Genomic DNA, 57,671 nt, shown 5'->3' with positions numbered 1-57,671 from the left:
AAGTTGCACCAGATCATCGCCTTGCAGCGGGTATTCGGCGGCGCGCATAACGCCTTGGTCCATGTGCCGCAGCAGTTGTTCCCACAAATGCAGGTCGCTGATAGCTGGCGGTACGGCGACCAGTTTGCCGTCGGCGCGGCGGGCCACGGCTTTGCAATGCACATAACCGACATGACGCCCCAGCGCGCGGGCGGCGCTGGCGGCCGACTGGTCCTGCCAGTGCCAGTTGCCGATATCGAAAGTCATCTTGATCGGCAGGTTGTGCTGCTCGACGGCGGCGAAGAAACGCTGGAATGGCTCGATGCGCCCGCCGTGCAAGGTCTGGTCGTTCTCTACCAGCAGTTGCACCGGGCTTTGCTTGAGTCGCTCAGCCAGCGCCTGCAAATCAGAGTTGTCAGTGAAATAACCGAGCGAGACCTTCAGCCATTTCGAACCGAATGCCTGAGCCTGTTGCAGCGCGGTAATCAATTCGGGATTCGGCTGTGCTTGCCCGGCCAGCCACAGTTCGGTGGGCGAGGAATAGATACTCTGCAAGCCCTGCGCTTGGGTAGCCTGAGCCAGTTGCGAAGGGTCTTCGCGGGTCAGCAGTTCTTCGCGCCACTCGATGCGATTGGCGCCGGCTGCCGCGAGTACCTCGATAAAAGAATCCTGGCCTCGCTGGCGCACAAGCTCTGCACCGTAGCTGGACAGACTGATGGAAACGGCTGGTTTATTCATTGTTATTGACCTCTGAAACCGGTTTCATTTTTGTTCAAAAAAATATCAGTTGGTTCTGCGGTGTTCTTCTGGGCCCCTTCGCGAGCAGGCTCGCTCCCACAGGTGACCGCATTCCAACTGTGGGAGCGAGCCTGCTCGCGAAAGCGCCCGATCAGTCACTGCCAATCCCCAGGGTCGAACCCCGCTCAATCAGCACCGGCGCAAAATCCACCACCCGCGCCACCTCATCATCCCCGCGTAAGCGCTTGAGCAGACACTCAAATGCCCGCGCGCCTATCTCTTGCGTCGGCTGCGCCAACGCAGTAATCCCACTGCCCACCAACGGATACCAATCCAGATCATCCAGGGCAATCAACCCGACATCCTCGAACAAGCGCACACCGAGTGCGCGCAACGCATGAGTCGCCGCCAGCGCCGCCACGCCATTGGCGCAAAAAAGCGCTTTCGGGCCATCACCGGGTGTGTTTAAAAAGGTTTGAAGTTGCGCGTTCAGATCATCACCGGTTTCCAGCATCGCCCCAGTCAGGGTCGAGCGCTGAGCAATCTGCGCCTGAAAACTGCTGACCCGCTCGATCCGCGAGCTGGTTCCGTCATACGGTTCAGTGACCAGCAAAAGATCGCGATATCCGCGTTGCTCAAGGTGCGTAACCGCCATCTCTACCGCTTGCGAGTTGTTCAACCCGACCATATCGCTGTCGAGCCCGTCGACCTTTCGATCGACCAGCACTAGCGGCATCTCGCGGCGCAGTTCATGCAATTCGTCACGGTGATGGCCCAGGGTATTCACGATCAGCCCTTCGATGTTGTACGAGCGCAACAGCGCCAGATGCTGGCGCTCCTGCTCATCATCGCGGTCGGTGTTGCACACCACCAGGCTGTAGCCGTGCGCACGGCAAGCGGTTTCCACCCCGTGCATCACGGCAATCGAATAAGGGTTACGGATATCGGCGACCAGCATGCCGATCAGGCGAGTGCGCCCGCGTTTCAGACCGCGAGCCATCTGGTTGGGGCGGTAGCCGAGTTCGGCGATGGCTTGTTCGATGCGCAAGGCAATTGCTTCGGAGAGCAGGGGACGGTCATCGCCAATGAAGCGCGACACGCTTGCCTTGGACACGCCCGCCCGCTCGGCGACATCGAGCATGGTCACGCGGCTGCGCTGGGCGGCGGAAAAGTCGTTCACGGGCGTATAGACCTTATTTTTATATCGCGGGGACAGCTCTGAAACCGGTTTCAGTGTTCTCCGAAAAACGAAATATCGTCAAGTGCTCTGATATTCGCCTGCAGTGATCCATCCGATTAATCCGACAGACGGTCATTTGACCTGTCAGATATGACAGTAGGCAAAAGGGAGAATCCGGCGCCTAATCGGGCCAACACAGACTTGATTGTCGTGCACACAGCAGATTATCGCAGAGAGTAGATAACATGGAGCAGAGTAATCAGCTCACCGCGGAGCCTTTTACATTAGATGGCATTAGTTCATCAGACCCGGACGGCCACGTGCCGCCAGATATTTTGATTAACGGTACAAAAGGGAGAATACCGCGCTGGGCAAATTTTCCACAAAAACCGCTTCCAGGAGAAGATGAAGACTACACGGAGCTTTATGTTTGTTGGGAGCAAAGCTCGAAAACAACGGAAATTTTCAACGACAGATATACCTACATCAACGATAAGCCAGAGTTCGAATTCGATCTCACAGCAGAGCATATGATAGAAGACGGTGTTGCCGAAATTTATTATGTGCTTGTGGGAAGGAATGGTAACCCTGATGAATCGCCCACGCGTAAGCTGACAATCGTCCACGCTCTCACCCCCACGCTTCGGCCGCCAGCATTTCCGAATGCAGATCTTTATGGCTATATCAATTGCGACACTGATCCTTGGGTTGGCGAGAAAATACGAGTCCAGATAGTGCCTGAGGCTGCGAATATATTTCAGTACGAGGATGTATGTGTACTCATCTGGCAGGGGTTTGCGACATTGAATGGATCTCTCCCTGTACTCACTCCGCAACATACGTTCAGGGAAATAATTGATGGTGATAAACCTGTTAAAGGGTTTGTTATAGATATTCCGTTTGATCCTTTTATAAGGCCTATGTTTGACAAGCATTCTGCCATCGCCCGATACACGATCCTCCGTCGGGGGGTGCCGATTTATGCATCACATCCCGGTCTGGTGAAAATAGACCGCATTGAACCAGGCTGCCCAGTGCCCTGTGGCGGCGGTCCTTTGAAGTAAATGTTGTAACACAGTCGCAATCAAAGCGGTCTGGCCTCTACATCATGCATGTCGGCGGCAGGAAGTTGCTTGTGTGCGGCTTAGGTTTTTAATTAATACGAGGAAATGAACGTGAATACTTCAATCTTTAACGGTAAGCCGCAGTCTGCTGTTGCTCTTGGTAAAAGTAGTCGTCTTGCGCTGCGTACTTCCAACGTTAACGTAGGGGTACGCTTGGCTGATCCCGAATTTGTTGGCTTGCTACCCGGTAGGCTGTTGCCGAAAACCATCATTGATTCAGGTACAGCGCAGGTAAGATTCCTTACGTCAACAATCCTGACGCCCGAAGATAACGATTTATATGAGTTGTACCAGCGAAAAGGCCCTGGCGGGACTGAGACCATGATTGCGGATGACGATTTGGGGCTCGTCGCCGGCCGCCAGACGGAAGTGCTTATCAGCGTGCCGACCGCGGCGCTGCTGGATGATGATGTGAATAAATTTTCAACAAGATGGGAGTTTCAGTTAAGCGTACTTAACGGGAAGAACGGCAATCGGGATGACTCGAATTGGTTCACTGTAGAAATCGATAGAAATCCACCAGAAGTGGACAAGGGCTCGGGTACGAAATTTCAGCCGGAAAGAGCTGTTTACCTGAATTTGCCCAATAAAACTGTCGACGACGCATGGCTGGCAAATAATGAGTTTTTACAAATAAGCATCAATCGGAGCTACGAGTTTTATAATGCAAGCGACACGATTCATGTGTACTCGGGCCCTACATATGGAACTGGAAAGTTGCTCCATACTCAGCGATTAACAGCGGATACAGTTGAAGTGCCAAGTGCTGAATTGCCAAAAACAAATTCGCGGGAATATCTCTGGTACACATTGACGGACGCGACGGGCAACATCAGCGAACTAGCGGTTGCCAATGATTATCAAATTTCTCGAGAGCCACTTCCAATCTTTCACGATTGTGAGTTTCCGCAGGGTATCTCTCCGGATCCAATCGACCTCAACGATCTGCAGGGTACGGTGTATTTGAATGTCAAGCGCCCCGACAATGCGCAAGACACCGACCGCATCGCTGCAGCTGTCACCAATGGAACGCTTTCAGTTGGTTTGGGGATTCGCGTCTTGGGGGCCGCCACTGTGTTGCAGTTCCCTATCACAACCAGCAGATTACTGGCGCTTTGGGATAACGCGACCGCGGCAGTGACGATTAATGGATCTTATAAATTTTTTCGTGGAACTGATCCGGAAGTTGCTCCGCCAGGTACCGCCTCCGAAATCAATTTGCTTGCCCCCGGCCCAAGTAACCCAGGCTTTCCCGACATCAAAAACCCTAACATGGTTGAAGTTACAGTGGTGGGCGCGTCGGGAACCAAGAACCACATCACCGCTTCCGACCGTTTGGCGGATATCACATTCAGCACACCGATGATAAAAACCGGAGACACGTGGGTACCTGTAGCAGGTGACATTGCCAGGTTTTTGATAAACGGCGAAGAAATTGCTGACTTTGCGCTCACTGCGGGTGATACGGACCCATTGACCCATACGATGAAGCCAGATGAATTTGATGCAATAATTGGGGCGCCAGGTCAAAAACAGGCATGTTGGACGATCGAAAATAGCGCCACCAGTCCGGCCGTCACAGAGTCACTTAATACTGCAGTCCAAGTGGATCTCGCCAAGGTCGACTTAGTAGCGCCAACAGTCACGCTTTTCAATGGATACGTATCATGCGCATATCTTACCCGGCCTGATCGAGAGTTGCCGGTGACCGTGACAATAGATGCAGTGAATATGCCGAAAGACACCGTTGTTACAGTTTACTCCGAAGGCTATGAAGATCCGCTTGGGACCAAGAAAATCCTAGGTACAGAATTTAGTGACACTTACACCGTACTTGGAACCGAAAACCCGGCGGAGTTCGTTCTTAACGTCAAGCCGTATTTAACTAAACTTAAGCCCATTCAACCACCATTCAGTTCCGGATTGCCAAATGGCTATATCAAGGTTTGGTATTCGATACTTATCTCGGGTGCTCCGAATCCTTCTGAAGAGTTTTTTAATGAGGTGTCGCTACTAAATTCAAGCAACAATTATTGTGAAGGTACTCCGACAATTTAGGCTTGTCAGATTACTGCCGAGACAATCGTTGTCTCGGCGGTTGGCAACGATTGGAAAAACACAATTTAGCAATATCGGACATGTCCTACATACCAATGCGTAACGGATCGGTAGTTTGGCGCCGCCTTGGGTGAAGGATCCTACTCGATCTATCACCATCGTCGTATATTTGGAGAATTGGATTTGAGTACTTCATCTCGTTGGACAACCACATATTTTCGCACTCGTGCCAAGACCGTTATCTGGCGTGGAACGTCTTCATTCTGCTTCTCACTGCTGGCTTGCGAGTCTGCGTTCGCCGCCGGACTGGTGGGAACTGCTCACACCGTCGACAGAGGCGATAATGTGGAGTCCTGGCAGCTTTCACAGCGGGCGACATTGAATATCGATCAGGCTGAGACTCTGGGCATCGTCGCTCGGCAATCTCAAGTCAATGCGGTAGGCGCCACTACTCAGCGGATTTCTACCTCCGATGGATCAGTCGTAAACCTGGCAGGTACCACTGTGACAGGTGGCAATGCGCGTGCCGGGGTTGAATTAGCCAACAGTACCGTGAGGATTTCTGGCAACAGCACTATCTCCAGTGATCGCCTTGGGCTGCAAGCCGGGCGCAACATCAACGTCAATTCCGGCTCGAAGGTGACAGTCAGTGACAGCACGATCCGGGGAGTAACAGGCGGAGCTCGTGCAACGGCCTTCAGTACTCTGGAGTTCTCAGGTTCCACTATCGAAGGGACGGGGGCAGGCAGTTTTGGTATAACGTTGCTGAGCGGTTCCGCTTCCGCCACGGCAGGCAGCCAGATACTCGGTGGCCAGAATGGCGTACGGCTTGGACTGGAAGGTGCAGGGTTGCCTGGCAGCCATTTGCTGTTGCGAGGTTCGAGCGTTGAGGGCAAAAGCGGGTCGGCAATTGTCGTGGATTATGAGGGTACGAGCGCTGCCGCTTCCCGGATCGACGTCCTCGACGGCTCTAGGCTGACGGGTGGCACCGGGACCATTATTGAAGTCAAGGGGCTGGGCAATGCGGACGTCAATGTGGAGCGCAGTGACCTGAAGGGCAATGTGCAGATTGCGGATACCAGTACGGCAGCGCTTGGTTTCAAGCAGGCTTCGTTGACCGGAGATGTGACAGCCGATACTGGGGCAACTGCTGCTGTTGCGCTGCAGCAAAACTCGCAATTGACCGGTGTCATGACCAATGTCTACAGCGCCACTATCGATTCGACGTCACGCTGGAATATGACGGGCAATAGTCAGGTGGGCGATTTGGTGCTCGATGGTGGTACGGTAAGGATCGGTGCCGATACCGCTTTCAATCGACTGGCCGTGCACAACCTTTCTGGTAGTGGCCTGTTTGAAATGAATGTCAATTTCGCAACAAATCAATCCGACGTGCTGAATATCACAGGAACAGCGACTGGAGATCATCGTTTGTTGGTCGCCTCAACCGGGACAGAGCTGGCAAGCGGTCAACCCGTGGATCTTGTGCATGTCGCCGGCGGTGACGCCAAATTCTCATTGGCCAACGTCAATGGCGAGGTCGATTTAGGTGCGTTTTCCTATGGCTTGAAACAGAGCGAAAGCGGCAACGACTGGTTTCTCGATCCGACTGCTCGGACGGTCAGCCCATCTACTCGCGCTGTCACAGCGCTTTTCAATACTGCCATCACTGTGCTGGATGGAGAGGCCATGTCTTTGCGCAGCCGTATGGGTGAAGTGCGTTTCAATCACTCTAAATCCGGCCCGTGGGGCAGGGCGTATGGCAGTAAGTACAATGTTTCGGACGCGTTTAGTGATGGTTATCGGCAAGATCAGCAAGGTTTCACGCTTGGCGCAGATGCTCCGCTTCCTATAGGTGGTGGACAGTGGCTGTTGGGCGCCATGGCCGGGCAAAGTCATTCTGACTTGAATTTGCACCGCGGAACCAGCGGCACGATCAAAAGTTACTATGTGGGCTCCTATCTCACCTGGATCGACAATGCCAAAGGCTATTACCTTGATAACGTCGTCAAGTTCAATCATTTCCAGAATGAAGCTAAAGTCGGGTTGAGTGATGGCAATCGTACGAAGGGCGATTACGACAACACTGGTGTCAGCGGATCCATTGAGTTCGGACGCCATTTCGCATTCGATCAAGGCTATTTCATTGAACCGTATATCCAAGGCAGTGCTGCAATAATCCAGGGCAAGGATTATGAGTTGGCGAACGGCTTGATTGTGGAGGGTGATCGTACCCGTTCCATGCGTGCCGAGGGCGGTATGACGTTAGGTCGAAACTTGAAATTGCGCAACGGCGTTGTCTGGCAGCCTTATGCTCGTGTGGCTCTAGCTCACGAGTTCTCAAAGAACAACGAAGTACAGGTCAATAATAATGTATTCAATAACGACCTCTCCGGTTCGCGTGTAAAAGTTGGCGGCGGTGCTGCGCTTAACATGTCGGATCGATGGCAGGCGCATGCGGAACTGGAATATATGAGGGGCAACAATATCGAAATGCCGATCGGCGCTACGCTTGGTCTTCAATTCAAATGGTAAATAAATGAATTAACGAGTTATAAAAAAGCCCCTTCATTCATGATGGGGCTTTTGATGTTTTTAATGTTTGGTCAAGTCAATGAGGTGTCGAAATTCGCGATGCACGGAAAGGTTCCACTTGCGTCGGATTTAGCTATGTCCGCTGTGAAGGTGCCAGTGAAATGGTTGGTTTCCGTGTCCAGTTTATACTCTAGGGTGCCCGAAGTCGCTTTTTGTAAAGTAGGGAGCTCTTGGTTTTCGTAGCTGTTGTAAGTAACATTTGCACCGACATCAACGTCTGTAATAGCTGTTGACGCCTCAAGCTTGGATTTTTCAAAAACGATGGTGAAGGTCCGCACGAATGGCTTTTCACGGTCATAGGCAATGACGATGTAGACGTCACCCCTGCCGGGAGTCGTGCCAGATATTAATTCTGTATACAGAGCTCTGAATTTCGTCCCGTCTTCCAAGTCGGCGGTGAATTCGTCTATGAAATCGTTTTGGTTATAGCCAATTTTCAGTGCTGCGCTGCTCATGAGTTCAATCTCCATATTATCGAGTCGGGAAGATCCAAGCAGCATCGTAGGATAAGAGTGCGTGGATAACTCATATAAGACGACCTATGCTGACTTGTAAACTGTCAGATATTACAGCTATGCAAGAGGTTGTTTTTATGCTTGGGGTTGCCGTGCGATATTCAACCGAACAAGCCTGCCGCAATGTTAATCGAAAACCCCAAAATAGCCGTATTGAACACGAACCCAATCAATGATTGCGCCAGCACAATCTTTCGAATATCCCGCGTTGCAACCCCCACATCCGAAGTCTGCACAGCCACGCCGATGGTGAACGAGAAGTACAAAAAGTCCCAGTAATTGGGCGTGGTCAGTCCTTCAGCAAAACGCAGTGCCGGCTCCTTGCCGTTCCAGGTGTAAAACAACCTCGCGTAGTGCACGCAAAAGATCACCCCAATCAGCAGCCACGAACCGATTATCGTCAGCGCGGTAAAACCGTAATGCATGAGTTTGCGCGTGGTTTCCAGATCCTTGCTGCCGGCAAGTTCGAAGGTAATGGTCGCCAGACTGGCCAGTGCGGCGATGCACACCACGAACAGCACCAGCCCGGCGTTCTCATCTTCGACTTCGGCAATGCGTCGAACGTCCGGGGCCTTGGCGCGTATGGTCAGCCAGAACATCAGGATCAGGTAAGTCCACACGCCGGTGTTCCAGCCGATAAGAATCTTGCTCGTGATGGAGTCGGCGGGGACCAGCAGGCCGGTGGCTAGGCCGAGCACGGCGGCAGCCGAAAGGCGAGGGTGGGTGCGGGCGAGGAAGGGCATGAAAGCTCGGTGGGCTAGGGTGGTTTGAACACCTTAGCCCAGCGATGACAGATGTGGCCACTGTGCAGGATGTTTGTCAACTTTGTGGGAGCGAGCGTGCTCGCGAAGACTTCAGCAGATCCAACATTAGCGTTGGCAGACCGGACGTATTCGCGAGCAGGCTCGCTCCCACAGTTTGATCAGTGTCGTCTGGTGAATCGTTGTACGAGCTTCATGACCACGACGAAGAACACCGGCACGAAGATCACCGCAAGCGTGGCGGTGATCATCCCGCCGATCACGCCAGTGCCGATCGCTTGCTGACTCGCCGAGCTGGCACCCGTGGCGATGGCCAATGGCACCACGCCGAGAATGAACGCCAGCGAGGTCATCACGATCGGCCGCAAGCGCAAGCGAGCAGCCTGCAACGTTGCATCGATCAGGTCGTGACCTTCGTCATACAGGCTCTTGGCAAATTCGATAATGAGGATCGCGTTCTTCGCCGACAGGCCAATGATGGTAATCAGGCCAACCTTGAAGAACACGTCGTTAGGCATCCCGCGCATTGTCACCGCCAGCACCGCGCCGAGCACACCCAGCGGGACAACGAGCAGTACCGACGTCGGAATTGACCAGCTCTCGTACAGCGCCGCCAGACACAGGAACACCACCAGCAGCGACAAGCCGAGCAGAATCGGCGCCTGATTGCCGGACAAACGCTCCTGCAGCGACAGCCCGGTCCATTCCTGGCCCAGGCCTTTCGGCCCCAGCGCTACCAAACGCTCGATTTCCGCCATCGCTTCGCCGGTGCTGTGCCCGGCAGACGGTTCGCCGGAGATGGCAATCGCCGGATAGCCGTTGTACCTGGTCAACTGCGCCGGGCCTTGAATCCAGTTGGCCTGGACAAACGCCGACAGCGGCACCATGTTCCCGGCGTTGTTGCGCACATGCATTTTCAGCAAGTCGTCGACCTGACTGCGCTGATCGCCTTCGGCTTGCACAACCACGCGCTGCATGCGCCCCTGATTGGGGAAGTCATTGATGTAGCTCGAACCCACGGCAGTGGACAACACGTTGCCGATGTCGGCGAATGAAACACCCAAGGCGTTCGCCTGCTTGCGGTCAACGACCAATTGCACTTGCGGTGCCTCGGCCAGCGCACTTTCGCGCACGTTCATCAGTACCGGACTTTTTTCGGCGGCCGCGAGCAGTTCCGTACGCGCCTGCATCAAGGTCGCATGGCCCAGGCCACCGCGATCCTGCAAACGGAATTCGAAACCGCTTGAGGTGCCGAGACCATCTACTGGCGGCGGCAGCACCGAGAACGCCATGGCGTCCTTGATCTGGCTCAGCGCCGCGTTGGCGCGGTCAGCGATCGAGCTTGCGGCATCGTCGCTGCCACGTTCCGACCAATCCTTCAGCGTCGAAAACGCCAGCGCCGCGTTCTGGCCGCTACCGGAGAAGCTGAAACCCAGAATCACGACACTGTCACTGATCCCCGGCTCACCGGCGTTGTGCGCTTCGAGCTGTTCGGCTACTTGCACGGTGCGGTTCTTGGTCGCGCCCGGCGGCAGCTGGATATCGGTAATGGTGTAGCCCTGATCTTCTGTAGGCAGAAACGAAGAGGGCAGGCGCGCGAAACAGAACCCAAGTCCAATCAACAGGACGACGTAAATCATCAGGTAGCGACCAGTGCGCTTGAGCGCATAGCTGACCCAACCCTGATAGCGATCGGTCAGTTGTTCGAAACGACGATTGAACCAGCCAAAGAATCCGGACTTCTCGTGATGCTCACCTTTGGCGACAGGCTTGAGCAATGTTGCGCACAACGCCGGCGTCAACGTCAGGGCGAGAAACGCCGAGAACAGAATCGACGTCGCCATGGACAGCGAGAACTGTTGGTAGATCACGCCGACCGAGCCCTGCATGAACGCCATCGGAATAAACACCGCGACCAGCACCAGAGTGATGCCGATAATCGCGCCGGTAATCTGCGTCATTGCCTTGCGCGTGGCTTCCTTGGGCGACAGGCCCTCGGTGGCCATGATCCGTTCGACGTTCTCCACCACGACGATGGCGTCATCCACCAGAATGCCGATGGCCAGCACCATGCCGAACATGGTCAGCACGTTGATCGAGAAGCCCAGCGCCAGCATGGTCGCGAACGTGCCCATCAACGCCACCGGCACCACCAGTGTCGGGATCAGCGTATAGCGCACGTTCTGCAAGAACAGGAACATCACCGCAAACACCAGCAGCATCGCTTCGCCAAGGGTGTAGATCACTTTGGTGATCGAGACTTTGACGAAGGGCGAGGTGTCATACGGAATCTTGTACTCCACGCCCGCCGGGAAGTAGCGCGCCAGCTCGTCCATCTTCGCCCGCACCAGCGTTGCGGTGTTGAGTGCGTTGGCGCCGGGAGAGAGCTGCACGCCAACGGCAGTGGAGGGCTTGCCGTTGAGGCGTGTGCCGAACTGGTATTCCTGACTGCCGATCTCCACTCGCGCGACGTCACCGATGCGCACCGTGGAGCCATCGCGATTGGCCTTGAGCACGATGTCGGCGAATTCCTGCGGCGTCGACAACTGGCCCTTGACCAGAATCGTCGCAGTGATTTCCTGTGCGGAAGGCGACGGCAGATCACCGATGCTACCCGCTGAAACTTGGGCGTTCTGCGCAACGATAGCCTCGTTGACATCGGCTGGCGTCAGGTTGAAAGCGATGAGCTTCCGCGGGTCGATCCAGATGCGCATGGCCCGTTCGGCGCCGTACAACTGCGCCTTGCCGACACCGTCCAGACGCTTGATCTCGTTCATCACGTTGCGCGCCAGATAATCGCTGAGCGCCACGTCATCGAGCTTGCCGTCGCTGGAGGTCAAAGTGATGAGCAAGAGGAAACCGGAAGAGACTTTCTCCACCTGCAAACCCTGCTGGTTCACTGCTTGCGGCAGGCGCGACTCGACGACTTTCAGGCGATTTTGCACGTCGACCTGCGCCAGTTCCGGGTTGGTGCCCGGCTGGAACGTGGCCTTGATCGTCGCGCTGCCGAGGCTGCTTTGCGATTCGAAGTAGAGCAGGTGATCGGCGCCGTTGAGCTCTTCCTCGATCAGGCTGACCACGCTCTCATCGACGGTCTGCGCCGAGGCGCCTGGGTACACGGCATAGATTTCGATCTGCGGCGGTGCGACGTCCGGGTATTGCGCGACCGGCAACTGCGGAATGGCCAGCGCACCGGCCAACAGGATGAACAGGGCGACCACCCAGGCAAACACCGGGCGGTCGATAAAGAACTGCGGCATATAAGAGCGTCCTGCTTACTGACCAGTGGTCTGGGCAAGTGGAAGAGGGGTTTCGTCGACCTGTACTTTTTCCCCGGGACGGGCGTGTTGCAGGCCTTCGATGACAATGCGGTCGCCGGGCTTCAGGCCGCCGGTGACGATCCAGCGATTGTTCTGCACCGCACCCAGTTGCACCGGTTGCTGCGCCACGCGCATCTGCTCATCGACGGTCAGCACCTGGGCAATGCCAGCACTGTCACGCTGCACCGCGCGTTGCGGCACGGTAATGCCGTTCTGAATGGTTGCCTGTTCAAGGCGTACGCGGATGAAACTGCCCGGCAGCAGGTCGAGATCCGGATTGGGGAGTTCACTGCGCAGGATGATTTGGCCAGTGCCCGGATCAACGGTAATGTCGCTGAACAGCAGCTTGCCAGGCAATGGATACAGGCTGCCGTCATCCTGAATCAGTGTGGCCTTGACCTGGTCCTGACCGACTTCCTGTAACTGCCCGGAACGGAACGCCCGGCGCAGTTCATTGAGCTCGCGAGTCGACTGGGTGAGGTCGGCATGGATCGGGTTGAGCTGCTGAATCAGCGCCAGCGGCGTGGTTTCGTTCTGCCCCACCAGCGCACCTTCGGTGACCAGCGCGCGGCCGATGCGGCCGGAAATCGGCGCGGTCACGGTGGCATAACCGAGGTTCAGTTTCGCCCGTTCCAGCGCTGCCTTGCTGGCGGCGACATCAGCGGCGGTCTGCCGGGCAGCGGCGCGGGCGTTGTCATAGTCCTGACCACTGATGGCCTGGTCCTCGATCAACTGCGAATAGCGTTGTTCTTGCAGTTTCGCCTGAAAGGCGTTGGCCTCGGCTTTGCGCAGCGCGGCTTCGGCACTGTCCAGATCCGCCTTGAAAGGTGCCGGGTCGATGCGGAACAGCACATCGCCTTTTTTCACGTCGCTCCCTTCGCGATAGGTGCGCTGCAACACCACGCCCGCCACTCGCGCACGCACTTCGGCAATCCGTGGCGCGGCGATGCGGCCGCTCAGTTCGCTGCTGATCGACAGGGGCTCGGCTTTAATGGTCTCTACGCGCACGGTGGCCGGCGGCGTCTGCTCTTCGGCGTTCGAGGATGAATCACAAGCGCTCAGCGTCAGCGCCAATGCGATCAGGCCGAGCCCGGCCAGCAGTTTTCCAGACATGTACAACCCCCAATATTGAAGGCCGCATCCTACGGCCAGACGGGGAGGTTAGCGGTGAAGCTTTGTAGTTGCTGTGTGAAATTGTGTAAGGGTTTTGCTCGGTGGTGCGCGAGGGCGTATATCCTGCAGGCCTTGAAATTTATTGCGACAGTTCGATCGCTTTCGCGAGCAGGCGCGCTCCCACAGGAGATCGCATTTCAATGTGCGAGCGAATGAGCCCTGACTGTCGCCACAGCATTTTCTGGAACACCCCATGCCCAACATCCTCCTCGTCGAAGACGACACCGCCCTCGCCGAACTGATTTCCAGCTACCTGGAGCGCAACGGTTATTCCGTCAGCGTCATCGGCCGTGGCGACCATGTGCGCGAACGGGCGCGGATCAGTCCGCCGGATCTGGTGATCCTCGACCTCATGCTGCCGGGCCTCGACGGCTTGCAGGTGTGCCGCTTGCTGCGCGCCGATTCAGCGACACTGCCGATCCTCATGCTCACGGCCCGCGATGACAGCCATGATCAGGTGCTGGGCCTGGAAATGGGCGCTGACGATTACGTCACCAAACCCTGCGAGCCACGGGTGCTGCTGGCGCGGGTGCGTACCTTGTTGCGGCGCAGCAGCCTCGGCGAACCGTTGGCCGTCAATGACCGGATCGTCATGGGCAATCTGTGCATTGACCTCTCCGAACGCACCGTGACCTGGCGCGACCAAGCGGTCGAGCTGTCCAGCGGTGAATACAATCTGCTGGTGGTGCTGGCCCGGCACGCCGGCGAAGTGCTGAGTCGCGATCAGATTCTTCAGCGTCTGCGCGGGATTGAATTCAACGGCACCGATCGCTCGGTGGACGTGGCGATTTCCAAGCTGCGACGCAAGTTCGACGATCACGCCGGCGAGGCGCGCAAGATCAAGACTGTGTGGGGCAAGGGCTATCTGTTCAGCCGCTCCGAATGGGAATGCTGAGCTGATGTTTCGCATTCTGTTTCGCCTGTATCTGGTGACGATCGTCTCCTATAGCGCGGCGATCTATCTGGTGCCGGATCTGGTGGTCATGGCCTTCCGGGATCGCTTCGTCACCTACAACCTCGACTTTTCCCGAGGTCTGCAATCGCTGATCACCAAGCAGTTTCATGCTGCGCCGCAAGAGCAGTGGCCGGAGATTGCAGCGGCGATGGACAAGGAATTCCAGCCGCTGCACATCGTCCTGACGCCAATCGACGACCCGGTGTTCACGCCCATCGAGCAGGAACGTCTGCACCGTGGTGAAAACGTGGTGCGCATCGGCGACTGGGGCTGGCGAACATTGGCGGTAACTCCGCTGAATGCGGACATGGCCGTGCGCATGGTCGTGCCGCCCGATCCGGTCGACGTCGATCTGTTGTACTGGAGCATCAACGTGCTGATCGGCGCCATGTTGCTCGGCTGCCTGTTGCTTTGGCTGCGTCCGCACTGGCGCGATCTGGAGCGCCTGAAAGGGACCGCCGAACGCTTTGGCAAAGGACACTTGAGCGAGCGGACCAGAATAGCACCGAGTTCGAACATCGGCAGCCTCGCCAACGTGTTCGACACCATGGCTGGCGATATCGAAAACCTGCTCAATCAGCAGCGCGACTTGCTCAACGCTGTCTCGCATGAACTGCGTACGCCGCTGACACGTCTGGATTTCGGCCTGGCGCTTGCTTTGTCCGAAGACTTGCCTGCCGCCAGCCGCGAGCGTTTGCAGAGCCTGGTCGCACACATCCGTGAACTGGATGAACTGGTACTGGAATTACTCTCCTACAGCCGTTTGCAAAACCCGGCGCAATCGCCCGAGCGCATCGAGGTGTCGCTGGATGAGTTCATCGACAGCATTCTCGGCAGTGTCGATGAGGAACTAGAGTCGCCTGACATCGTGATTGACGTTCTGCTGCACGGTCAGCTCGAACGCTTTGCGCTGGACCCGCGCCTGACCGCCCGGGCCATCCAGAACCTGTTGCGCAATGCCATGCGCTATTGCGAAAAGCGCATTCAGATTGGCGTGCAGGTCATTGCCGGCGGTTGTGATATATGGGTTGACGACGATGGCATCGGCATTCCCGACGACGAGCGCGAGCGGATCTTTGAACCGTTCTATCGGCTCGACCGCAGCCGTGATCGCGCGACCGGCGGATTCGGCCTCGGTCTGGCGATCAGCCGCCGCGCACTGGAAGCGCAGGGCGGTACCTTGACGGTTGAAAGTTCGCCGCTGGGTGGCGCGCGATTCAGGCTGTGGTTGCCGGCCACGGCCTGAACCGTATGACGAATATCAGGGCTGCGTTGTGCCGCTGGTCTGCAACACGCATTGCTGTGTTTTACTGTCCCACACTTGGCCTTTCGGGCATTCGGGCTTTTTCACGGCGTCGCTTTCATCGACGGCGAAAACAGCAGGGCTGGCCAGGGCGGCGACCAGCAGCGGGACGGCGAACAGCACTTGGCGAATGTTCATGGTCAATCTCCACGTTCATCGGCTTGGAGCGGAAGTTGTTGTTCTCATTTGCAGTGACTGTTCAGTTCTCAGGAAGATTCAAAATTGTGAGGCTGGGCCGACGGCGCAGCGGCAGATTTGCGCCGTTCCTGAATTCCGCGAATCACCAGGTACAACAGCGGCCCCACTGAAACGAACACGGTGGTCAGCAGCAAATAAGGCACTACCGACCAGACGGAGCGTCCCCGAGACCGGGCGTCCTTGACCATCCAAACACCGGCCAGTGTCGCCAGCAGGTACAGATCGATGACTACCTGCGCGGTGTCTGGTCGTGACATGAGGCTGATGCCGAAGTCGATCAGTGACTGTTCAGCCTGGAGCATTACCGAAACTGTGTACCCACTGAACGCGAGCAAAGCGGTGAGAGGCAGGGCGATGGACATCATGCTTTCCTTCCTTGGTGTGATGAGCAGAATCGCCAGCCTACCGGCGCGAAGCACAATTGACCATTGACTTGTCATCCGCCGGCAGGCTAATTTCCAGCCCATGACTTTCACCGTATCGCGCCGCCAGCCAAGCATTATTACCGCCATTCCTCATTTGGCGGGCTAGCTTACGACTGCAGCACCCAACCCGCCCTAGAGGCGGGTTTTTACTTTCTGTCTCCGGGGTTCTGAAAAATGTCAGGAGACGACCATGCCGCACAGCCCCGACCAGCAAGCACTGCTTGAGCACTACGTGAAAAAGATTCTGGCCGCGCCGGTGTACGACATTGCGGTGCGTACGCCATTGCAGTTTGCGCCAGCGTTGTCTGAAACAATGGGCAACCGGATCTTGCTCAAGCGCGAAGATCTGCAACCGACGTTCTCTTTCAAGATCCGTGGTGCTTACAACAAACTCGTGCAACTGAGCGAAGAGCAGAGAGCGCGGGGAGTGATCACTGCATCGGCGGGTAATCACGCGCAGGGTGTAGCGCTGGCGGCACGGGAGTTGGGCATCTGCGCGACGATCGTCATGCCGTCTACCACCCCTGAGCTCAAAGTCCTCGGCGTGCGCAGTCGCGGTGCCGAAGCACTGCTGCATGGCGAGAGTTTCCCGTTTGCTCTGGCCCACGCGTTGCATTTGGCTGAACACACCGGATGCACGTTCGTTTCACCGTTCGATGATCCCGAAGTGATCGCCGGACAAGGCACCGTGGCGATGGAAATACTGCGCCAGCATCAAGGCGCGCTGGATGCGATCTTTATCCCGGTCGGCGGCGGAGGCTTGATCGCCGGTATCGCGGCCTACGTCAAATACCTGCGCCCGGAAGTGCGGATCATTGGCGTCGAATCCGAACATTCGGCCTGTCTGCAAGCCGCTTTGCGCGCGGACGAGCGGGTGGTTCTACCAAGCGTCGGTACCTTTGCCGATGGCGTAGCGGTGGCGCAGATCGGCGCGTATGGCTTTGAGGTTTGCCGTTTTTGTGTAGATGAGGTAATCACGGTCAGCAATGACGAGCTCTGCGCCGCGATCAAGAATATCTACGACGATACCCGTTCGATCACTGAACCTTCAGGTGCGCTGGCCGTGGCGGGGATCAAGCAGTACGTGGCGCGCAGCGGCGTTCGCGATCAGACATTCGTCGCCATCGACTCCGGGGCCAACATCAACTTCGACAGCCTGCGCCATGTCGCCGAGCGCGCCGCTGCTTGCGGCGTGCCGGCGTAACAAGCGCTCCGGTTATTCCTGCAGGGCGGTGCCGACTTTTTCCGACGCCGACCAGATGCGATAACGCACTTCGACGTCCGACGGCGCGTACACCACAACTGGCAACTTGCTGTTGTAGCGCAACATGAAGTCGTCACCGATGACGGGAACGAAAGCGCGCTTTTTCTGGCTGCCGGGCGGGCACGCCATCAGCGTGCTCATCGGGCCAATGACTTTTTCCAGACGATAGAACGGATAGCCCCAGCCTTGCAGATTTTTTTCATCGAGCACACCGCCCAGACGTTGACGGTTGCAATCCACTTCCAGAGTTTTGCCGGCGAGAATTTCAACCTGGAAATTCTCTTCCTGCTCTTGCTTGGGCAGATGGATGACTTGTCGGGTAAACCCGGCTTCGGCCTTGGGATACGGCGCGACGTCTTCGAGCTTGGCGGCGTGGGCGAGGGTGGAAAGGTTGGCGATCAACAGGCCGGTGATCGCGCAAACGCTTAAGGAATTCATGGAGGCCTCCGTGCGGGTTGAATTGCAATGGGAGACATTCTTGCCGTCATAGTCTTCGAAAGCAAATTTGCCCGGAGATTGCAGATTGCAGGGGACGGGTGGTCCATTCATGCAATTTGCAAATAGCAGGATACTGGCCACATTTCCAAGTGCTTGATTTTGAAGGGCGTAAAACGAACCGATCAAAGGCACGCTTTATGCGTTCTTCCGGTGAGGCGCACTGGATTTGGGCGCCTACACTCCAATGGGCATTTCGCAGTACCACCATTTGCCGCGCCAAGGAAACAGCGGGGGCACACCCGTGAAGGCGCAGCAAAGGGTCAGCGTGAATACTTGATTGGCAATCGCACAGAAAGGAGAGGGTTCGCCATGTTTTTATCTGCCTTGGAATTACGCAATATCATTGAAAGCAGCTTCTTGCCGAAACGCTGCCAGTGCACGCTGTCACCCGACTTGTCGATGTCCGTCAAAGTATTTGGCGACCATCGAACCGACCAAGCCGATCTCTACGTCAGTGGAATCGACGCCAGCCGCCTGAACAGCTGCCGTGAAATCAACAACCTGGTCGCAGGACTGCGATCCGATCTCGCGCAACAAACCAATACGCATCAAACCAGCGCTCGTTCTCGAGCGGTTTAACCCAGCGTTTCACCCAATTCGACCGTCACGCGCCGGGCCTGTACAAAACCAAGGCCCAGCGCGAACTCGACTAGCACCGCGAGCAAAATCCCGGGGCCGGCATGGCCATTGAGCCATTCTCCAAAACCCAACGCCGCCAAACCGAAACAGCCGACGATGAAACCATTGCTCAGTGCACTGCGTGCCGCTGACGGCGGAGCATTGCGCAGCAAATAAAACATCACCCCCAACGCCGCAAACAGCACCGCGCTGCGCCTTGCGACTACGCCAGTGCCTTCCGAATAGCCAATACTCCAGATCGCCAGCAACACCTCCGGAAAAAATCCCCAGACCAGCGCCAGCAAAAAACACAGGATTGAAGTGAAGCTCGACAACGTGCGGAACGACAACTGCATGGCCAATCCTTGCGGCAGTAGGGAAGGCCCCGAGCATAACCGTCGGAGCCACCCCACGCCTATGGCGAACCGGAAAATCAGAAGCGTCTGTCAGTTCTGCCGACTGCATGCGTCAGATAATTTCCTGTAACTGATTTGTGCGGGCTTGCCGGTGTTGTCGATGTATTTCATGTCGGCGGTGATGACTTTGCATTCCGAGGTCGGCGGCTCGGTTAGCGACAGCACCTTCGCCACGTGGAGTGGCATGCCGTATTGGTAGGGTGCTTGATTCGATGTGGCGGAGGTGTCGTTGGCTTGGGCCAATGCGGTGTATGAGCAGCAGGCGAGGGTGGCGGTGAGCAGGAAGGGACGGATGTTCATGAAGGGACTCCAGCGTAACGGATAGGCGCCCGGCACGAAGCCGAACGAGCCTGCCGCACTGGGCGTCAGCGGGGGAGAGCTGAGGGTGTGCGGTGATATGGAGTCTCTGACTGTGGCGTTAAGGCTGAGTTAACCGATTTGAACATGAGCTGAGTTATTTACGGTTGCTTTTCCCTTGTCTCGGGCATTTGTCGTTTGCAATATGAATCATTAGGGTACGGGCTTTGACGTGCTCGAAAAAAATTAATGATAAGGCTGTACTGCTAAATTTCAGTACCCTAACTTATCTGGAAAAAACGAGAGCGGTGGGTGAGTGGCCTTCCACGTTTTTGCGAGTTCTTTTGCTTTTTCTAATTGCTCTTTTGACAGCTTTTTTTCTACTTCCGGCAATACGTCGTTAACGTTGTTTATTACGTTTCCACCACCATCAAGCTCCAGTAGATTCGACAATAGTGCGTATGACTTTACCGGGTCTGATTCGAATCCGTATTTTGGTTCAGCTTCGCCAATATATGACGCGTAACCAAAAACTGCAGATGCATAGCCTGAGGCTGCAGCTTTTTCATTCCATTTTCTAAATGATGACAAATCGGCTTTTTCAATCCTGGTAGCGGCAAATCCCATCATGGCTGGTGGATAACCATTCTCTGCAGCGGCTTTCATCCATTTTTCGATTTCATCTGATCTGCTAGAGGGTAGTAGGAACATGCCTCCCCCCTCTTGATACTTGGTCGCTAAACGAAATTGCGCTAATGCAAAACCTTTTTCTGCGGACTTTTCAAGCCATTCATCGTTTCCTGTTATCTCCCATAGTAGGTACATCGACTCAGCGTCACCATGAGATGCCTGATCTGTAGCAAGGTTTTTGGCTTTGTTCATCCAATCTTTAAGCGATTGCTCAGAGGAAGAACAGTTGTTCATAGTTACGCACAAATCTTGATCCGCGCCGCCGAGCCGAATCATAGAGTAAATATTGCCTTTTTTTGCTGATTCCTCGTAAGCCTTTCGCGCTTCTTGAGTCATGTATCTGTTGTTTTTTCTTATAGATTCTCCCAAATAGTAAAGTGCTTCATCATCACCGCCTTCGGCTGCTATTTGTAATGTTTCAATTGCGGAGATGGCTTTGTGTTGATTGTATAGTTCAATGCCCTTGATTTTTGCCTGAGATTGTTCGTTCGTAAGCGCCAGTGACTGGGGCGACGCTAACGTTAATAAAATAAGCGTAGTGGTGATCACTTTTGGTAGTGTAAGTGCTAAGTTGTTTCTCGGTTGCAGTTGTTTAGCTGGTATATCGGTCTTTGTGAAACTTTTGAAAACGATACGGCAGAGCGCGGACGACAAGGCTGTCGATCGTTCTAATTGGGGAAGATTAGCCTCGTACCGGTTATTTCTTGCATTCTGCTTCATTACTAATTAAAAACCTAATTTCCTTGGAAAGAAAGAAAGGGGCGGGTGGGTGGCCTTCCACTCAATTGCATATTTTTCCGCTTCCTCAATCTGGTTCGATGTCATTTTTGCAGCAATTTTAGGAAGCTTCCCTTCCACATAGACTTGAACGTTTCCACCGCCATCCAATTCTTTAAGCAAAGAGACCAGTGCGTAGCCCTTGATCAAATCGACGGGGTAGCCAACTTTGTCGGGCGTGTGGGAAAGATATGCACCATAGGTTGCGACGGCATTTTGATAACCGGTTTTCGCCGCTTCTTCCCACCAATGCCGAACACCTGCCAGATCATTTCGCTGGGAAAGAATCGAAATATATTCGATCATTGCAGGAGGGTAACCTCCTTCCGAAGCAGCCTTTAGCAACTCCTCCTCGGCAGTCTTTCTTTTCCAAGGTAGCAAAAATGTGCCTTCCCCCTCGGCGTAACGATTAGCGAGCAACCACTGTGACGGCGCATATCCAGCCGCTGCTGATTTCTGCAACCAATCCAACTCTGCAGTCGCGTTGTAAAGCACAGCCATCGCTTCGCCGTCGCCACCCAAAGCGCGAGGCGTAGCAGTTTTTATCAATAAATCTAGCCAGTCACTTGGTTTTTTACTACTAGCAGGACATTGGTTGACAACCGAGCACAGGTCTTCCGATACGGTGGCGAGTTTAAACATCGCATAATAATCACCCTGTGATGCTGATGCCTCGTACCATTTTTGCGCTTCGACAGTCATTCCTTGTTTTTTTTGACGAAGCTCGTCAGCTAAATAGAATTGTGCTTCCGCATCGCCCGCTTCGGCTGCTATGCGAAGTTCCAGTTCTGCTGGTTTGTATTGATTGAAAAGCATTATCCCACGAGTTTTTGCGGCCTGCTGAGTTGGTGTAAGCTCGGCAAGTACATTGTTTGATAAGAGGGTTGCAATTGCGGTTGCTATATATATAAGTGTGCGCGACATTTTTTTATCCCTTGATGTATGTAGCTGGAGGGACATATTTTGCTTTTCCGCCAGGAACAAAAGTTTGTCCGTAGTATCGGGTTCTGTGACAAAAGCCATCTAGGTTCGCGCCTAAAAGGTTCACGTGCGCTTTATACCGGGCACGCATTTCGTCGTTCGCATCGTCGTGCAGTCGCAGAATTGCTTCTGACATGAAATTGTCCATATGCAGTCGATTCTCGCAATATAGCTGTTCTGCTTCGTCTGCGGCTTTGGTTCCGAACCGATTCATGCTCATGCATGCTTCTTCAAATTGTGCTTGGGCAAGGGTTATTGTTCCTTGCTTTTCCGCTTGGCGGACAATCAATCCTAGTATGCGCTCAACAGCCTGCTGCTGAAGCAGTTGACACTGGTCTTTTGTATAAGACTTTTCTGTGGCTTTAGAGCTTGCACTAGGCGCTCCATATTCCGAAATCTTGAATTTCTCCGGCGCGGAAATCAATGTCATCAACATTGGGCCAAGCGCACCTGGAGTCGCTGCCAAGATCCATTGGTCTAACTCAGCTTGATTATGATAATTCATAATCGTATGAGCGATAATTGCTCCTCTGCCGCCCCCGGTTAACGCCTCATATAACGACATCACCATATCAACGCCTTGCATGTAAGTCATCGCCACTTCCATCCCGGCAGCGCCAAGAAAGTTTAGTTTGTCGATGTAGTCGGCGGCTTCGTCCGTCACAAAAATTAGCGATTTATCCTGATTTTTATGCATTTCCCGTCGCAGCAAGTTAATCAAGTCAGTAACACCGTCATAGCCTACTTCAAATTGAAATTCGCCGCCGACGCCAGCGCCGACGATGACGGAAGCCTTGAACCGCATGATGAAGCGGCCTTCATGCAAGGAGATCCCAATATCTGCCGTAGTACCCAGCCCATACGCGGCAGTAAAGCCTGCTGTGAGTCTGGCCAGGCTCGCCCATTGGCTAGCTTTCGCGTTGTTGACGGTGTTCGCCATGCCGGGCGAAGGGGCGGTGCGCAACATAGCGATATCTTTCGGCGGAGCCCAGTTCAAGGCGCCTGTCAGCAGAATCCCAGCCTGAACTCCTGCAAAGAGATTGAATTGGGCTTTAGCCCCATCTTCAACCCGTACTTTCGCGGCGTCGCCCGCCAGAACAGGTTCGCTTCTAGTTGTAGTTGCTACGGCATTGGTGGTCTCCGGACGTTTTGCATCGGTGATTTCCGGAAGATTGAGGCCGCCTTGTACGTTTGCACGTCCCAACTGCACGCTGGAGGAGAGGAGGAGGGTAGCGCCTGTGTAGCCCCACGCTCTAGCGCCCAAATGGATCGAAAACCTGCCGAGATTCAGGTTTTTGCGGTTTTTCTCGTAATCCAGGTACGGGATCAGGATGTCTTTTGCTTGATCTTTACCCGGCAGATCCATCTTCATCAACTCAACTTCACCGCGTGCCAAGTCAATCCCAAGGCTGGCTTCGGCTTTGGCAGAGGCCTTGAAGTTATCGGTGACGCTGAAGCTCGGACCAGTGACCTTGGTTCCAGTGTGGATGGAGGACTGTGGTGGCGTGAGGCAACGAACCAATTGTGCTTGAGGACTGTTATCGAACAGGCGCAACGAACTTCGAACTTCTTCTTTGAACAGCAGCTGCCGAAGGCGCAGCCCCCAGTCTTTGCGGGCGCCTGCGTCCTCAATAGTATCCACTGTCAGTTTTTTCGACTTGAGATAGGAATGGAAGAGTTCTACATCGAACCAGCCTTTTTCATCGAACCAGTTGCTTTCCTGATCCTTGATGGCCATCGCGCCTTCGAGGCGTAGCCATTCATGGAAAGGGTTATCGTCTGTGTCAGTTTGCGCTTTCCCGTTGCTGTTGCCGGGAAGTTTCTGCAGGTCTTTGCTTGCAGTAGCACCGAGCGCGCTTACGTCTTTTTTCAAGGCTTTTTCAATGCCTTCCAGATTAAGCAGACTCAAATGCTTGACCGGACTGTTGGGGCTATTGAAAAGCGCCACTTCGCGCAACGGAAAGCCAGCCTTGACCAGGCGCTCTTCCGGTTTCGGCTGAAATTGCTCTGGCTCCCACAACAGATGGCGCAGTGGTAGGGCTGCGGCTACAGCGGCTTCTGCATCATCGCGAAGCTTCATGCGCTCTTGTTGAATGCGCTGCCACTCGGTTTTTTCAGCCTGCACGATGCCCGCTGGTGCCGCTACGTTTTGGCCGCTGGCGTCAATCCAGGCTTTGTATTTGGTGCGGATTTGTTCAGCCAGTTTGACCTGCCGCTGTTCCATCTCGAGATATGATTTGAATTTCTCGATACCTGCGCTGATTTCGCCTGTGTCAGGAATGAGGGCAAACTCAGGAAGTGCCAAGCCATAGTCGGCGACTTTCAAAATCGAATCGATATAGGCAGCAAAGTCTTTTTCGATTTTTTTGCGTTCGTTGGCCACATCGTTCAAATAACCGCACATCCGGGCCTTGCCATCGATCACACAGTTTGTGGCGTCCAGATACGCCTTCTTGTTCTTCTTGAAATCTTCTTCTTTGAGAGTAGTCAGCTTGCCGCTGGCTGTGAGTGCCGCACGGGCTTTCAGATAGGTCTGAACACGAGTTCTAGCCTCAAGAGCACCGGGCGAAAACAGGTTGCCACTTTCATAGATATAGCCAGCTATCTTGGCTTGCTCTATTGCTACAGCCTTCAGCTTCTTCCACTCGTTGTAGAGTCGTTGCAGCTTTTGCCCCTCGGAGTTGGCCTCAAGCAGGCTAGCCTGTTGCTGACCGGCCAGTGCCCGGTTCCGTGCGTACTCACTCTGATCCGGCAACTTCTCCAGCGCCGCTGAATTTCGGGCGTCACGGCTCACGGATTTCAAGCGCATGGCCATGGTTGGCTGCGCAATATCCGGCTCCTGAGCTTCGATTTCCAGCATTCGGCTTTTCTGTTCACCTTGCAGGAAGTTTGACAACTTGGGTTCGAGGAAGTACTCGAGCAACCCCGCGGTGTTCATCCCCTTTAAACGTTCCTCAGGAGACTTGCTTGCGCTGATATGTTGCTCAAGTTCATTCATCGCTTCTTTGATCGAGCTTGCAGCGCGTTCAGGCAGCAGATAGAACATTCTTTCCTTGGTTGCGTAGATCACCTCGCCATAACTTGTCGAGCAAGCCGTTTCCACTTTGTCGAACGCGTTGGGGCAACTGGCAGGCATTACAGGCTGAGGATCAAGCTCCAAGGCAGGTTTCGTTTCAACCGGTGTCGACGGGGCTGAGGCAGTTGCCGCAGAGCTGTCGCGATCTACCTTTGTTGCTTCTGAGATTTCAGTATCCATTTCGCTTCCATTCATTCTTAACGGACGGGTTCATCAGCAACGCTGGTGGTAAGTTGCTGCAGCTGCTGTACTTTGATGAACGACTCTTCCCTGGATTGCAGGATGGCCATTGCCTGTGGCTGTGTTTCAAGCAGTGGGCCATTTGTGATTGACCCCAGCTTCAGCAAGTGACGGCCTTCGTAAATATTGTGGGCAACCAGCACATTGAGGTTTGCCACAAGGTTGGGCAGATGCTCATCGCTCGGCTCGCCGTAATCTGCGTGATGGTCATCTGCCCAATAAATCCAACCGAAATGCTCTTGAACGTTCGCCGCGGATGGCGGCAGGCTGAACACTGAAGTATCGCCCAGCCATTCGACTTCCGAGACGGCGCGCCAACTGAGCCATGGACCTTTATTGCGCCCAAAATGAACCGGCGCTGGGCTGTATACGTGCTGCCAAGGGCCGAACAGCTGATGGGAGTTGTCGCCAGCGGTATAGGCCAGCGCGGCCCACAGGCTTGGCTTGTGGTAGCTCAGCAGGCTTTGTCCGCCAGAGCCATCATTAGCGCGCAAGAGCCAGCGCGCATGGGCGAGCGCTTTGTCAGAATCAGCTGTGGTAATGGCAATGCCAGAGAAATTTTCCTCGCACAGCTTTGCTGCCTCAGCCGCAAGGCGACTGCCCCACGGCGCGGTGATCCAGAGCGGACCGTCAGCGGCGATCTCAGCGAAGGCGGTTTTGAGGAACAGGCCCTGTGCATCTACCACCGGTTCGCCAACACGATAAAGGCGGCTCATCGCGTCAGGCTGTCGAACCGGGTCAATAATGAAACACAGTGTTGATTCAGAGCTTTCTCTCGGTAAATCAACGAACCCATGGCGTGGAGCTTCGAGGAGGGCGCTGAGCGCTTTTACATGCATGTGCAATCCTTACGGCTGCAGGCGCCGTTGCTTTGCTTGCCGCACAACGGCGTTATTCCAGACTCATTCAGACGTTTGGGCAGCGGGACAGGGACTTTCCCCGCCTTATCCGCATCCACAACCTTCATCGGCCCCGGCAACAACGGCGCCGCCGGCGTGCCCACCCCTGGCGAGCCGCCGGTATTGACCTTCACCTCAGCGCCGCTGATGGTCACGCCACCCGCATCGACCTTGACGAAGCTGCCGCCAGCCTTGGCGGTCAGTTCCATGGCGCCTTCGACCACGACTCTCTGGCCGGCGTAATAATGAATTTCATTGCCGGCCTCAACAAACTGCCCAGTCCCCACCTTCACATGCTGCGTCACACCCACCGTCAGGTGATCATCCGCGCGCATTTCGCTGATTCGGTCCAGATGGGTGATCCGGTGTTCTTCGACCTTGAACTCGCTCAACACATTGGCTTCAACGGTGTCGTGGCGTTCGTTGCCGACGCGGATTTTCTGGTCGTGTTCGATGTTTTCGTCCCAGTCGCGCTGGGCGTGGATGTAGATCTGTTCGGCGCCTTTCTTGTCTTCGATGCGGAATTCGTTGTAGCCCTTGCCGCCCGGGGAGCTGAGGGTTTTCAAGGTGCTGCGGGTCTTGTTGGCCGGCAGGTCGTAGGGGACGACGTTTTCCTTGTGGTACAGGCAGCCGGTGACGAGGGGCTGGTCGGGGTCGCCTTCGAGGAAGGTGACGAGGACTTCCATGCCGATGCGCGGGATGGCGATGCCGCCGTAGGCTGCGCCGGCCCAGCCGCTGGCGACGCGCATCCAGCAGGTGGTTTTGTCGTCGGACTGGCCGTCGCGGTCCCAGTGGAATTGCACTTTGATGCGGCCGTACTGATCGCAGTGGATCTCTTCACCAGGCGGGCCGGTGACGACGGCGGTCTGGCTGCCGAGTACTTTCGGTTTCGGGTGTTCGAGGGCAGGGCGGTAGTGCGCGTCCCACGGGGTGGCGAGGAAGCTGTTGCGGTAGCCCTGGTGGAAATCGCTCTTGTTGTCGGTGACGTCGCTGGTGACGTTTTCGCCGAGCACTTGCGGTTGTTTGCCTTCGTGGAAGACTTCCAGCAGCAGCCACAGGTCGTTCCACTCGGCGCGCGGGTGTTCGGCGAGCGTGAGGAAATGGCCGCTGGTCAGCGTCGGTTCATCACCTTTGCCTTCGGCGAGTTTGTAGTCGCTGCGATGGCGCTCCAGGGCGCGGGTCGAGAGGAACTTGCCGCGCTCGCGAGTGGTGAAGCGGCCGGGGTAATCGTAGTCTTCCAGATCCGGGGCAAATTCGGATTTGACCGCGCCTTCGGGCAGCAGCTTGGGTTTTTCGAAATCGTAGTCGCGACGGCTGACGCGGGTGGTGCGGGTTTCCAGGCGCAGGTTGAAGCGCTTGATCACCGGTTTCTCCGCAGCCATGCCGGAGTCCTGCTGGTAGCTGACCGGCTTCAGTTTGCGGAATACCGTCTGGTCGTCGCCGAACACCAGTTTGTGGCCGCTGCTGCTGTGCTGGAAGTGGAAGTGAATGCCTTCTTCTTCGCACAGGCGCTGGATGAAATGCAGGTCGGACTCGTCGTATTGCACGCAATACTCGCGTTCCGGGTACTCGGCGCCGAGCTGGAAGCTGTAGGCGTCGGAGAGAATGCCGCGATCTTCCAGCACCTGGGCGATGATTTTCGGCACCGTCAGTTGCTGGAAGATCTGCTGATCATGGTTGTGCTGCAGATAGGCCAGTTGTGGCATCAGGCTGATGCTGTAGCGGGTCAGGGTCTTGCCGGAGTCGCCCTGCTCGATGCGATAGACCTGACCGTGAATCTTGCCTTCGCCGGTAGCGCCGAACGTCAGGCAGGCGCGCTTGTGCAGCAGCTCTTCGAGCTTCAGGTCGGGGCGGGCGCTGACCAGTTCGAGGTCGAAACGGAACGGTTCGTTGAGGGCTTCGCGACCGGTGAAGCTGAGGACTTGCAGGTCGGCGTTGGCGTCTTCGATCGAGAGGGTGATGTGGGTTGCATTGGCGTCCAGCATGCCTTGAATTCCGTCCGTTGAATAAGCAGGTGATGGATGTTGCAGGATTAGACGGCCTCATTCAAGGCGCAAATGGCGTAGGTGTGAGGCCTTGATGCCATAGGGAAAACCCTTAGGGAGGCGGTTTGAGCCAGTAAAACCGGGCATCGCATGAATTTTTAGTGTCTGATCGGGTGCTATCGCGAGCAGGCTCGCTCCCACAGGGGATCTACGTGATCACAGAATATGTCGGCATCTGTGGGAGCGAGCCTGCTCGCGAACGGCTTCTACAACCAATGCCAGAACCGGCTCCAAAATCCGCGATTGAGGTCTTCCTTGCAGCCGGCATATTGCTGCGCATACAGATCCGAACGGTTCTGCACCTTGCGCGCGGTCGGCGGTAGCCAGGCCTTGCTGGCGTAGGTCTTGTTGCGGAAGCCGCCCCAGCCTTCGTGGTAGTTCAGGTACTGGTTATAGGCGTCGTATTTGTACACGCCGTTGATCGAGGTGGTCTTGTCCATGTACCAGCCGACGAAGTCGATGGCGTCGTCGAAGTCTTCGCGATCGGCCCAGTTGCGGCCGGTGCTTTTCTGGTAGTCGGCCCAGACTTCATCCTTGGCTTGCGCATAACCGGAAGCGGTGGAGACGCGGCCCCACGGAATTACCCAGAGCAGGTATTTGCGTGGCGTCTTGGCGTCGTAGCGGTAGCCGGATTCCTGATACATGATCGCGAAAGGCACCTGGATCGGCACGCCCCAGCGTTTCTGGGTGACTTGCGCAGCGTCGTACCAATCGCTTTTCTCGCGGAAGATTGCGCAGATGTCCTCCGGGGAGCGGGGCGGCGAGGTGCCGCAACCGCTCAGCAGAGTGGCCAGGGTCAGGAGGGCGAGGATGTGCCTGTGATTCAAGAGCTGTTTTCCGTCGTGCGCAAAAAGGCCGACAGTCTACGCGCTCAGCTCAATTGATGACGATAGGGCAGATCCGGACCGGTTTTGCTGCAGGTCAGTGCGGCGGCTTGTACGGCGAACCTGAGCATGCTGTCGATTTGCTCGCGGCTCAGTTGCTGCACGCCAGCGACCGAGTCCAGCGAGTGCTCGGTCAGCCACGTGATCAGCGCCGCCTGAAAGGTATCGCCGGCGCCGACCGTATCGGCGATTTTCACCGGAATGGCAGGCACAGACCATGAGCCATGAGCGCGACTGAACACCGTTGCGCCGTCGCCACCGCGCGTCAGAAAGACAATCTGGCAGCGATGTTCGAGCCAGCCTTCAATCACGTTTTGCGGATCCTGTTCGGGGTAGAGCAGGCTCAGGTCTTCGTCGCTGACCTTGATCAGATCGGCCAGTTGCACCAGCGTGGCGATGCGCTCGCGCCACAGGTTGATGTTCGGCTCAGGGTTGAGGCGTACGTTGGGGTCGAGGCTGATCAGGCGTTTGCCGCTTTCGCGCTGAACCAGTTTCAGCAACGTGTCGCCAATCGGCTGCACCACCAGCGAAAACGAGCCGATGTGCAGGCCGCGCACCTCGTCGCCAAGTGTCGGCAGATGCGCCTCGCTCAATTGCCGATCGGCGCAGCCTTCGCCACGGAAGCTGTAATGCGGCGAGCCATTGGCGCCTACCGCGACCATTGCCAGAGTGGTTGGCGCGGCGAAATCCACCAGATAGTCCGGACGCACACCTTCCTCCTGCAGCACTTGCTGCAAACGGCGACCGAGGTAGTCGGTGGACAGGCCGCCGAAGAGCGCCGAGTCCACGCCCAAGCGGCGCAGACCGACGGCGACGTTGAACGGCGAGCCACCGGCAATCGCCTTGAAATTGACTTTCGAGGCCAGACCGCTGGCATCGTTTTCGCTGAAGAAATCAAACAGGGCTTCGCCACACACCAGGTACATAGTTGTTTGCTCGTTATAGGGTTGCGACATGCTGTTGATAGCGTTCGTAGGCCTGCTGGAACGCCGCGACATTGGCGGCGATCGGCAGGGTTTCGCTGCCCGCGTCGAGTTTCACGCAGCGCTCGCACAGCTCGGCCAGGGAGACATCATCGCCGTTAGAGCGCGACGCGCACCACGCCGCTTGAATCGCCGCACCCAGTGCGGCGGCTTCGCTTTGTTCGGTGCAGATCACCGGGGCGTTCATGATGTCGGCGACGATCTGCCGCCACACCGGACTCTTCGAACCGCCGCCGATCAGGCAGATGCGCAGGCTTTGTAAACCATTCTGGCGGAGCAAATCCAGCCCGTAGCGCAAACCGAAGGTGGTGCCTTCGACGGCGGCGCGGCACAGATTGGCTTGGGTCAGGTTGTCGATGGTCAGGCCATGCAGGCTGCCGGTGGCGTGGGGCAGGGCGGGGACGCGTTCGCCGTTGAGAAACGGCAACATGCTCACGCCCTCGGCACCGATCGGTGATTGTGCGACCAGATGGTTGAAGGTCGGCAGATCGAGCTTGAACAGTTCGCGAATCGCCCCGGTGGCGTTGGTCAAATTCATGGTGCAGATCAACGGCAGCCAGCCGCCGCTGGAGGAACAGAACGTGGCAACCGAGGCATCGGCGCTGACGTTCGGCTCCTCCGAATAGGCGTAGACCGTGCCGGAAGAACCGAGGCTCATGGTGATCGCGCCGGGCTGGATATTGCCGGTACCGATGGCGCCCATCATGTTGTCGCCACCGCCGCTCGAGACCACGGCGTTGGGGTTGATGCCGAGTTGCTCGGCGATTGCCGGCAGGAGAGTGCCGACGGCGGCGTGCGCGTCGATCAGCTCCGGCAGCGCGGTTTGCAAACGCCCGCTGGCGTCGATGTCGCGCAGGATCTGCAAATCCCACTGCCGCGTGCGCACATTGAAATAGCCGGTGCCGGAGGCGTCGCCGTATTCGCTGCAGGCGCGGCCGGTGAGCCAGTAGTTGAGGTAGTCGTGAGGCAGCAGAATTCGGGCGATGCGTGCGAACACGTCGGGATGCTGCTCTTTGGTCCAGAGCAGTTTCGACACCGTGTAGCCCGGCGCAATGACCACGCCGAGGCGTTCCAGCGAACCTTTCTCTCCGCCAAGGTGTGCGAGCAAGCGCTCGTTTTCCGGCGTGGTTTCGGTGTCGCACCAGAGCTTGGCCGGACGCAGCACTGCGCCTTGCTCATCGAGCAGCACCAAGCCGTGTTGCTGGCCGGAGACGCCAACGCCACGGATCGCCTGGCCGTCGACGTTTGCCGCTTGCAAGGCCTGGCGGGTGGCGCTGACGAATGCGTCGAGCCACTGTTGAACGTCTTGTTCGCGGCGGCCGTTGGCGCCGCTGATCATCGTGTGCGGCGCCGCGCCCAGACCGAGCACCTGGCCGCTGTCGGCATCGAGGATAATCGCTTTGGTGCCTTGGGTGCCGCAGTCGATACCCAGGAAGAGTTGTTGGCTGGTCACAATGAGGTCCTCAGGATGTCAGGGTGTTTCCGAGTATGGCGGCTATTCGCGAGCAGGCTCGCTCCCACAGGTCAGTGTTCCAACATCACTTGTGGGAGCGAGCCTGCTCGCGAAGACGTCAGTCGCATCGCCGCAGGATCAGGCTAGAACTCGTCCCAGAGTTCGCGAAACCCCAACCTCGCGCAGACTCTGGCAGCACCACTCGAATGCCGCAACAAACTCCGCCGACTTCGGTATCGCCGTGCCGAAAATTTCTTCCACGCCCAACAGGCGCTCGGTGATCAACTCATCGTCCGCCACCAATCCCTGACAGAACGCCGCTCGCGGGTCCGGAATCTCATACGTATCGCCATTCTCATCCACGCCCTTCAAATACAGCGCCCACGCCGCCACGACTAGCGCTGCACGCTTGGTCTCGCGGCCATCGGCAATCAGCCGATTGATCGTCGGCACGGTGAACTTGGGAAACTTCGACGAGCCATCCGAACACACGCGCTCCAGTTGATCGGCAATCGCCTGATTGGAGAACCGCGCCACCAGCGTGTCCTTGTATTCGCTCAGATCAATGCCCGGCACCGGCGCCAGCTGCGGCGTGACATCCAGATCCATATAGGCGCGCATGTACTGCACGAACAGCGGATCGTTCATGGTCTCGTGGACGAAGCGATAACCCTTGAGAAAGCCCAGATACGTCAGCGCTAGATGACTGCCGTTGAGCAGTTTGATTTTCATCTCTTCGTACGGCGAGACATCGTCGGTGAACTGCACGCCGACCTTTTCCCAGGCCGGGCGGCCGTTGACGAATTTGTCCTCCAGCACCCACTGCACAAACGGTTCGCAGACCACCGGCCACGCATCGTCGACGCCGTGTTTGTCGGCCAGTTGCAGGCGATGCGCGGTGCTGGTCATCGGCGTGATGCGGTCGACCATGGCGTTGGGGAAGCTGACGTTCTGCTCGATCCAATCGCGCAATTGCGGATCACGCAGCGCGGCGAACGCCAGCAGCGTCTTGCGCGCGACCGCGCCGTTGTGCGGCAGGTTATCGCAGGACATCACGGTAAATGCCGGAACACCCGCCGCACGGCGTTTGGCCAACGCGGCGCAGAGGAAACCGAATACGGTGCCCGGCGCCTCGGGATGGGCGAGATCGTGTTGAATCTGCGGCAGGTGCGCCATGAACTCGCCGGTGCTGTCGTCGATGCAGTAGCCGCCCTCGGTGATGGTCAGCGAAACGATGCGGATCTGCGGTTCGGCGAGTTTGTCGATCAGCGTTTGCGCGCCATCTTCGGCCAGCAGCATGTCGCGGATCGCGCCGATGACGCGCACTTCGGTGTCATCGCTGTCACCCAGTTCGAACAGAGTGAACAGGTAATCCTGCTCGCGCAGATCATCGCGGGCGCGGCGATCTTCCGGGCGCAGGCCGACGCCGCAGATTGCCCAGTCCAGCGCTTCGCCAGTGTTCATCAAGGCATCGGTGTAATACGCCTGATGGGCACGGTGAAAACCGCCGACGCCGATGTGAGCAATGCCCTGGCGTGTGTCGCCGAGGTCGTAGCCCGGCAGTTGCACTTCGGCGGCGAGGCGGTTGAGGTTCTGTTGGTTGAGTTTCATCGGATAGTCTCGAAATCAGGCGGCAGCGCGCAGTGGGCGGGTCAGCGCCACACCTTCGGCGTCGAACAGGTGGCAGTGAGTCGGGTCCAGACGCAGGCTCAATTGCTCGCCATAACGGCTGGCCAGATCGCCGCGCACGCGCATGGTCAGGGCTTCACCGGCGCTGGTGGTGACGTGGCAGAAGGTGTCGCTGCCGAGGCGTTCGCTGACGTCGGCAGTCACCTGCAACGTGCAGTCGCCGGGTTGCGCCAGCTCTAGATGTTCCGGACGAATGCCCAACGTCACCGCGCTGCCGACGCTGAGGTTGGCGGCGTTGAACGGCAGGGTGATACGCGTGCCGGCGTCCAGCGAAACTTCGCAGCTGGCGCCGTCGATGCGGGCAATCTTGCCTTTGAGGAAACCCATTTTCGGCGTGCCGAGAAAGCCTGCGACAAACAGGTTGGCCGGGTTGTGATAGAGGTCCAGCGGCGAGCCGACCTGTTCGATTCTGCCGCCATTAAGCACCACGACTTTGTCGGCCATGGTCATCGCTTCGACCTGATCGTGGGTCACGTAGATCATCGTTGCTTGCAGGTCCTTGTGCAGGCGCAGCAGCTCCAGACGCATCTGCACGCGCAACGCCGCGTCGAGGTTGGACAGCGGTTCATCGAACAAGAAAATCTTCGGGTTGCGCACGATGGCACGGCCGATCGCCACGCGCTGGCGCTGGCCGCCGGAGAGCTGTTTCGGCTTGCGCTCGAGCATCGGCCCGAGCTCGAGAATCCGCGCCGCTTCGCCAACCTTGCGCTCGACCTCGGCTTTCGGCACGCCGGCCAGATCGAGGGCGAACGACATGTTCTTTTTCACCGTCATGTGCGGGTACAGCGCGTAGGTCTGGAACACCATCGCCAGATCACGCTTGGCCGGGCTGACTTCGGTGATGTCGCGGCCATCGAGTTCGATGGTGCCGCCGCTGACCTCTTCAAGGCCGGCGATCAGGCGCAGCAGGGTGGATTTGCCGCAGCCCGATGGGCCGACGAAGACCACGAATTCCTTGTCGTTCACTTCCAGGTCGATGCCCTTGATGATGGAAAAGCCTTCGAAGCCTTTTTGCAGATTCTTGATTTTCAGGTTGGCCATGAGATGGGCCTCCGCATTGTTGTTTTTCAAGATCAAAAGATCGCAGCCTGCGGCAGCTCCTACAGGAGGTTTATACCGATTGGACATTCCATGTAGGAGCTGCCGAAGGCTGCGATCTTTTGCTTTTCAGTTCATTTCACGGCACCAAACGACAGGCCGCGCACCAGTTGCTTCTGGCTGATCCAGCCAAAGATCAGAATCGGCGCACACGCCAGGGTCGACACCGCCGACAACTTGGCCCAGAACAGCCCTTCGGGGCTTGAATACGAGGCGATCAACGCGGTCAGTGGTGCGGCATTCGAAGAGGTCAGGTTCAGCGACCAGAACGCCTCGTTCCAGCACAGGATCAGCGACAGCAGCACGGTCGAGGCGAGGCCGCCCTTGGCGATCGGCAGCAGCACGCGAACCATTTCCTGCCACAACGTCGCACCGTCGAGGCGGGCGGCTTCGAGGATGTCTTTGGGGATGTCCTTGAAGTAGGTGTAAACCATCCAGACCACGATCGGCAGGTTGATCAGCGTGTAGATCACGATCAGCGCGATGCGCGTGTCGAGCAGGCCGAAACTCTTGGCCAGCAGGTAGATCGGCATCAGCACGCCCACCGGCGGCAGCATTTTGGTCGAGAGCATCCACAGCAGCGTGCCTTTGGTGCGCTGGGTTTCGTAGAACGCCATCGAGTAGGCTGCCGGCACCGCGATCAACAGGCACAGGGCGGTGGCGCTGAAGGAGATCACCACCGAGTTCCAGGCGAAACTGAAGTAATCGCTGCGCTCGTTGATGTGCAGGTAGTTCTCCAGCGTCGGCGTGAAGATGAACTGCGGCGGCGTGGCGAAGGCGTCGATTTCGCTCTTGAAACTGGTCATCACCATCCAGAAGATCGGGAAGAAAATCACGATCGCGATGGCCCAGGCCAGGGTGCCGAGCAGCAGGCTTTGCAGGCGGCGGGATTGTTGGAGGGTCATGGCAGGCCTCACGCTTTGTCAGTCAGGTTTTTGCCGATCATCCGCACCAGAATGATCGCGGCGATGTTGGCGATGACCACCGCAATCAGACCGCCCGCCGAGGCCATGCCGACGTCGAACTGCACCAGCGCCTGGTTGTAGATCAGGTAGGCGAGGTTGGTCGACGCGTAGCCGGGGCCGCCGTTGGTGGTGGTGAAGATTTCGGCGAACACCGAGAGCAGGAAGATCGTTTCAATCATCACCACCACGGCAATCGGCCGCGCCAGATGCGGCAGGGTCAGGTGCCAGAAGATCGCGATCGGGCCGGCACCGTCCAGGCGTGCGGCTTCTTTCTGTTCCTGATCCAGCGATTGCATGGCGGTCATCAGAATCAGGATCGCGAAGGGCAGCCATTGCCACGAAACAATGATGATGATCGACAGCAGCGGGTAGTGCGCCAGCCAGTCCACCGGTTGCGCACCGAACAGCTTCCAGATGTAGGCGAGGATTCCCGAGACCGGGTGGAAGATCAGGTTCTTCCAGATCAGCGCACCGACGGTGGGCATGATGAAGAACGGCGAAATCAGCATCACCCGCACCAGGCCGCGACCGAGGAATTCGCTGGCCTCCAGCAACGCGCTGATCAACACACCGAAGACCACGCTGATAAGCAGCACGCTGCCAACGAGCAACAACGTATTGGTCGCGCCGGGCATGAAACCCGAGTCGGTGAGGAAGTAAGTGAAGTTCTCCAGCCCGACGAATTCGTTTTCGCCGGGGTAGAGCAGGTTGTAGCGGATCATCGAAAAGTACAGGGTCATGCCCAGCGGCACGATCATCCACAGCAGCAACAGCGCCACCGAAGGGCTGACCAGAAACCAGCCGGGATTGCGCACCCGCAGCTTGCGCTGGGGTGGCGACAGTTCGATGTGGGCTTTGGCAGTTGAAGTATTCATGGCATTCACAACCGAGTCATACAGACCTATGGAGATCCCCATGTGGGAGCGAGCCTGCTCGCGAAAGCGCCGGATCAGTGTCATGTGTGTTGGCTGACACGACGCCTTCGCGAGCAGGCTCGCTCCCACAAGAGGCAGGAGCAAGTCGTTCAGCGCTTACTTGGGATAACCCGCGCGCTTCATCTCGCGTTCCGTAGTCTGCTGCGCCGCCGCCAGCGCCTGATCCACCGTGGTCTGGCCGATCAGTGCCGCCGAGAACAGCTTGCCGACTTGGGTGCCCACCGCCTGGAATTCAGGGATGGTCACCAGTTGAATGCCAATGTACGGCACCGGTTTCAGCGTCGGTTTGCTCGGGTCAGCGGCTTTCAGCGATTCCAGCGTCACCTTGGCAAACGGCGCTGCGCTCATGTACGCATCGCTGTAGGTCGAAGCGCGGGTGCCCGGCGGCACGTTGGCGATGCCATCGGTCTTGGCAACCAGTTCGCCGTACTCTTTGGACGTGGCCCAGGCGCTGAAGGTTTTTGCTGCGTCCTTGGCCTTGGAGCTGGTCGGAATCGCCAGCGCCCACGAATACAGCCACGCCGAGCCTTTATCCGTGACCTGATGCGGAGCGAAGGTGAAACCGACATGATCGGCGACCTTGCTCTGAGTCTTGTCGGTGACGAACGAGCCGGCGACGCTGGCATCGACCCAGATCGCGCATTTGCCGCTGTTGAACAGGGCGAGGTTTTCGTTGAAGCCGTTGCTGGATGCGCCCGGCGGGCCGGATTTCTTCATGGTGTTGACGTAGAAATTCAGCGCATTTTTCCATTCCGGGCCGCTGAATTCCGGTTTCCATTGCTCATCGAACCAGCGCGCGCCGTAAGCGTTGGCAACCGTGGTCACCAGCGCCATGTTCTCGCCCCAACCGGCCTTGCCGCGCAGGCAGATGCCGTATTGCTCTTTGTCTTTCTGGGTGAGTTTTTCCGCAAACCCGGCGATCTCTTCCCAGGTCGGCCGCTCCGGCATGGTCAGCCCGGCTGCCTTGAACAGGTCGGTGCGGTAATAGGTGATCGAACTCTCTGCGTAGAACGGCAGCGCATACAGCGAACCCTTCACCGACAGGCCTTCGCGCACCGACGGGAAGACGTCGTCGAGGGCGTAACTGGCCGGCAGATCCTTCATCGGCTCCAGCCAACCCTTGCCGCCCCAGAGTGCGGCTTCGTACATGCCGATGGTCAACACGTCGAACTGGCCGCCCTGAGTGGCGATGTCGGTGGTCAGGCGCTGACGCAGGACGTTTTCTTCCAGCACCACCCAATTGAGCTTGATGTCCGGATGCTCGCTCTCGAAGGTTTTCGAGAGTTTTTGCATACGGATCATGTCGCTGTTGTTGACGGTGGCGATGGTCAGGGTCTGGGCGCCAAGGCTGACGCTGCTGAGGGTCATGCAGGTGAGAGCGAGCAGAGCTTTTGCAGTGGGTTGCATCGTGCACTCCTTTTCTGACACCCGACGGGGCAGAAGGACAGTTATTGTTTTTGTGTCTTCCGAATGCAGGAAGAATCTGCGCTGATTACAGCCCTCAATCGAAGGGCTGACAAATCATCCCTAGCACTTTTGTTGATACTTTTTTGCACTGGGGTTTGAGCGGGGGAACGCAGGGAAGGGCTTTTGCGCGAAGGATCGTTCGCGAATGCGTACAGATTTCGCCAGCCGGGGCACGGTTTTTTGTGGGAGCGAGCCTGCTCGCGAAGACGATATCCCTGTCACAGGGTTCTTGACTGACAGACCGCTTTCGCGAGCAGGCTCGCTCCCACAGGGATAGTGTCGTCAGAGATGGTTCTGTTCAGTCAGCCGCTGCACCGCCAGCCGCCGATAGTGCGACGGCGTCATGCCCTTGAGTTGCTGAAAGCGCCGGTTGAAGTTGGAAATATTGTTGAAGCCCGACTCGAAGCACACCTCGGTCACCGGTTTGTCGCCATCGGCCAGCAACTCACAGGATTTGCTGATGCGCAGGCGGTTGACGAACTCAATGAAGTTGCGCCCGGTCGCCTGTTTGAACACTCGGCTGAAGTAAGTCGGCGTCATGCCCAGATGCTCGGCCACTTCCTCCAGTGAAATGTCCCGGGCGTAATGGCTGAAGATGTAATCGACCGCGCGGTTGGTGCGGTCGATGTTATGTTCGTCGGCCAATTGCGGGGTGGTGGCACCGGACAACAACTGGAAGTCATCACTGGCCGCGAGCAATTCCATCAGGATGAAAAAGTGCCCCAGGCGAGTGATGCCCGTGCTGTCGGCGATCCGTTGCATGAGTGTCATGGCCTGGCGGATCGTGCGTTTGCAGCGGAACTCAATACCGTACTGCGCACGCTCTAGCAGTGGCGCCAGGGATTTCAGCTCAGCGAACACCTGATGGCCGCTCTCGAACAATTCGTCGGTGAAGTTGACCAGCATGTCGCGCTTCTCCACCACTTCATCTTCAGCGACCTGGCTGATCCAGTTGTGCGGCAGGTTGGGACCGGTCAGAAACAGGGTTTCCGGATAGAAGTTGCCGATGTAATCGCCGATGAACACCTTGCCCGAGCTGGCGACGATCAGGTGCAGTTCGTATTCCTTGTGAAAATGCCAGCGCACCAGCGGGCAGGGGAAGCCGTGCTGGCGGTAGATGATGGACAAGCCGTTATGGTCGTCCATCAACTCGTAGGAAGGGTCGGTCACGCGAGCGGTTCGGGTCATGACGAGGCACTTTTTTTATTATCGCTGCGCGATCATGCCTCGTTTTTTGCCATTTGTGCCACTTCCGATCGGCCGTCCGTGGAGACCGTTCAGCTGAGCTTGTCGCGGGCCTTTTGCAAGTTGGCCATTTGGCAGAAACGCACGATGTTCGAATTCTTGATGAAGTCGAAATTGATGATGTTGCACTTGCGCGCCCAATCGGATTTTTCCGGGTCGAACCACTCGTCAAGACTGTCGAGGATTCGCTGTGGCCCGCCGAGTGTGTAACTGGTTGCCGACAGCGACCACGGGCGGCGCGTACTGACAGGTGTGCTCAGTACGTTGTCTATATAGCCATAAAGATCCGAGGTGCTGACCTGTGATTTGCCGATCCACTTGTGATTGACCTGGCTATAAAAGCGGAAGTCCAGGGTTTCCCAGGTCATCGGCGCAGCTACCATAATGCGCTGCAATGGATCGATGGCTTTGAGTTGGCCAATTGTCAGATGCAGATTTTCGGTGGGAATGATCCGTTCCCCAAGGTGCTCCAGCAAAGCTGTTCTGAATTCCTCATGGTTGAATGGATCTGTAGCGTTGGAAAGTTCATGGAAGTCCAGAACGATAAACTCGTTCGGGCTTCTTTCATAAAACCCCTTGAGGTCTCTGATCAGGTCTTCAAGCGTTCGCGAAGAGTTGAATCCATTGTGCTGGAAACGGAATCTCGCCAGTTGTTTCGCCTTGCTGTTGTAAACAAGGCGTACATCAAGTGCGCGAGCGCCGCGATTCAACTGCGAATAAAACGAAACGTCCTGGCAGGCAAGCCAGTTTTTCCCGGGAATCAGGGCATAAGAAGCTTCCCAGTCACAGCCGGCGTTGTGCGCGCCGGGCAGGGTCATTTCGAATAACGAAAGATTATCGATTTGTGGTGAATCAGCCATCCATTGATGGGTTGGTATATCGTCGAAGTTTTCCATGTTGCATATCCTGCGAAGTGGTTGATTAGTTGCGCGCAGGATGTTTATAGGCATGTTAACGTTATTGCGAAAGTTCGCTTTTAATGCAAGTCATGTAATTGATGTAATCAACGCTCTGTTGGATTCAACTGGTTTTTCGCTTCGATCCATTGAGCCATGTATTGAGTGCTTTTGAGTGTGTGATGTCGCAGCATGGCGCCGGTGAAATTGTCGTTTCTAAGTTGTGCCAAGTGTTGTCGGCAATCATCTATCCGGTTGATCAGACGCGGGCCATGTACGCTGCGCTGATAACGTTGCTGCAAAAGTGCCGAAGCCTGAATCTGCGCTTGCTGCCAGCGCGCTGGATCTTCGTACAGTTGCACGGCCTGTTCGGCGAAGGTATTTGCGTCCAGGGCAATGGCGCCCGGCCAAGGAGCATCGCCGTGCATGGCTTCGGCGCCGATCGGTGTCGTTACGCTTGGCGTGCCACAGAGCATGGCATCCACCAGTTTGCCCTTGATTCCCGCGCCAAAGCGCAATGGCGCAAGGCAGACCCGCGCTGCGGACATCACTTCAAGCGCATCTTCGGCCCAGTCCATGATGTGAAAGCCTTGGGCCGGGTTGTGCAATGCGGTGGCTTTGGGCGGCGTATAGGCACCATAGATATGCAGTTGCGCGCGAGGCAAGCGCGCGCGGATCAGCGGCCAGAGCGTGGTCTTCATCCAGAGCACGGCATCCCAGTTTGGCGCGTGACGGAAGTTGCCAATGCTGAGGAAATGCGCGCGCTCTTCGAAACCTGGCGCGGCGGTGTCCGGAAGATCAATCATCAACGGACACCAATGCAGGATTTGCCGAGGCAGGCCAAATTCCTCCACCAGCAGGTCGATCTCGACTTCGGAAATCATCAGGTTCAAATCACACCGGTACAGCGCAGCGATTTCCCGTTTGGCCAGATCGGTGCTCGCCATCAGCTGGAATTCTTCGTGCAATGCCGGTGCGAACAGTTCGGTGAAATCAGTCTGTTCGTCGTCGCTTTTCAGCCGGTCTTTCAGGCGCTGATGACGCGCATGTCGCAGGCTTTGCAGGTCGGAGGTTTCGAGGATGCGCAGGGCGTCCGGACAGTGTTTCTCCACCCGCCAGCCAAACTGTTCTTCCATCATGAACTGATCGAACAGCACGATATCCGGCGCCAACTCGCTGATGAACGTATCAAAGCTGCTGTTGTTGAGTTCGATCGGCACTTCGCGAATGCCCAGCGCGGTCAGATCAGCCTTGTGTTCACCGGGGCCGGCCGGGCTGCTGAACGTGATTTCCCAGCCTTGCTCGAGGAACGCTTCCAGAATCTGCATGACATGCCCGCTGGCCGCCGAAGAGCGGGGCTCGGGCCAGACGTAGCCGATGACCAGGACTTTGGTGGGAACGGAGTGGGACATCACTGAATTCTCGGCGCGTAAAAAAGGGCGCAATTAAACCACAGTGATGTGTGCTCATCGCCAGTGCCGGTTGATCAAGATCGCTCGGGTTCCACCTGATGCTGGTAGATCTGCAGGACTATTCCAGTATGGATTTGACCTTGTCGCGTAACTGGTCAATCGAAAAAGGTTTGCCGATGACATGCATGTCGCCGGGTACTTCGATAGTCTCGGCATAACCACTGGCGAACAGGATGGGCAGAGCAGGGCGCAGCTGACGGGCCTTTTGAGAGAGTTCGCGACCATCCATGCCAGGCAGGCCGTGGTCGGTCATCATCAAATCGATGGCTTTGCCAGGATTCGCAAGGATCTCGAGTGCCGCGTTGCCGTCATCAGCCTCCAATACCGTGTATTCCAGCTCCTCCAGCACATCCACGATGAGCATGCGCACGATGTCGTCATCTTCTACGACAAGGATAGTGGAGGCATTGGCAGACATGGCAGGACTCTCAAAAATTGAAATCGGGGGATACCGGGCAAGCGAATTTTGCCGGACTCTTGCATGAGTAAGTGGCGCATAGCCACAAGTTCCCGAGCTGATACAAAAAAGAACAGGTCAGTGCGGTGCGGCAAGGATAACCGTTGGCGTCGTCCAATGCGCAGGCGCGTGTAGGAAAATGCCATCATTTGTGTGAGAAAAATGGATCCATGGCGGGGTTTTGGGGCAAACTCTCGGGTTTTCAACAGTTCGACAAGGCTGCCCCATGTCCTCTCCGTCCTCGGTTGATGAACAACGGTTCCGCAAACTTCTGAGTCGCAACGTCAGCCTGCCGCTGGGCGTCGGCGTGCTCAGCGCCGTGTTCTTCGTCTCGCTGATCACTTATTTGCTGTCGGTCATCCAATGGGTCGAGCACACCGACCGGGTGATCAATAACGCCAATGAAGCGGTGAAGCTCACCGTTGATCTGGAAACCGGCATGCGCGGCTATCTGCTCAGCGGTGACGAGCACTTCCTCGACCCGTATGAGATCGCCAAGCCGCGCATTGATGTTGCCCTCAATACGTTGCTGGAGCTGACCGCCGATAATCCGGTGCAGACCGATCGCCTGCGCCGTTTGCAAGCCTTGCAGGTGGAGTGGGCCAATTACGCGCAGTCGATGATCGATCTGCAGCGCAGCAGCGGTGATTATCGCGGCGCGGTCAAGGCCGGGCGGGGCAAGCGCCTGACCGATGAGATCCGCAAGCAATTCGAGGACGTCATCGAGACCGAGCAAGTGCTGCGCGCCACGCGCAACGAGGATGTGCGTCGCACCACCATCTGGAGCATCACCCTTTATCTGATTTTCATCGTCGGTATCAGTGGGTTGCTGGCCTACATCGGCCGCCGTGATTTGCTCAACCTGTCGACCAACTACAGCGCCAACCTCGCCGCGCAGCTGGCCAGCGCTGAACGCCTCGAGAAACAGGCGTGGCTACGCAACGGCCAGACACAATTGGCCGAGCAGGTGCTGGGGCAACTGACGCTGAACCTGCTGGGGCGCAACATTCTGCAATTCTGCGCGCAATACCTCGGCACTGCCGTCGCCGCGCTTTATGTGCGTGAAGAGCATGGCGGCCTCAAGCGCGTGGCGACTTATGGTTTCTCCCGCGAGCAGGAAGAGCTCAATCAAACGATCTACAGCGGCGAAGGCATCGTCGGCCAAGTCGCAGAACAAGCGCGCCTGATCCGTCTCGACGCGGTCCCGGGCGACTATTTCAAAGTCAGCTCCGGTCTCGGCGCAGGCCTGCCGCACAGTGTGCTGGTGGTGCCGACCAGCGATGACGATCGGGTCAACGGTGTGATCGAGCTGGGCTTCCTGCGTCCGCTGTCCGAGCGCGACATCGAATTGCTGGAATTGATTGCCGGCAACATCGGCACCTCGATCGAAGCGGCGCGTTACCGTCAGCGCTTGCAGGAAGTGCTCGCCGAAACCCAGCAGCTCAATGAAGAGCTGCAAGTGCAGCAGGAAGAGCTGAAGACTGCCAACGAAGAGCTGGAAGAACAGTCGCGGATTCTCAAGGAATCCCAGGCGCATCTGGAAACCCAGCAAGTGGAGCTGGAGCAGACCAACGAGCAGCTCGCCGAGCAGCGCGATGCGATGGACAAGAAAAACACCGAGCTGAATCATGCGCAGATCCAGCTTGAAGAGCGTGCCGAAGAGCTGCAACGCTCGAGCAAGTACAAGTCCGAATTCCTCGCCAACATGTCCCACGAACTGCGCACGCCGCTAAACAGTTCGCTGATTCTGGCCAAGCTGCTGGCGGAGAACCCGCAGCAGAATCTGTCGGCGGAACAGGTCAAGTTTGCCGAGTCGATCTATTCGGCCGGCAACGATCTGCTCAACCTGATCAACGACATTCTCGACATTTCCAAGGTCGAGGCCGGCAAGCTTGAAGTGATTGCCGAAAACACCCGCGTCGATCGTCTGGTCGACGGCTTGCGTTCGATGTTCGAACCGTTGGCGGCGGACAAGAAACTGGCCTTCAGCGTCGAAGTTCAGCCGGACGCCCCTGGCTTGCTGTTCACCGACCGTCAGCGTCTGGAGCAGGTGATCAAGAACCTGCTGTCCAACGCGATCAAGTTCACTGAGCACGGCGCCGTAAGCCTGACCATCACTGCGCAGCCGAACGATCATATCGCCTTCAGCGTCAAGGATTCCGGGATCGGTATCGCCGCCGATCAGCAGGAAAGTATCTTCGAGGCGTTCCGTCAGGCGGATGGCACCACTAATCGCAAGTACGGCGGCACCGGTCTGGGCCTGTCAATCTCGCGGGATCTGGCAACGTTGCTTGGCGGTTCGATCAGCGTCGACAGCGTGCCAGGGCAGGGCAGCACGTTTACGCTGGTGTTGCCGCGCCAGTATCACGAGTTCGGCGAAACGCCGGCCGCGCCGCTGACGTTCCACCCGGCACCTGTGACGCCTGCGCCAGTTGCTGTTGCGGCTCCGCTCGCATCGGCGATTCCGGCAGTCATCCCGCGCTTTGCCGACGATCGCGACAAGGCACCGTTCGCCACCCGCTGCATTCTGGTGGTGGAGGACGAGCCGAACTTCGCCCGTATCCTCTATGACCTGGCCCATGAGTTGGGCTACATGTGTCTGGTCGCCCACGGCGCTGACGAAGGTTACGACCTGGCGCGCGAATTCGTGCCGGATGCGATCCTGCTCGACATGCGCCTGCCGGATCATTCCGGTCTGACTGTGCTGCAACGCCTGAAAGAACGCGCCGAAACCCGGCACATTCCGGTGCACGTGATTTCCGTGGAAGACCGCGTCGAAGCCGCCATGCACATGGGCGCGATCGGCTACGCCGTGAAGCCGACCACCCGCGAAGAGCTCAAGGACGTGTTCGCTCGTCTCGAAGCCAAGCTGACGCAGAAGGTCAAACGCGTGCTGCTGGTCGAAGACGACGATCTGCAACGCGAAAGCATCGCGCGGCTGATTGGCGACGAAGACATCGAAATCACTGCCGTCGGCCTGGCCCAGGACGCCCTGGAACTGCTGCGCACGACCATCTACGACTGCATGGTCATCGACCTCAAGCTGCCGGACATGCTCGGCAACGATCTGCTCAAGCGCATGTCCACCGAGGACATCTGCTCGTTCCCGCCGGTCATCGTTTATACCGGCCGCAATCTGACCCGCGATGAAGAGGCCGAACTGCGCAAGTATTCGCGCTCGATCATCATCAAGGGCGCGCGCTCCCCGGAGCGGTTGCTCGATGAGGTCACACTCTTTCTGCACAAAGTCGAATCGCAGCTGTCCCATGAACGGCAGAAGATGCTCAAGACCGCGCGCAGCCGCGACAAGGTCTTTGAAGGTCGCAAAGTGCTGCTGGTGGACGACGATGTGCGCAACATCTTCGCCCTGACCAGCGCGCTGGAACACAAAGGCGCAGTCGTGGTGATCGGCCGTAATGGCCGCGAAGCGATTGAGAAACTTCATGAAGTCGAGGACATCGACCTGGTGCTGATGGACGTAATGATGCCGGAAATGGATGGCTTCGAAGCCACCATGGAAATCCGCAAGGATCCGCGCTGGCGCAAGCTGCCGATCATCGCGGTGACGGCCAAGGCCATGAAGGACGATCAGGAGCGCTGCCTGCAAGCGGGCGCCAACGATTACCTGGCCAAGCCCATCGACCTTGATCGTCTGTTCTCGCTGATACGTGTGTGGTTACCGAAAATGGAACGCATCTAGTGGAACGCAGCAGTTCAGCCGAGCGCAACAGCGAAATCGAATTACGCTTGTTGATCGAGGCGATCTACCTGAAATACAGCTATGACTTTCGCGACTACTCCGGCGCTTCGATCAAGCGCCGGGTGCAGCACGCGCTGAGTCAGTTCGAATGCGCGACCATTTCGGCCCTGCAGGAAAAAGTCCTGCACGACCCGACGGCGTTCATGCAACTGCTGCAACTGCTGACGATCCCGGTCAGCGAGATGTTCCGTGATCCGTCGCACTTCCTGGCGATCCGCAAGGAAGTGGTGCCGCTGCTGCGCACCTATCCGTCGCTGAAGATCTGGATCGCCGGTTGCAGCACGGGCGAGGAGGTCTATTCGATGGCGATTCTGCTGCGCGAAGAAGGCTTGCTCGACCGCACGATCATCTACGCCACCGACATCAACCCGCGCTCGCTGGAGAAGGCCAAGCAAGGGATTTTCTCCATGGAAAACGTCCGCGCCTACACTGCCAACTATCAGCAGGCCGGCGGTCAGCGTTCGTTTGCCGATTACTACACGGCAGCCTACGGCTACGCGATTTTCGACAAGAGCCTGTGCGAGAACGTGACGTTCGCCGACCACAGCCTGGCCACCGACAGCGTGTTCTCCGAAACCCAGTTGATTTCCTGCCGCAACGTGCTGATCTATTTCAACAAGAAGTTGCAGGACAGGGCGTTCGGGCTGTTCCATGAATCGTTGTCGCATCGCGGCTTTCTGGTGCTGGGCAGCAAGGAAACCCTGGATTTTTCCAACTATTCGAGCCAGTTCGAGGCGTTGGTCAAACAAGAACGGATCTACCGCAAATCATGAACGACACCCCGAGCCTGCCTCGCATCGAGGCCGTCGTGATCGGCGCCTCCGCAGGCGGTGTCGAGGCGTTGCTGACCCTGCTCGGGCCATTGCGCAAAGGCTATGTGCTGCCGATCATCATCGTTCTGCATCTGCCGGAAGAGCGCCGCAGTCATCTGGCCGAAGTGTTCTCCCGCCGTGTGGCGATGCCGGTCAAGGAAGCTGAAGACAAGCAGGACATTGAAGCCGGCACGGTGTATTTCGCCACGCCCGGTTATCACTTGTCGGTCGAAGCGGATCGCAGCCTGTCGCTGAGCCTGGAGGATCGCGTGCATCATTCGCGGCCGTCTATTGATTACCTGTTTGAATCGGCCGCTGACGTTTACCGCGAGACACTCGCCGCCGTGCTGCTGACCGGCGCCAATCAGGATGGCGCGCGCGGGCTGGCCTGCGTCAAGCGCTGCGGCGGCCTGACCATTGTTCAAGACCCCGATGATGCACAAGTCGCCACCATGCCCCAGGCTGCACTGAACGTTCTGCAGCCGGATCATGTCCTACCCATTCACGGCATCGGCCGTCTGCTAGTCGAGCTGGAACGAATCGCATGCTGAGTAATATCCAAGCCAAACTGTTGATCGTTGACGATCTGCCAGAAAACCTGCTGGCGCTGGAAGCGCTGATCAAGCGCGAGGATCGCACGGTCTACAAGGCTCTGTCGGCGGACGAAGCACTGTCGCTGTTGCTGCAACACGAATTCGCCATGGCCATTCTCGACGTGCAGATGCCGGGCATGAATGGCTTCGAATTGGCCGAGTTGATGCGCGGCACCGAGAAGACCAAGAACATTCCGATCATTTTCGTCAGCGCCGCTGGCCGTGAACTCAACTACGCGTTCAAAGGCTATGAAAGCGGTGCTGTGGACTTCCTGCACAAGCCGCTGGACATTCATGCGGTGAAGAGCAAGGTCAACGTTTTCGTCGATCTGTATCGCCAGAGCAAGGCCATGAAACAGCAGGTCGAGGCGCTCGAGCAGGCCCGCCGTGAGCAGGAAGCGCTGCTGCAACAGCTGCAAAGCACGCAGCTTGAGCTGGAACAAGCGGTGCGCATGCGCGATGACTTCATGTCCATCGTTGCCCACGAGGTGCGCACGCCGCTCAATGGGCTGATTCTTGAAACCCAGCTGCGCAAAATGCACCTGGCGCGGGACAACGCCGCGGCGTTCACCCTCGACAAGATGCAGGCGATGGTCGACCGCGATGAGCGGCAGATCAAAAGTCTGATCCGTCTGATCGAAGACATGCTCGATGTCTCGCGGATACGCACCGGCAAACTGTCGATCCGCCCGAGTCGTTTCGATCTGGTGCAACTGGTCAGCAATCTGCTGCAAAATTTTGCACCGCAAATGGAAGCGGCGGAAACCAGCGTTTCCTTTGAGGCGTCCGAGCCGGTCGAAGGTTGCTGGGACGAGTTCCGCATCGAGCAAGTGGTGTCCAATCTGCTGACCAACGCCTTGCGTTACGGCGGTCGCAGCCCGATTCAGGTGCGCGTCTATCGCGAAGCTGACGAGGCTCGGGTCGAGGTCCAGGATCACGGCATCGGCATCAGCGCAGAGAACCAGAAGCGTATTTTTCAGCAGTTCGAACGGGTGTCCGCCAAGACGGTGGTGGCCGGGCTCGGGCTGGGTCTGTTCATTTCCGAGCAGATCGTCGCCGCCCATGGCGGCTCCATCGTCGTCGAGAGTGAAATCAACGAAGGCGCCCTGTTTCGCGTTTGTCTGCCGATCCAGGAAAACGGCATATCCGACGCAACCTCTGAGTGACCACACGGTCGTATCAGCAGCTATTGACCGAACAAAGGCTTCCCATGAGCGTAGATGCGCAAGATGTAGTACTCGTCGTCGAAGACGAACCGGTTATCTTGATGGTCCTGACGGATTACCTGTCAGGGCAGGGCTATCGCGTGTTGCAAGCGGAAAATGGCGAGCAGGCTTTCGAGATCCTCGCCAGCAAACCTCACCTGGACATGCTGATTACCGATTTCCGCCTGCCGGGCGGGATCTCCGGCGTGCAGATTGCCGAGCCAGCGGTGAAATTGCGACCGGACCTCAAAGTGATTTTCATCAGCGGCTACCCGCAGGAAATCCGTGAAACCGGCAGCCCGATCACCAGCAAGGCACCGATCCTGGAAAAACCGTTCGATCTGGATGTGTTGCAGGAAAAGATTCAGGAACTGCTGGCCTGATGGTCATGCAGGAGCTGCCGAGCCTTCGGCAGCTCCTGCATGAGAATCAGCTATTGATCATCTCGCGCACCTTGGCGGTGAGCAGATCAAAGGTGAAGGGCTTGGTGATCATCTGCATTCCCGAGTCGAGGAAGCCACCGCGCACCGCCGCGTGCTCGGCATAACCGGTGATGAACAACACTTTCAGACCTGGCCGGTATTGCCGACCAACCTCCGCCAGTTGACGACCGTTCATCCCCGGCAGGCCAACGTCGCTGATGAGCAAATCAATACGCTGCGTCGAATTTAGAATCGGCATGGCGCCGTCGGCATCACCGGCCTCCACGAACGCATAACCCAACTCACTGAGCACGGCGCTGACCAACACGCGCACAGCCGGATCGTCTTCGACGATGAGTACGGTTTCGCCATCCATCGCATACGGAGCCTGCTGCGAATCCGAGACGGGAATTTCCACTTCTTCACCACGGAAACGCGGCAGGTAGAGTTTTACCGTGGTGCCTTGATCGACTTCACTGTCGATCGACACATGCCCGCGCGACTGCTTGCTGAAGCCATAGATCATCGACAGTCCGAGGCCGGTGCCCTGGCCGATCGGCTTGGTCGTAAAGAACGGATCGAACGCGCGGCTGACCACACTCTGCGGCATGCCGCTACCGTTGTCAGTGACGCTGAGCATCACGTAATCGCCCGGCTCCAGATTGCTGTAAGCGGCGGTGAAGTCGCTATGCAGGACCTGATTGCTGGTTTCCACCACCAGTTTGCCACCCTCGGGCATCGCATCACGGGCATTGATGACCAGGTTGAGCAGGGCGCTCTCGAGTTGATTGGGATCGGCCTCGGCAACCCAGAGGTTGTCGTCCAGGCGCATTTCCAGATGAATGCTCTCATTGAGGCTGCGTTGCAGCAGCTCGCCCATCGACAGCACCAGCGTGTTCATCTGCACGGCTTTCGGGTCGAGCGATTGCCGGCGGGAGAACGCCAACAAGCGGTGAGTCAGGCCGGCGGCGCGGTTGGCGGAGGTCACGCCTAGATCGATCAGGCTGTCGAGGTCTTCGGTCCGGCCCCGGGCCAGACGTCGGCGCAGCAGTTCCAGGCTACCGATGATGCCGGTGAGCATATTGTTGAAGTCGTGAGCGATGCCGCCAGTAAGTTGGCCGACCGCTTCCATTTTCTGCGATTGGCGCAGCGCTTCTTCGTTGTGGCGAAGCTGTGCGGTGCGCTCTTCAACCTGTTGCTCGAGGGTTTCCAGAGTCGATTGCAGGCGTCGTTCGCTTTCACTCAGGTCGATCAGCCGATCGCGCGCTTCATATTGTCGTCGCCGCCCGCGCAGGGCGGCGGAGACCAGACTGACCAGCGTCGCGGGATGGAAGGGGCGCTCGAGAAAAGTCACGTTGCCGAGCAGGGTGCTGAGGCGCGACGGCGGCCCTTGTTCATCGCCGCCATGATGAGTCAGCAGTACGATGGGCATGTCCGACCACGCGGGCTGCTGGTCAAGGTAGGCGATAAGCCCTTCGAGTTCCGGTCCGCGCAACGCTTCAGCAGCAATCAGCAGCAACCCGGCACCGACCTCCAGTTCGGTGCACAGAGCGCCGAGATTCGGCGCCACCATGCCGCCGTAACCGGCTTCGTTGAGAATCATCAACGCGATCTGGCTGTCACGACCCATGGGCGCCAGAACCAGCACCCGCTCGGCCAACGGCGTGTTGACCGTCACAAGCTTTCATCCTCAAGCAATGGATTGCTCGCTCCCATGTAGGTCGGCACGCCACGCAGCACGCCCTGGAACGATTCCAGCGGTTGGCCGATGGTCATGCCACGCGAGGAGATCCGGTATTCACGGATGGTCGACTCGTGGTTGCCGGTACGTTTCTTGATAATCGAGATCGCCCGGCGGACTTTGCCGAGGGCTTCGAAGTAGCGCAACAGAATCACCGTGTCGGCCAGGTAAGTGATATCGACCGGCGCCTGCATATCGCCCACCAGACCGTGCTGGGCGACCGTCATGAAGGTGGCCGCGCCTTTGCGGTTAAGGTACAGCAGCAGCTCGTGCATGTGCAGCACCAGCGCGTTTTCTTCCGGCATCGCCGCTTGATAGCCGTTGATGCTGTCGATCACCACGGTTTTGATACCCAGCTCATCGACGCAACGGCGCACGCGATGGGACAACTCACCGGGAGACAATTCGGCGGCGTCTACTTGTTCGATCAGCAGATTACCGGTGGCCTGCAAGGCTTTGAGGTCGATGCCCAGATGACGCATGCGTTCGAACAGCAGGCCCAGCTCTTCATCGAAAATGAACAGCGCGGCTTTTTCGCCTCGGGCCACCGCTGCGGCGGCGAAGATCATCGAAATCATCGATTTGCCGGTACCGGCCGGGCCGAGAATCAGCGTGCTTGAGCCGGTCTCGATGCCGCCGCCGAGCAGGGCGTCCATTTGCGGGATGCCGCTGGACAGCTGCAGACGTGGGTAGTCACCGCGATGTTCCGCCGCTACCAGGCGTGGGAAAACATGGACGCCGTCGCCCATGATGGTGAAGTCATGGAAACCGCCACGGTATTTCTGCCCGCGATATTTGACCACTCGTACGCGACGACGCTCGGCGCCGTAGCTTGGCGTCAGCTCTTCAAGGCGAATCACGCCGTGGGCGACACTGTGCACGGTCTTGTCGAGGGATTCTGTAGTCAGGTCATCGAGCAGCAGGACGGTGGCGTCGTAGCGCACGAAGTAATGCTTGATCGCCAGAATCTGGCGACGATAGCGCAACGAGCTCTGCGCCAGCAGACGGATCTCCGAAAGGCTGTCGAGCACTACACGGGTCGGTTTGAAGCGTTCGACCACTTCGAAAATCTGCCTGGTCGCCTCGCCCAGTTCAAGGTCCGAGGAATACAGCAGGCTTTGCTGATGTTCGGCATTGAGCAGGCTTTCCGGCGGTGTCAGCTCGAAGATCTTGATGTTCTCGTTCAGCTCCCAGCCGTGGGAGAGCGCACCTTGACGCAGTTCTTTCTCGGTTTCCGAGAGAGTGATGTACAAGCAACGTTCCCCGGCCAGCGCACCGGCGCGGAGGAAATGCAAAGCCACGGTGGTTTTGCCGGTTCCGGGTTCCCCTTCGAGCAAAAACACATGGCCGCGGGACAGGCCACCGGCAAGGATGTCATCCAGACCTACGATGCCGACGGCGGCCTTTGCACTGATCAACTCGTTTGATGTAGTCAAAAAACGCCCTCTTATGACTAGGGTAATCCGGCGGCTGGCTTAAGTGAGCCGCCTGAATAACTTGACCTCAGGGCATGTTCACGGTTCCGCTTTTTCTTTCGACAGGTGGTTGATTGCACCCGCTTTACCTTGATTAAAGACCCTGTTGCAGGGCCGGGTCGTCCGGATTGAGCTGCTCCAGTTGCGCCAGCAGAATCTGCACATTCTGCAACTGGCCGCTTTCCTTCCAATAGTTGATCAGCAGCACCCGCGCCTTGCGGTCGGCGGGGTGGCGCTGGACGATTTCCTGCAATTGTTTCTGCGCCGCTTCCAGTTCTTCCGCGCTGTGCAGAGTGGTGGCGAGGTCGTAGCGATAATCCTTGTTGTCCGGTTCCAGCTCGACTGCTTTGGACAGGCCGAGCAGGGCATATTCGCGCTGGCCGTGGTGCAGCAGCCACAGGCCGAGGGCATGTTGCAGATAGGCCGAATCGGGCTGCGCCTTGAGTTGGCGGGCGAGCAACTGGCGAGCGGCATCGCTCTGGCCCTGGCGGTCGAGCACATCGATCTGCATGACCAGCGCCGGCAGGTTGCCCGGTTCCAGGCGCAAGGTATTGTCCAAAGCCTGTTGGGCCTGTTTGTATTCGGCGTTGTGAATATAGAGACGGGCCAGTTGCGCATAGTTGGCGGCGCTTTCCGGCTGGCTTTCCAAGGTCTGTTGCCAGCCGTCGATGGCCTGCTGTAGCGGTGCGAAATACAGGCCGAGCTCGTCCGGGGCCAGGCCGAGCAGGGCATTGATCGCGGCGAAACGGACAGTTTGTTCTTCATCATCAAGCAACGGTCCTAGCAGCAGACTGCGCTGCCCGCCGGGCACCAGACCGACGATGCTTTTGATCGCTGCGACGCGCACTTGCGGCGCTTCGTGATGCAAGTCGATGTCCGCCAGCTTCAACGCCTGCGGACTGGGGTAATTGGGCAGTTCGCCATGCAGCCAGACCCGGCGCTTGACCGAGATGTCCGGGCGGCCCAATTGCTGGTACAACTGGCGCGCCGCTCCGGGTTCACCGGTGCGCGCGGCGTTCAGCGCTTCGCTGTAGCCATGTTTGATAGCATCGGGGATGGTCGGAGTGCTGCTGCGCCAGGACAGCCAGACGACGCCGAGGATCAGTACGAGGCCTAAGCCGATCAGCAGGTTGCGGCGGGACTGAGTCATGCGGGTTTCCGAAAGCTTCGAACTTGAGCAGAGCGGCAAGCTTCGTTCAGCTTGGCGCGTGAGTCAAACCGTTGCCGGCGAATCGTCCTACAACACGTGTCGACTGTGAAATCCGTCAGGCTTTTGCTGCAATGTCTACGCTTGCAGAAGTCGTTTTAAAGAGAGTGCCCATGTCTGCGCTGTACACCTATTTCAAGGCTTTGATCCATCCCGGTCAGGCTGTTCTGCTGTTTGCCCTGCGGACCATCGCCGCCGGGCTGTTGACCCTTTATCTGGCGTTCATCTTCGATCTCGAACAGCCGAAGTGGTCAATCATGGCCGTGGTGATCGTCAGCCAGCCACTGGCAGGGATGGCACTGGCGCGCAGTTTCGGCCAGGTGATCGGCACCACCGTGGGTGCGGCGGTGGCGGTGCTGATCATGGCGATTTTCCCTCAGGCGCCGCTGCCGTTCATCACGACATTGGCGTTGTGGCTGGCGCTGTGCACGGCGGGCGGCACCTTGTTGCGCTACACCAGCTCCCAGGCGTTCGTGCTTAGTGGCTACACCGCAGTGGTTGTGGCCTTGCTGGCGATTCCGGATCAGGACGGCACCTTTCTGCTAGCGGTTACCCGTGTCACCGAAACCTTGTTGGCGGTGGCTTGTGTCTGCGTGGTCAGTTTGCTCACGGCACGGCCTGAAGCTGTCGCCAAGGGCTATTTCGCCAAAATCGATCAGGTCATCAAACTGGCCGCCAGCCACGCCGCCGAGGTGCTTCGCACGGAAGAAAGCGAAGCCGATTTCCAGCGCCGGCAGATGCAACTGCTCGGTGAGATCAGCGCGCTGGAAGGTTTGCGCCGTCATTTGTATTTCGATGCCCCACGTTTGCGCAGTGCCGACAACCTGGTATTGCTGCTCGGCAATCAACTGATGCTGCTGACCTCGCGACTGACCGCGCTGCGTCATCAGCGTGAATTGCTCATCGAACGCTGGGAGGGCGATCTGCCGCTGGAGGTCCAGCAGCTGCGTGCCGAGGAGTTGGCGTTGCTTGAGCAGCTGGCGCAACAGGGTCGCGCGCTGTCTGGCGCCGATCGGCAGCGTTTCGTTACCTTGCAGCAACAGTTCGAAGCATTGGCGTACAAGGCCGAGCAGCAGACCGAGAACATGAGCGCGACCCTGCGTTCATTGGCTTGGGCGCTGCGTTGGGAGCAGGCGCGCCTGTTGCAGCAACTTGAGCAGATCCTCGAACTGAGCGACGCGATTCAGGAAGGGCGCCCGGCCAGTTGTCTCTATCGCGGCCAGAGCAGTCCGTTGCATCTGGATTTCACCTTGGCTTCGATGAATGCGATCCGTGCCTTTACCGCGCTGTTGGTCAGCGGGTTGATCTGGATCGAAACCGCCTGGGATGGCGCGCGCGGCGGAATGATTCTGGTGGGGATTCTCTGCTCGCTGATGGCGACTTTTCCGCGTCCGCTGATGGCTGCGCAAAGCTATGCGCGAGGCTTGGGTCTGGCGCTGGTGGTGTCGGCGTTCTATCAATTCATGCTGGTGCCGGCGATCAGTGATTTCGAGCTGCTGGCCTTGCTGCTGGCGCCGCTGCTTTATGCCATTGCCGTGGGAATTTCCAGTCCGGCCACCGCCGGCATAGGCATGGGCCTTGGGCTGTCGAGTTTTCTCATGCTCGGGCCGCAAAACACCGGTACTGGGCAGAATACGGCAATCCAATGGTTCGAATTCGCCGGCGCCTACGTCAGCGCAGCGATGCTGGCCCTGATCGTTTATGCGCTGATCTTCCCGTTCCGCCCGGGCTTGCGCATCCGGCGCCTGTATGGCGAAGCGCGGGAGCAGGTGTACCAACTGAGCAAAATGCCTGCGACCGATGAACAACAATTCGCTTTCGAGAGTCGGATGACCGATCGCCTGACCAGCATGCTTGGCCTGCTGCCAGCGGCGAACGATCGTGCCATGCAGCGCTTGTATGAAATCAGCCTGGCATGCGTGGCCTTGGGCGTGGCCATGCATCAGCTGCGGCAGCAGGCGCAGAACAACGCACTACTTACCGATGCGTTCGGCCAACGCCTGGCGTCGGCGTTGCGCAAGACTGGTCGTTTGGTTGCCGGTCGCGACGATGTCCAGCTTGCGGCGCTGCTGGCCACGTTGCACCAACTCGGAGATGAGCTGGACGAGCTGCACGCCACCAGTCATGAACATCTTTGGTCGGTGTTTCGCATGCGTGTGGCGCTGCTGATTGTGGTGTCGTTCCTCGAGCGGCACGGCGATTATTTGCAACCTCAAGGCCTGGAAGGAGAACCGCAACTTGCCCATTGATTTCGAAATTGGCGGCGTTTATCTGCCGCCGATTGCCCAGGCACTGTTACTGGCGATTCCGATTTTCATGTTGCTGGACTGGTGTCTGCGGCGCCTCGGCGTGCTGCGCCTGGTGTGGCATGAAGCACTGTTCGAAGGCGCGCTGTATGCCTGTGTCTGCGCCACGCTGATTCTGTTGATGGGAGCCTGATGTCTTGAAAGCACTAGTTGCACGAATGATGACCGTGGCAGTGGTGATCCTGGCGATCGTCCTCGGCTGGTTCGCCTGGGAGTATTACACCCGCGCGCCGTGGACACGGGATGCTCGGGTGAGGGCGGATGTGGTGACGCTGTCGGCGGATGTTTCGGGGCGAATCGTCAAACTGGCAGTGCAGGACAACCAGCATGTCGATAAGGGTCAGTTATTGCTGGAGATCGATCCGGCGCGCTATCAACTGGCGGTCGAACATGCCCGGCGTTCGGTGGAAGTGTCCAAGGCCTCGCTGGGGCAATCGCAAGCGGCAATCGTCGCCAGTGAGGCGTTGCTCAAACAACGTCAGAGCGAGGAGCGCCGCCGCCGTACGCTGAAGCAGGGCTTCGCGATTTCTGGTGAAGAATGGGAGAAGGCCAGTACCGACGTAGCGGTTGCCCAGGCGGATCTATTGCGCAATCAGGCCAACCTCGGGCTGGCCGAAGCCAATGTGCAACTGGCAATTGCCGCGCTGACCCAAGCCGAACTGGACTTGCAGCGCACCCGCGTTGAATCGCCAGTGAGCGGCTATGTCACCAACCTGCTGACCCGCCAAGGTGATTACGCACAGGCGGGCGGCGCACTCTTGGCGCTGGTCGACAGCGATTCCTTTTATGTCAGCGGTTACTTCGAGGAAACCAAGTTGCCGCGAATCGAGGAGGGTGATCGGGTACGCATTCAATTGATGAGCGGTGAGCGTTTCGGCGGCACGGTAGAAAGCATCGCCTTTGCCATCGCTGACCGCGAAAACGCGCCGGGCAGTCGTCTGCTGGCAAACATCAACCCGAGTTACACCTGGGTGAAACTGGCGCAACGGGTGCCGGTGCGCATTGGCATTGATGGTGACTTTGCCGGCAAGCATCGCCTGCGCGCCGGTACCACCGCCACCGTCACCGTCCTGGAACCCTGATCCCCGGTAGGAGCTGTGTTGATCGTTCCCACGCTCCGCGTGGGAATGCAGCCCGTGACGCTCCGCGTCACTGGACGCGGAGCGTCCCTTGAGGCATTCCCACGCGGAGCGTGGGAACGATCAACAACAAAAAATCCCAGTGCTGCAAACAGGCATAAAAAAACCCCGCGACCGAATGATACGCGGGGCAAAAAATTTGGTTGGTTGCGGCCAACCAAAGGAGCTCTTTAACAATCTTTACTTGCTGGCAACTGTCTCCGGCTGCCAGCCACCGCCGAGGGCCTTGTAGATTGCGACGATGCCGCGATACAGCTCGACTTCGGCCTGAGCCTGAGTGTCTTCGGCGTTCAGGCGCTCACGCTGGGCGTCGAGCAGGACGAGGAAATCGGTGGTGCCTTCGCGATAGCGGATTTCCGCCAGATCGGCAGCCTTGCGGCTCGATTCGCTCTGACGGATCAGCGAGATCAGACGTTGCTGACGCTTGCCGTAATCGCTGAAGGCGTTTTCCGATTCTTCGAGAGCCAGCAGTACTTGTTGCTCGTAGTTGGCCAGCGCGCCTTCGGCGTCAGCGTCGGCGCCGCGCAAACGAGCGCGAACGCTACCCAGGTCAAACGCCGCCCAGGTGATGCTCGGGCCGAGCGCCCAGGCGTTGGCCGCCGAAGAACCGATCTGCGACCCACGCCCGGCGGTCCAGCCGAGGAAGCCGCTGAGGCTGACCCGGGGAAACAGATCGGCCTTGGCCACGCCGATACGCGCGGTGGCCGAAGCCAGTTGCCGTTCGGCGCTGAGGATGTCCGGACGACGTTGCAGCAGTTCACCCGGATCACCGATCGGCAGCGCCTTGGCGATGGCCGGCAGATCTTTCGGGCTCAGGTCGACGGTCAGCTTGTCCGGGCGTTCGCCGAGCAGGGTGGCGATACGGTTTTTCTGCCGAACCTGTTCCGCCTGCAACTGCGGCACGGTGGCTTCGACGTTGGCCAGGCGCGCATCGGCGCGCTCGACATCAAGCTGATCACCGACACCGGCGTCACGCAGGCTGATGGTGATCTTGCGCGACTCCTGCTGGTTGTTCAGGTTGGCCACGGCGATTTTTTCCCGCAGCTGGGCGCCGCGCAGTTGACCGTAGGCGTCGACCAGTTCGGCAATCATCGTGACTTGCAGTTGGTACAGATCGGCTTCGGCGGCCTGCTGGTCGGCATCACTGGCTTCCAGATTGCGCTGGATGCGGCCGAACAGGTCGAGCTCCCAGGCCATGTCCAGACCGAGGTCATAGCGCTCGCTATTGACCCGGTCGGTGGTCTGGCCGGGAATCTGACCCTTGCCCAAGTCACTGCTGGCGCGGCTGGTGATGGTCGGCATCGCGTCGTTGCTGGCGTCGTCGCGGATTGCCCGGGCGGCT

General features: G+C 57.6%; 46 protein-coding genes and 1 pseudogene (2 of these 47 running past the window's edge). 15 read left to right on the top strand and 32 right to left on the bottom strand.

Translation table 11 applies throughout. The features are described from left to right. On the bottom strand, window positions 1–717 hold the 5' portion of the coding sequence (locus OC605_RS11100; protein WP_262137091.1) for a sugar phosphate isomerase/epimerase family protein. Its footprint begins 66 nt before the window's first position; 717 of the gene's 783 nt are visible here — the first part of the coding sequence; it begins with the start codon at window positions 715–717; its stop codon lies beyond the left edge, outside the window. Window positions 718–868: 151 nt separating this feature from the next. Continuing rightward, on the bottom strand, window positions 869–1,897 hold the full coding sequence (locus tag OC605_RS11095; protein WP_316044655.1) for a LacI family DNA-binding transcriptional regulator: 1,029 nt from the start codon (window positions 1,895–1,897) through the stop codon (window positions 869–871). Between the two features lie 245 nt (window positions 1,898–2,142). Here OC605_RS11095 and OC605_RS11090 point away from each other — a divergent pair, with 245 nt between their 5' ends. The 3 genes from OC605_RS11090 to OC605_RS11080 all read left to right on the top strand — a co-directional run bounded on the left by OC605_RS11090 (window position 2,143) and on the right by OC605_RS11080 (window position 7,614). Then, window positions 2,143–2,961, top strand: a complete 819-nt coding sequence (locus tag OC605_RS11090; protein ID WP_262137090.1) for a hypothetical protein — start codon at window positions 2,143–2,145, stop codon at window positions 2,959–2,961. Between the two features lie 111 nt (window positions 2,962–3,072). Beyond that, window positions 3,073–5,079: a hypothetical protein gene (locus OC605_RS11085; protein WP_262137088.1), complete on the top strand. Its 2,007-nt coding sequence runs from the start codon at window positions 3,073–3,075 to the stop codon at window positions 5,077–5,079. 183 nt (window positions 5,080–5,262) lie between these two features. Next, window positions 5,263–7,614: an autotransporter outer membrane beta-barrel domain-containing protein gene (locus tag OC605_RS11080; protein WP_262137086.1), complete on the top strand. Its 2,352-nt coding sequence runs from the start codon at window positions 5,263–5,265 to the stop codon at window positions 7,612–7,614. Between the two features lie 71 nt (window positions 7,615–7,685). Here OC605_RS11080 and OC605_RS11075 read toward each other — a convergent pair whose 3' ends face one another. The 4 genes from OC605_RS11075 to OC605_RS11060 all read right to left on the bottom strand — a co-directional run bounded on the left by OC605_RS11075 (window position 7,686) and on the right by OC605_RS11060 (window position 13,383). Further along, complete coding sequence (locus OC605_RS11075) at window positions 7,686–8,129, bottom strand: hypothetical protein (RefSeq protein WP_186569099.1); 444 nt, start codon at window positions 8,127–8,129, stop codon at window positions 7,686–7,688. Window positions 8,130–8,290: 161 nt separating this feature from the next. Then, window positions 8,291–8,932 (bottom strand): DUF1345 domain-containing protein, encoded by a 642-nt coding sequence (locus OC605_RS11070; RefSeq protein ID WP_262137084.1) that lies wholly within the window; start codon window positions 8,930–8,932, stop codon window positions 8,291–8,293. A gap of 179 nt (window positions 8,933–9,111) precedes the next feature. Then, window positions 9,112–12,210 carry an efflux RND transporter permease subunit gene (locus OC605_RS11065; protein WP_186569097.1) on the bottom strand — a complete coding sequence of 1,033 codons (3,099 nt, stop codon included), beginning with the start codon at window positions 12,208–12,210 and terminating at the stop codon, window positions 9,112–9,114. Between the two features lie 15 nt (window positions 12,211–12,225). After that, on the bottom strand, window positions 12,226–13,383 hold the full coding sequence (locus OC605_RS11060; protein WP_262137082.1) for an efflux RND transporter periplasmic adaptor subunit: 1,158 nt from the start codon (window positions 13,381–13,383) through the stop codon (window positions 12,226–12,228). A gap of 253 nt (window positions 13,384–13,636) precedes the next feature. On the opposite strand from OC605_RS11060, the gene OC605_RS11055 reads away from it, so the two are divergent. Then, window positions 13,637–14,338, top strand: a complete 702-nt coding sequence (locus OC605_RS11055; RefSeq protein WP_016774890.1) for a response regulator transcription factor — start codon at window positions 13,637–13,639, stop codon at window positions 14,336–14,338. 4 nt (window positions 14,339–14,342) lie between these two features. After that, window positions 14,343–15,644, top strand: coding sequence for an ATP-binding protein (locus OC605_RS11050; protein WP_262137080.1), 1,302 nt, complete (start codon window positions 14,343–14,345; stop codon window positions 15,642–15,644). A gap of 15 nt (window positions 15,645–15,659) precedes the next feature. On the opposite strand, the gene OC605_RS11045 is transcribed toward OC605_RS11050, so the two are convergent. Beyond that, window positions 15,660–15,839: a hypothetical protein gene (locus OC605_RS11045; protein WP_071172577.1), complete on the bottom strand. Its 180-nt coding sequence runs from the start codon at window positions 15,837–15,839 to the stop codon at window positions 15,660–15,662. 68 nt (window positions 15,840–15,907) lie between these two features. Next, the gene (locus tag OC605_RS11040) at window positions 15,908–16,264 is read right to left on the bottom strand and encodes a DUF2834 domain-containing protein (RefSeq protein WP_186569134.1); all 357 of its coding nucleotides are present in this window, start codon (window positions 16,262–16,264) and stop codon (window positions 15,908–15,910) included. Window positions 16,265–16,514: 250 nt separating this feature from the next. Between OC605_RS11040 and ilvA the strand changes: the two are divergent. After that, window positions 16,515–17,504 (top strand): annotated as a pseudogene (ilvA, locus tag OC605_RS11035) (threonine ammonia-lyase, biosynthetic); the annotation flags it as partial. 36 nt (window positions 17,505–17,540) lie between these two features. Here ilvA and eco read toward each other — a convergent pair. Beyond that, complete coding sequence (eco, locus tag OC605_RS11030) at window positions 17,541–18,026, bottom strand: serine protease inhibitor ecotin (protein ID WP_262137078.1); 486 nt, start codon at window positions 18,024–18,026, stop codon at window positions 17,541–17,543. A gap of 369 nt (window positions 18,027–18,395) precedes the next feature. Between eco and OC605_RS11025 the strand changes: the two genes are divergently transcribed. Beyond that, on the top strand, window positions 18,396–18,665 hold the full coding sequence (locus tag OC605_RS11025; RefSeq protein WP_243241059.1) for a DUF1652 domain-containing protein: 270 nt from the start codon (window positions 18,396–18,398) through the stop codon (window positions 18,663–18,665). On the opposite strand, the gene OC605_RS11020 is transcribed toward OC605_RS11025, so the two are convergent. The 19 genes from OC605_RS11020 to OC605_RS10930 all read right to left on the bottom strand — a co-directional run bounded on the left by OC605_RS11020 (window position 18,662) and on the right by OC605_RS10930 (window position 41,630). Further along, complete coding sequence (locus tag OC605_RS11020) at window positions 18,662–19,060, bottom strand: hypothetical protein (RefSeq protein WP_122750481.1); 399 nt, start codon at window positions 19,058–19,060, stop codon at window positions 18,662–18,664. The two genes, OC605_RS11025 and OC605_RS11020, sit on opposite strands and share 4 nt — an antisense overlap. Window positions 19,061–19,150: 90 nt before the next feature. Continuing rightward, a complete protein-coding gene (locus OC605_RS11015) occupies window positions 19,151–19,420 on the bottom strand; it encodes a DUF2790 domain-containing protein (RefSeq protein ID WP_262137073.1) in 270 nt (89 codons plus the stop codon). A gap of 270 nt (window positions 19,421–19,690) precedes the next feature. Continuing rightward, window positions 19,691–20,827: a tetratricopeptide repeat protein gene (locus tag OC605_RS11010; protein WP_262137071.1), complete on the bottom strand. Its 1,137-nt coding sequence runs from the start codon at window positions 20,825–20,827 to the stop codon at window positions 19,691–19,693. Window positions 20,828–20,833: 6 nt separating this feature from the next. Continuing rightward, a complete protein-coding gene (locus OC605_RS11005; protein ID WP_137213702.1) occupies window positions 20,834–21,808 on the bottom strand; it encodes a tetratricopeptide repeat protein in 975 nt (324 codons plus the stop codon). Between the two features lie 4 nt (window positions 21,809–21,812). Beyond that, window positions 21,813–25,121, bottom strand: coding sequence for a hypothetical protein (locus tag OC605_RS11000; protein WP_262137068.1), 3,309 nt, complete (start codon window positions 25,119–25,121; stop codon window positions 21,813–21,815). A 17-nt stretch (window positions 25,122–25,138) separates the two neighbouring features. Beyond that, a complete protein-coding gene (locus OC605_RS10995; RefSeq protein ID WP_262137066.1) occupies window positions 25,139–26,020 on the bottom strand; it encodes a DUF4123 domain-containing protein in 882 nt (293 codons plus the stop codon). After that, on the bottom strand, window positions 26,011–28,065 hold the full coding sequence (locus tag OC605_RS10990; protein WP_262137064.1) for a type VI secretion system tip protein VgrG: 2,055 nt from the start codon (window positions 28,063–28,065) through the stop codon (window positions 26,011–26,013). The genes OC605_RS10995 and OC605_RS10990 overlap by 10 nt, the downstream gene beginning before the upstream one ends. A 266-nt stretch (window positions 28,066–28,331) precedes the next feature. Continuing rightward, the gene (locus OC605_RS10985; protein WP_016774877.1) at window positions 28,332–28,952 is read right to left on the bottom strand and encodes a hypothetical protein; all 621 of its coding nucleotides are present in this window, start codon (window positions 28,950–28,952) and stop codon (window positions 28,332–28,334) included. 44 nt (window positions 28,953–28,996) lie between these two features. Continuing rightward, window positions 28,997–29,935, bottom strand: a complete 939-nt coding sequence (locus OC605_RS10980; protein WP_262137062.1) for a carbohydrate kinase family protein — start codon at window positions 29,933–29,935, stop codon at window positions 28,997–28,999. Between the two features lie 13 nt (window positions 29,936–29,948). Beyond that, complete coding sequence (gene xylB, locus OC605_RS10975) at window positions 29,949–31,445, bottom strand: xylulokinase (protein ID WP_262137060.1); 1,497 nt, start codon at window positions 31,443–31,445, stop codon at window positions 29,949–29,951. A 138-nt stretch (window positions 31,446–31,583) separates the two neighbouring features. After that, complete coding sequence (locus OC605_RS10970) at window positions 31,584–33,056, bottom strand: mannitol dehydrogenase family protein (RefSeq protein WP_262137059.1); 1,473 nt, start codon at window positions 33,054–33,056, stop codon at window positions 31,584–31,586. 15 nt (window positions 33,057–33,071) lie between these two features. Continuing rightward, a complete protein-coding gene (locus OC605_RS10965; protein WP_073476158.1) occupies window positions 33,072–34,175 on the bottom strand; it encodes an ABC transporter ATP-binding protein in 1,104 nt (367 codons plus the stop codon). A gap of 131 nt (window positions 34,176–34,306) precedes the next feature. After that, window positions 34,307–35,137 (bottom strand): carbohydrate ABC transporter permease, encoded by an 831-nt coding sequence (locus tag OC605_RS10960; RefSeq protein WP_016774872.1) that lies wholly within the window; start codon window positions 35,135–35,137, stop codon window positions 34,307–34,309. An 8-nt stretch (window positions 35,138–35,145) separates the two neighbouring features. Continuing rightward, a complete protein-coding gene (locus OC605_RS10955) occupies window positions 35,146–36,072 on the bottom strand; it encodes a carbohydrate ABC transporter permease (protein ID WP_262137057.1) in 927 nt (308 codons plus the stop codon). A 156-nt stretch (window positions 36,073–36,228) separates the two neighbouring features. Beyond that, window positions 36,229–37,539, bottom strand: a complete 1,311-nt coding sequence (locus OC605_RS10950; RefSeq protein ID WP_039761571.1) for an ABC transporter substrate-binding protein — start codon at window positions 37,537–37,539, stop codon at window positions 36,229–36,231. Window positions 37,540–37,881: 342 nt separating this feature from the next. After that, window positions 37,882–38,787: an AraC family transcriptional regulator gene (locus OC605_RS10945; RefSeq protein ID WP_056789758.1), complete on the bottom strand. Its 906-nt coding sequence runs from the start codon at window positions 38,785–38,787 to the stop codon at window positions 37,882–37,884. 89 nt (window positions 38,788–38,876) lie between these two features. Continuing rightward, on the bottom strand, window positions 38,877–39,740 hold the full coding sequence (locus OC605_RS10940) for a phospholipase (RefSeq protein WP_262137055.1): 864 nt from the start codon (window positions 39,738–39,740) through the stop codon (window positions 38,877–38,879). Between the two features lie 107 nt (window positions 39,741–39,847). Next, complete coding sequence (locus OC605_RS10935; protein WP_262137053.1) at window positions 39,848–41,152, bottom strand: glycosyltransferase; 1,305 nt, start codon at window positions 41,150–41,152, stop codon at window positions 39,848–39,850. A gap of 118 nt (window positions 41,153–41,270) precedes the next feature. Further along, the gene (locus OC605_RS10930) at window positions 41,271–41,630 is read right to left on the bottom strand and encodes a response regulator (RefSeq protein ID WP_186569086.1); all 360 of its coding nucleotides are present in this window, start codon (window positions 41,628–41,630) and stop codon (window positions 41,271–41,273) included. A gap of 265 nt (window positions 41,631–41,895) precedes the next feature. Between OC605_RS10930 and OC605_RS10925 the strand changes: the two genes are divergently transcribed. From OC605_RS10925 to OC605_RS10905, 5 genes are read left to right on the top strand one after another with little or no spacing between them, the layout of a single operon-like run. Continuing rightward, window positions 41,896–45,369 (top strand): response regulator, encoded by a 3,474-nt coding sequence (locus tag OC605_RS10925; protein WP_130929530.1) that lies wholly within the window; start codon window positions 41,896–41,898, stop codon window positions 45,367–45,369. After that, window positions 45,369–46,202, top strand: coding sequence for a CheR family methyltransferase (locus OC605_RS10920; RefSeq protein ID WP_262137051.1), 834 nt, complete (start codon window positions 45,369–45,371; stop codon window positions 46,200–46,202). The genes OC605_RS10925 and OC605_RS10920 overlap by 1 nt, the downstream gene beginning before the upstream one ends. Beyond that, entirely contained in the window at window positions 46,199–46,792 is a 594-nt protein-coding gene (locus OC605_RS10915; RefSeq protein WP_024013083.1) for a chemotaxis protein CheB, read from the top strand. Before OC605_RS10920 ends, OC605_RS10915 begins: the two co-directional genes overlap by 4 nt. Continuing rightward, window positions 46,786–48,000, top strand: coding sequence for a hybrid sensor histidine kinase/response regulator (locus OC605_RS10910; RefSeq protein WP_016774861.1), 1,215 nt, complete (start codon window positions 46,786–46,788; stop codon window positions 47,998–48,000). The genes OC605_RS10915 and OC605_RS10910 overlap by 7 nt, the downstream gene beginning before the upstream one ends. A gap of 44 nt (window positions 48,001–48,044) precedes the next feature. Continuing rightward, window positions 48,045–48,422, top strand: a complete 378-nt coding sequence (locus OC605_RS10905) for a response regulator (RefSeq protein ID WP_016774860.1) — start codon at window positions 48,045–48,047, stop codon at window positions 48,420–48,422. A 46-nt stretch (window positions 48,423–48,468) separates the two neighbouring features. Here the strand turns inward: OC605_RS10905 and OC605_RS10900 are convergent, their stop codons facing one another. The 3 genes from OC605_RS10900 to OC605_RS10890 all read right to left on the bottom strand — a co-directional run bounded on the left by OC605_RS10900 (window position 48,469) and on the right by OC605_RS10890 (window position 52,827). Beyond that, window positions 48,469–50,139: an ATP-binding protein gene (locus OC605_RS10900; protein ID WP_016774859.1), complete on the bottom strand. Its 1,671-nt coding sequence runs from the start codon at window positions 50,137–50,139 to the stop codon at window positions 48,469–48,471. Beyond that, the gene (locus OC605_RS10895) at window positions 50,136–51,638 is read right to left on the bottom strand and encodes an ATPase domain-containing protein (RefSeq protein ID WP_024013082.1); all 1,503 of its coding nucleotides are present in this window, start codon (window positions 51,636–51,638) and stop codon (window positions 50,136–50,138) included. The genes OC605_RS10900 and OC605_RS10895 overlap by 4 nt, the downstream gene beginning before the upstream one ends. A gap of 133 nt (window positions 51,639–51,771) precedes the next feature. Beyond that, a complete protein-coding gene (locus OC605_RS10890) occupies window positions 51,772–52,827 on the bottom strand; it encodes a tetratricopeptide repeat protein (protein ID WP_122611339.1) in 1,056 nt (351 codons plus the stop codon). Window positions 52,828–52,997: 170 nt separating this feature from the next. Between OC605_RS10890 and OC605_RS10885 the strand changes: the two genes are divergently transcribed. Genes OC605_RS10885 through OC605_RS10875 form a run of 3 tightly spaced genes read left to right on the top strand, consistent with a single transcriptional unit; the run spans window position 52,998 to window position 56,272 of the window. Then, window positions 52,998–55,133 (top strand): FUSC family protein, encoded by a 2,136-nt coding sequence (locus tag OC605_RS10885; protein ID WP_130902774.1) that lies wholly within the window; start codon window positions 52,998–53,000, stop codon window positions 55,131–55,133. Then, on the top strand, window positions 55,123–55,323 hold the full coding sequence (locus OC605_RS10880) for a DUF1656 domain-containing protein (RefSeq protein ID WP_016774855.1): 201 nt from the start codon (window positions 55,123–55,125) through the stop codon (window positions 55,321–55,323). The genes OC605_RS10885 and OC605_RS10880 overlap by 11 nt, the downstream gene beginning before the upstream one ends. Window positions 55,324–55,348: 25 nt before the next feature. Continuing rightward, entirely contained in the window at window positions 55,349–56,272 is a 924-nt protein-coding gene (locus OC605_RS10875) for an HlyD family secretion protein (protein WP_371699471.1), read from the top strand. Between the two features lie 237 nt (window positions 56,273–56,509). Here OC605_RS10875 and OC605_RS10870 read toward each other — a convergent pair whose 3' ends face one another. After that, window positions 56,510–57,671 carry the 3' portion of an efflux transporter outer membrane subunit gene (locus OC605_RS10870; protein WP_016774854.1) on the bottom strand. The gene runs 260 nt beyond the window's last position, so the window shows 1,162 of its 1,422 coding nt (coding positions 261–1,422); its start codon lies off the right edge, out of view; the stop codon is at window positions 56,510–56,512.

Origin of the sequence: Pseudomonas sp. Marseille-Q5117 (assembly GCF_946901175.1) — a bacterium.
In the GTDB taxonomy this organism is placed as follows: Bacteria; Pseudomonadota; Gammaproteobacteria; order Pseudomonadales; family Pseudomonadaceae; genus Aquipseudomonas; species Aquipseudomonas iranensis.
This window is presented reverse-complemented; position numbering and strand designations above follow the sequence as displayed.

Excerpts from the sequence above, each read along its gene's own strand:
- OC605_RS10950 (WP_039761571.1), bottom strand. The coding sequence starts at position 37,539 with ATGCAACCCACTGCAAAAGCTCTGCTCGCTCTCACCTGCATGACCCTC.
- OC605_RS11090 (WP_262137090.1), top strand. The coding sequence starts at position 2,143 with ATGGAGCAGAGTAATCAGCTCACCGCGGAGCCTTTTACATTAGATGGC.
- OC605_RS10915 (WP_024013083.1), top strand. The coding sequence starts at position 46,199 with ATGAACGACACCCCGAGCCTGCCTCGCATCGAGGCCGTCGTGATCGGC.
- OC605_RS10945 (WP_056789758.1), bottom strand. The coding sequence starts at position 38,787 with ATGACCCGAACCGCTCGCGTGACCGACCCTTCCTACGAGTTGATGGAC.
- OC605_RS11050 (WP_262137080.1), top strand. The coding sequence starts at position 14,343 with ATGTTTCGCATTCTGTTTCGCCTGTATCTGGTGACGATCGTCTCCTAT.
- OC605_RS11010 (WP_262137071.1), bottom strand. The coding sequence starts at position 20,827 with ATGAAGCAGAATGCAAGAAATAACCGGTACGAGGCTAATCTTCCCCAA.
- OC605_RS10935 (WP_262137053.1), bottom strand. The coding sequence starts at position 41,152 with ATGTCCCACTCCGTTCCCACCAAAGTCCTGGTCATCGGCTACGTCTGG.
- OC605_RS10980 (WP_262137062.1), bottom strand. The coding sequence starts at position 29,935 with ATGTACCTGGTGTGTGGCGAAGCCCTGTTTGATTTCTTCAGCGAAAAC.
- OC605_RS10990 (WP_262137064.1), bottom strand. The coding sequence starts at position 28,065 with ATGCTGGACGCCAATGCAACCCACATCACCCTCTCGATCGAAGACGCC.
- OC605_RS10930 (WP_186569086.1), bottom strand. The coding sequence starts at position 41,630 with ATGTCTGCCAATGCCTCCACTATCCTTGTCGTAGAAGATGACGACATC.
- OC605_RS10875 (WP_371699471.1), top strand. The coding sequence starts at position 55,349 with ATGATGACCGTGGCAGTGGTGATCCTGGCGATCGTCCTCGGCTGGTTC.
- eco (WP_262137078.1), bottom strand. The coding sequence starts at position 18,026 with ATGAATTCCTTAAGCGTTTGCGCGATCACCGGCCTGTTGATCGCCAAC.
- OC605_RS11065 (WP_186569097.1), bottom strand. The coding sequence starts at position 12,210 with ATGCCGCAGTTCTTTATCGACCGCCCGGTGTTTGCCTGGGTGGTCGCC.
- OC605_RS10885 (WP_130902774.1), top strand. The coding sequence starts at position 52,998 with ATGTCTGCGCTGTACACCTATTTCAAGGCTTTGATCCATCCCGGTCAG.
- OC605_RS10905 (WP_016774860.1), top strand. The coding sequence starts at position 48,045 with ATGAGCGTAGATGCGCAAGATGTAGTACTCGTCGTCGAAGACGAACCG.
- OC605_RS11060 (WP_262137082.1), bottom strand. The coding sequence starts at position 13,383 with ATGTCTGGAAAACTGCTGGCCGGGCTCGGCCTGATCGCATTGGCGCTG.
- OC605_RS11020 (WP_122750481.1), bottom strand. The coding sequence starts at position 19,060 with ATGCAGTTGTCGTTCCGCACGTTGTCGAGCTTCACTTCAATCCTGTGT.
- OC605_RS11045 (WP_071172577.1), bottom strand. The coding sequence starts at position 15,839 with ATGAACATTCGCCAAGTGCTGTTCGCCGTCCCGCTGCTGGTCGCCGCC.
- OC605_RS10970 (WP_262137059.1), bottom strand. The coding sequence starts at position 33,056 with ATGAAACTCAACCAACAGAACCTCAACCGCCTCGCCGCCGAAGTGCAA.
- OC605_RS10910 (WP_016774861.1), top strand. The coding sequence starts at position 46,786 with ATGCTGAGTAATATCCAAGCCAAACTGTTGATCGTTGACGATCTGCCA.
- OC605_RS10940 (WP_262137055.1), bottom strand. The coding sequence starts at position 39,740 with ATGGAAAACTTCGACGATATACCAACCCATCAATGGATGGCTGATTCA.
- OC605_RS10925 (WP_130929530.1), top strand. The coding sequence starts at position 41,896 with ATGTCCTCTCCGTCCTCGGTTGATGAACAACGGTTCCGCAAACTTCTG.
- OC605_RS10965 (WP_073476158.1), bottom strand. The coding sequence starts at position 34,175 with ATGGCCAACCTGAAAATCAAGAATCTGCAAAAAGGCTTCGAAGGCTTT.
- OC605_RS10995 (WP_262137066.1), bottom strand. The coding sequence starts at position 26,020 with ATGCATGTAAAAGCGCTCAGCGCCCTCCTCGAAGCTCCACGCCATGGG.
- OC605_RS11070 (WP_262137084.1), bottom strand. The coding sequence starts at position 8,932 with ATGCCCTTCCTCGCCCGCACCCACCCTCGCCTTTCGGCTGCCGCCGTG.
- OC605_RS10890 (WP_122611339.1), bottom strand. The coding sequence starts at position 52,827 with ATGACTCAGTCCCGCCGCAACCTGCTGATCGGCTTAGGCCTCGTACTG.
- OC605_RS11055 (WP_016774890.1), top strand. The coding sequence starts at position 13,637 with ATGCCCAACATCCTCCTCGTCGAAGACGACACCGCCCTCGCCGAACTG.
- OC605_RS10955 (WP_262137057.1), bottom strand. The coding sequence starts at position 36,072 with ATGAATACTTCAACTGCCAAAGCCCACATCGAACTGTCGCCACCCCAG.
- OC605_RS10960 (WP_016774872.1), bottom strand. The coding sequence starts at position 35,137 with ATGACCCTCCAACAATCCCGCCGCCTGCAAAGCCTGCTGCTCGGCACC.
- OC605_RS11040 (WP_186569134.1), bottom strand. The coding sequence starts at position 16,264 with ATGATGTCCATCGCCCTGCCTCTCACCGCTTTGCTCGCGTTCAGTGGG.
- OC605_RS11025 (WP_243241059.1), top strand. The coding sequence starts at position 18,396 with ATGTTTTTATCTGCCTTGGAATTACGCAATATCATTGAAAGCAGCTTC.
- OC605_RS11075 (WP_186569099.1), bottom strand. The coding sequence starts at position 8,129 with ATGAGCAGCGCAGCACTGAAAATTGGCTATAACCAAAACGATTTCATA.
- OC605_RS11000 (WP_262137068.1), bottom strand. The coding sequence starts at position 25,121 with ATGGATACTGAAATCTCAGAAGCAACAAAGGTAGATCGCGACAGCTCT.
- OC605_RS11005 (WP_137213702.1), bottom strand. The coding sequence starts at position 21,808 with ATGTCGCGCACACTTATATATATAGCAACCGCAATTGCAACCCTCTTA.
- OC605_RS11015 (WP_262137073.1), bottom strand. The coding sequence starts at position 19,420 with ATGAACATCCGTCCCTTCCTGCTCACCGCCACCCTCGCCTGCTGCTCA.